The organism is Bacillus sp. CPT56D-587-MTF, assembly GCF_058792335.1.
The window spans coordinates 1-57,671 of sequence record NZ_JBYTEF010000006.1; the positions used below are offsets into that span (position 1 = coordinate 1).

Consider the following 57,671-nt stretch of genomic DNA (forward strand, 5'->3'; position numbering starts at 1 on the left):
ATCGTGAGGCCTTAAACTACAATCGTATTTTGTAAGCAGGTTGATGTTTTTTCAAACTTTGCAACAGAACCTTAAAAAAATTCCAGAAATCTCACATGTTGTAACAACAAATTCAAGTATGGAACCACTTGATATTGAAGATAAAGTAGAAATGGTGAGTATTACTGGATTAGACAGTGAGTATTTTTCAGTAAATAAAGTAAAGTTGTTAAAGGGACGTTCTTTACAAGAATCAGATGTGGATCAAGGTAATAACGTTGTCATGATTAGTAAACAAATGGAGGAAAAGGTATGTAAGGATGCCAATCCAGTCGGTAAAATTATTGAAATGAAGGGTCAACCGATGCAAATTATCGGTGTCTACAAATCAGATAACGAGTTTATGGGAATGGGACCATCAGAAGCATTAATTCCAATTTCATTATGGCCGACACTGTATGGAAAAGATGAAATTCAAAATATTTCTGTTCAAGCAAAAAATGTAGATAACTTAGAAAAAGCAGGTAAAAAAGCTGCAGATGTCTTAAACAGTCGTAAACCGAGTGAGGCAACTGGTAAATACGAAGTTATGAATTTAAAAGAACTTCAAGAAGGTATTTCAAAGATGACCGGTATTATGACAATGATTATCGGCGGTATCGCTGGTATTTCACTAGTCGTTGGTGGTATTGGTGTTATGAACATTATGCTCGTATCTGTAACAGAACGTACGCACGAAATTGGAGTACGTAAAGCACTTGGAGCGACGCGTAGTAAAATTTTATTACAGTTTTTAATTGAAGCAGTTATGTTAACGCTTCTAGGTGGTTTAGTCGGAATTGGTCTTGGGTATGGCGGGGCATATATCGTTTCCACATTTGCGAAGTGGCCACCGCTTGTTTCATGGGAAGTTGTCGTTGGCGGCGTACTATTCTCCATGACACTGGGGATTATTTTCGGATTAATTCCAGCGAATAAAGCTGCGAAATTAGATCCGATTGAAGCGTTACGTTATGAGTAATTAACTTGTATGATAGAAATGCTATTCAACCATACAGGATATAAAATATGAGGAGTGTAAAACATGGAAACAAACGTAGTAAAAGGGAAATGGAAAGAAAGACCATCATTAGGGGGCATGCTTCTTTCGCCGAGTGTGCAATTTTCAAAACTGAAGGTCACACAAAAAGTATGGGGTGCTTTCTTTTTAGTTGTTTTTTTTCAAGCAATTGTAAAAGGGATTTCTTCTTATGCCGCTCAAAATACTGCGGAAATGATAGAAATACAGAAACAACTGGGTGATGTGCAAGAATCTATGGGATTGATGATAGGTAAGGCGATGGGAACTAGTTTTTTCGGGGCGCTTATCGGAACTTTATTAGTAGCAATGATCTATAAAGTCTTTCTCATGTTTTTTTGAAATGATACGTCTTATAAGATGGTACTTGCTATTATTGATGTTAGACTAAAAAGTAGACACAGGTTACTATAATAAAAAATGAGTCAAATGGGGTGTCTACATGGGGAAAATAAAACAATATGAAGAGGAGTTTAAACGCCAAAGTGTAAAACATATTTTTACAACAGGAAAACCTGTAGCTCAAGTTGCCCGAGAATTAGGGGTTTCAGTAAATACCCTTCATGGTTGGGTAAAGAAATATAAGCAAGAGCCTAAAGTTATAAAGCAACGAACGTTCCGTTCTGAAGATCAACAAACAAAAGAGATGGAACGACGTATTCAAGATTTAGAGGAAGAAAATGCAATCTTAAAAAAGGCGATGCACTTCTTCGCGAAAGACCATCGGTAAAATTTAAATTTATCCATCGACACCGCTTCACATACCGAGTGGAGAAGATGTGCCAAGTTCTACATGTATCCCGAAGCGGATATTACAAATGGAAACATCACACCAAAAGCCCCAGGCAAATACAGAGAGAACAAATAACCAAAGAAATCCACCGCATTTTCCTAGAATCGCGTTGTTTATACGGAAGTCCGAAAGTAACGTTTGTCTTACGTCAAAAAGGAAAGCAAATCTCACAAAAAACAGTGGCCAGAATCATGAAAGAACAAGGATTACAATCAAGAACTGTAAAAAAATAGTAACTACTCAGCCACCTTTCGGTGTCTTTTTTAAATTTTACTAGTTTCATATGCCTCCCATTTGTAAATACTGAGTATATCAAACAGGGGAGGTGAATCTTATGGTCGATCGAAAAATTATTTTAGATACATATAAAAAAGGACCTGAAGCTGTTATTTCTTTATTTGAAGAAACATTTTCTAAGTTAGAAAAACGTATACAAGAACTAGAAAATGCTTCAAAAAAAACTCCAAAAATAGTCATAAGCCACCTTCTACAGATGGTTTGGGTAAGCCCGTTACAAAAAGTTTGCGCAAACCGTCTCATCGTCAAACGGGTGGCCAGTTGGGCCACAAGGGACATACTCTTGGTTTGACAGCGACTCCAGATCATACGATTACACATTCTCCTACATATTGTACTTGTTGTCATACTTCCTTGAACCACGAGCCTGTAAAAGGGTATCGCATTCGCCAAGTGTATGACTTACCACCTATTCAGATCGAAGTGACAGAACATAAAGTAGAACAGAAAGAATGCCCACATTGCCATTCTATCCAAGAAGCCCAATTTCCTTCGACAGTATCTCGTCCTGTTCAATATGGTCCAAATATAAAAAGACTGATTCCCTATTTAACGCATTATCAATGCATTTCTTTGAAGCGAACAAAAGAATTCTTTCAGGATTGTTTTGGACATTCTATAAGCGAAGGAACCCTGGTAAATCATACACAGGCTTTCGCTTCTCAATTGCAGCCATTCATAAAAGAAGTAAAGGAAAAGATTCTGCAGTCTCCTGTTGTCCATTTTGATGAAACTGGTATGCGTGTAGAAAACAAAACACAATGGTTACATACTGCCAGTACACCGGAGGTGACATTGCAACATATTCATCAAAAACGTGGAAAAGAAGCAATGGATGCTGGAGAAATCTTGCCATCTTTTTCTGGAATTGCGATGCATGATGGTTGGAAATCGTATGATGCGTATACAGATTGTCGTCACGTTTTATGTAATGCCCATCTCTTACGAGATTTACAAGGAATTATAGATAGTACTGGAGAACAATGGGCACAACAGATGCAGAAATTTCTAACGCAAGCGTTGACGATGAAAAAGCAATCCGAAGGTACCATGCCAAAAGCGACGCAAAAGAATCTGTTTATTATGTATCAATCCATATTGAAAGAACAACAGATTCTTTCCACGAAACAAAAGAAGAAAGGAAAGCAGACGCCTTCTCAAAATTTATGGAATCGCTTCGTCAAGTATTCTGACAGAATTCTAGCGTTTTTAGAACATCCAGCCATTCCATTTGATAACAATCAAGCAGAACGGGATATTCGGATGACGAAAGTAAAACAGAAAGTGTCTGGGACTTTCCGAAGTAAGAAAGGCGCAGAATCTTTTTGTCAGATACGAAGCTTTATGAGTACCATGAAAAAACAAAAACAATCGGTCTTACAAGCGATAAACCAAGTCATAGAAACTAGAACGGTTCCTTGGAATAACACGACTTCATCAGAGAATTTCTCTATTTGGCATAGATTCTTTCTCTGATTGGAGTATTTTCTTTTCATGTTTTCGAATCGGAAACATGTATTTGGCCTGTTTTTTTATTTGAAGAAGCTGAGTAGTTACAAAAAATATAAAGCTACTACAAATTCCAAACATTCTTATCCGATACAGGACAATGTGTTAAATCGTCAATTCAAGGTAAAAAAGCCAAATCAAGTTTGGGTAGCCGATATTACCTATGTATCGACGAAAGAAGGATGGTTGTATGTAGCAAGTCTGATGGACTTGTATTCTAGAAAAATTGTGGGCTGGCATGCTGATCGTACGATGACAAAAGAATTAGTATGGAAGGCTTTACAACAAGCTTATTTCCGTCAAAAACCGGAAGGTTCAGTCTTGCATCATTCTGATCGAGGAAGTCAATATGCTTCCCATGATTATCAAAAGCAATTACAAAAGTATGGAATGCAATGTAGCATGAGTAGAAAAGGGAACTGCTATGATAACGCTTGTATTGAATCATTCCATGGTGTCTTGAAAAAAGAACTTATTTACCAACACCAATACACAACACGTGCCCAAGCACAGCAAGATATTTGGGAATACATTGAAATTTTCTATAATCGTAAAAGAATTCATTCAGCGAATGGTTATTTATCTCCGACAGAAAAAGAACGTATGTACGATTTGAAGGCTGCATAATTAAATTTATCTGTGTCTATTTTATTGACTTAATATCATATAGTGTATGCAAGTATTGTACTGATTATTGGTGATCTATTCAATGCAATTTTAACACGTATGTTTGGTGGAAATATAACAGGATATACGAACTTATCCCCATTATTCCAACAAGGTACACTACTCCATGGAATGGCTAGCGCATTTGAGGTATTTTATTTATGGTATTTATGTTTAATTTGGATGGGATTACGAACAGTAGCCGGATTAAGTACAGTAAAATCTTCTATTCCAGTTGTTGTAATCTTTTTGATACAAGCGGCTTTTATTACCTTTGGCACCATGATTGTATCAAAATTCATGTAATCTAACTAACGGTTTCGTCCAAAGTATATGTTATGCTCTACTTGAATATATCCAGGTAGAGCATATATTTTTAGTGTATATCATCTAAGGGGATAGAAATCTATACGAATACATTTGAATCCTTTGGGTGGATAACGAATCGTTTATCCTAACAGGTGAAAACTGCAGCCAATGTCCCCAAAAAGCAGTGTTACTATAATTTTTAAGTGCTTAGCTATGTTGACAGAATAGAAAGGGTTGTATGTAAGATGGTATATGTAGAGCTAACCCCTTCGTTTCAGGGGAGTTTTCGTTCTGATTTATGTAAAGTATTGCGCTACTATTTAGAAGACACGAAATATGCATGTGTGACAGAAGATACATCGATTGTGACAGATTCATTTGTGGAGATATTGATGGTATATTTTCAAGGTTCCCCTGTATTTTTTAAGTGGGAGAAGATGGGTTTTGAAATGGACCGTATCTCGTGTAAGCAGGTATTGCAAAAAATTGAACATGCCATGCGCCAAAGAAGTTCTACGTTAAAACATAGAAATCATTTTTATCGTTTACTACGAGAGGTAGGCCTGCAAGAAGATATACCACAAGACTTTTTATGTATGAAGAAAAGAATATTAGAATTGGAAATGCTAAAACAACAGCGAGAGACAAAGAAAAAAGGCCGTCTTGTTTCGGGGCGACAAATCAAATTGTTACAAGTTTTGTGGAAGAAAACATTTCATCGAACTTTAGAGGTATCAAAGGACATGACACAAGGAGAAGTAGATGAGTTATTTCGTCGTATACATAAAAAACGGTGCAAGTTAGCTCGGATGTCGGAAGAAAATAATTCTGGTGACATATCAAAGATCTTTTGATATGCGAAATTGCATATTTTGTTCGTTTCTGTTGCAAAGTTTTACACTACCCTAAAAATATAGAATTAAAATACAAATAGGAAGAATAAATCGTATGAAATATACAAGATGAGGTATAGACTATTCATAATTTTTAATCGTTTTTAAACTTTGCAACAGAACCTATTTTTCTTCTTGAGGTATACAAGAGAAAAAAAGAGGGCCTTTTATAGAAAGGCCCTCTAAAAATGTATGTCTTTTATAAACAAACGAATAGCTAGGATATAGCAATCTATCCTCCTAATGTTACTTTATGATTTACAGGTTAATTTCCACGGAAGAACGTTTCCTGTCTAAGTCTGTTTCTGTAGATTGTTCAGAAAGTGTCGTGCATTCTTGAAAGGCAAATTGTTTACAGCCCTTACATTTGGATGTCTCTAATTCTTGTAGTGCAAAATGCAATGCTACTCCTGTACGTGTGAAAAAGTGTGGTTCGCCAATTCTTTCGTATAATCCTGTTTGATGGAATATTTCTTTCGGTTGATGCTGGATACCGGAAATCAAAAGGGTTCCTTGTTTTGCTAGCATCTTCTTCCGAATGTGTTCTACTGCAGATTCTGCCGAAGTATCCATAAAAGACACGTTTCCCATACGTAGGAGAAGAATGTGAGCGTTAGACTGTAGGGCAGATTCTATAGACGTTTCGAACTCCTTTATGGTACCGAAGAATAAGGGACCTTCTACGGTGAAGATACTGATTTGCGGACAATTTTTCCCATTTGCGACGATGTCTGACTTGACATAGGAATCTACTGGATCTGGCAATACTTTTCGAACACGTAAAGATTTGCTCATTTTTCCAATAAACAAAAGAAAAGCAAGGAGTAATCCCACGCTTACTCCGGTTGTAAGATCTGTGAAAACGGTTAATAGGAACGTCAAAACAAGTACTAGGGTGTCCCCCGTTCTTGTTTTCAGAACATGAATAAACTCATGCTTCTCACTCATATTCCAAGCAACGACCATTAAAATCGGTGCCATACTAGCCAGTGGAATATGAAAGGCAAGCGGAGATAGAAATAATAAAACCAGTAATACTACCATTCCGTGTATCATGCCTGATATTGGCGAAGTCGCTCCATTTTTAATATTTGTTGCAGTCCGAGCGATGGCACCCGTCGCAGGAATGCCGCCAAATAATGGTGCCACCATATTGGCAATTCCTTGTCCCACCAGTTCTTTATTACTATTATGTTTACTATTTGCCATGTTATCTGCCACCATGGCAGATAACAATGATTCAATCCCGCCTAATGCCGCAATGATACAGGCTGCTGGCAGTAACATAAGGATGTTCTCCCATGTAAAGGCAGGCATTTGGAAATCTGGTAGCTGATGTGGAATATCGCCGTATGTAGTCCCAATCGTTTCAAGTTGATTCGGAAATAGCAGGATTGCGATCAAACTTGAAATGACCAATCCTAATAAAGCGCCTGGAATTCGAGGTAACCATTTTGTAGCTGCGATCACAATTCCTAAACACAGAAAAGCGGTAAGGATACTATACCGATTCATATCTGTGATATTTGTCCCAATTTCTTTCATGTTATAAAAAAAGGTTTCTTGTTTTTCCAGGTGATGCAGCCCTAAAAAATTTGCAATCTGTCCAGAAAAAATAATGACCGCAATCCCCGTTGTAAACCCAATCATGACAGGTCGCGGAATAAATGTGATAAACCTTCCTAGTTTGCATACGCCCATTAAAATAAGTAAAATTCCTGCCATAAAACCAGCAATTAATAAGTTTTCATAGCCATATTGCATTACAATCCCAAGTAAGATCGGTACAAATGCGCCTGTTGGTCCTGCAATCTGATATTTTGATCCCCCAAATATGGATACGAGAATTCCTGCGATAATCGTCGTATAAATACCATATTCAGGTCGTACACCGCAAGCAATGGCAAATGCCATAGCAAGTGGAATCGCTACGATTCCTACCACCAATCCTGCTAACATATCTTTTTGTAAGTTCGCGAGGTTATATCCTGCATATCTGCCTGAAAATCTCATCGTTTTTCCTCCTCCTCCTCCTGCATGTATTTAAGGATTTGTTGTATGTGCGTAGGAATATCCCTCTACAACGACTTCTAAATTTCCTGTTTCGGGATGAATGACAAGTCCATGCACAGGTACAGAAGATGGTAATAAGGGGTGTTGGCCTATGATTTCTACACTATGTTGGACACTTTCTTGTACATTGCGGAAACCGGTTAACCATGTAGATAGATCGATTCCTGCATGTTGTAAGGTACGAATGCAAGTGGAATCAATGCCTTGCATTCGTACCTTGTCTAATAGGGGCTCTGCTTGCAAACCCGCCATGCCACAATCTTCATGACCAATTACACAAATTTCCTCCACTTGTAATTCATAAATGCCCAGTATGATACTCCGCATCATACTACCAAAAGGATGGGAAATCACAGCGCCTGCGTTCTTTATGACTTTGGCATCCCCATTTTGTAAGCCCAATGCTTGTGGTAATAATGTTAACAGTCTGGTATCCATGCAGGTTACAATCAATAACTTTTTATTTGGAAATTTGGTCGTAGAAAAAGGTTCGTATTCTTGTTTTTGTACAAATGTTTCATTATGCGTCAATATATTTTCTAACAATGTCACTTGGTAACGCCTCCCTTATAGGTATGATCACATGAACAGGCTGAAATAAAAAAGCTTGCCAATTTTTAAGATTGGTAAGCTTTTGATACGAATTCGGACGTGATCTTATGTTTAGTCTAGAGAGGATAAAATTTGGTGTCAATAACCTAAAACATGAGAAATATATTCTATAGATTTCTTATAAAATATGAAATTCTTTTTTCTGATTCTTACCTGTATCTCATGTTAAGAACATATATAGGAAAAATAAGTATCATAAAATCACCATACATCTGCGTTGTTTCGATTTTTCACTGTTCTACACAGGGAGACATTGTTTTCTGATTCGCAATATGCGTAGGTTGAGAAATACAGATAGTACCTTGTATGTCATATGAAATCCATTTACAATGTAACTAAAGTATCGTTAAGGATGCATTTAAGTTTCGCTAACATGAGAATTTCCTATATATAATTGATTCATGGTGAAATAGAAAAGAATGAAAGCTGAATCTATCATCATGATAGCTATTTTATGTGAAACTTGGAATTGTTACGAGGGAGACAAATTGAGAACAATGGATGTTTATTAGGAACAATCCATTTCATATATGAAGGAGGAAATAGAATGAACAAAACTGTAAAATATGCAATTCGATTTTTAGCTGTACCCTTTGTAACAGGTGCAGTTCTGTTTAGTGCAGCGGCAACGCAAAATGTACAAGCAGCTAGTGAACCATCACTACAAACACAAAAAAGTGAAGTGGGAACATTAGAAATTACATTGACAGCTATGGAATGGAAATATGATCATAGTGAGCCCGGGGGATTTAAATATTATCCTGGAAACAACTTAGCAGATGTAGAATTTACAATCTATAATAAAAAGGACAATACAGAGTATGCAAAGAAACGAACGGATAAAAATGGAAAAGTTTCGTTTCAACTCCCTTTGAATCTTTCTTTTTCCTGTAAACAAACATCCGCATATCCAGAAACAAATGGGGGAAGATATGTCCCTGAGACAAGAACGTTTTCTGGATCTTTTAAAACAAATGGAGAAATCTATCAGCATAATGTGTACAATATGTTCACATTATATTAAAAAACAAAACCCTTTGAAAAACGATTTCAGTTTTTCAAAGGGTTTTAACGTACTAGAGATTATGTAAATATTTTAGTATGAGTTCCAAATTTGCGGAACCCATTCAGGGTAATCAATAAGTGGATTTTGATTCCTTTCAAAATCTTCGCCATGCTTCACGTACATTAAAAGGAATCGAAACGATTCATGCTATATATAAGCAAAAGAGAAGTCACATTCTTGATTTCTCTCTTGCGGCGTGCAAGGAATTATAGGAGTTATTCAGGGTACTTAAAATCTAACCAGATTTTGTGAATTATCGTATACTTTTTCGAACTTTGCAACAGAACTTGTTAGCTTAATAGCGATGTGGTGGAACCAAAAATTATTAAAACATATTTCATTATTACTTCACTGCTTTGGCTACAAGTGCTGCGTATGCTTCTGCACCTACTTTGGTTAAATGCACACCGTCAGGTGCAAAGTAGTCTTGCTTTCCAGCACTTGCTACATACCAATCAACTAGAGTTACATTCGGGTATTCAGATGCCGTAACTTTCAGTCTCTCATTCACAATTGATTCCCACGGACGTGGTACTCTCGTATTAATAAATATGATTTTACGTTCGTTTCCAATTACTTTTATTAATGAGACAAGTTGCTCAGTAGTAAAGGCTCCATTTGTACCTAATCCAATAATGACATAATTTCCTAAATTACCTTCATATTTTAACTGTTCAACTACCGGAATCGCTTTTGACAGCTGGCGACCAATTTGGGCATCAATCCTAATATCAGGAAAAGCATTTTTTAAATACGGAGTAATATCAATCATAACGGAATCGCCTATCGCAGTAACTGTGAGTGAATTTTTAGGTTGCGCAGAATTTACTTCTTTTGATTCTCCTTGTTTTTGAGGCGTCTCTTGATTTGGATTTTCCCAAACTGCAACTGGATGTGGCGCCGGTTGTGTTTGTGCTGTTTCCACCTTATCTTGTTGAGAGTTCTCCCTAGCCTTACTAGCTTTTGATAACCCTACGACCGCTATCGCCGAAACGAATAATGTACAAATTAAAGCTAACTTAACACCTAAAGTGACATTTTGAATTCTTAAATTTTTAAACTGAATGTTCCGGAGCGCACCTTGTCGGATTGGTTTTTCAATAAACTTCCATGAAATTTGCGCAATCAATATAATCAAAAGAAATTGAAGGATTGCTCTTATTAATGAGAAATCCCCAGTATTTACCTTTGGAGTCGTCAATGTAAGAATTGGATAATGCCAGAGGTATATGCCATACGATCTTATCCCTATCCAACGTAAAGGCCTAAATCGTAAAAATTGAGCAATACGACTAGCTGGATGAGCTAGATTGGCCACTAACAATGCTGTTGCAATTGATAAGAGAACCATTCCTCCCTTGTATAGAAATGGATCATATTGATTGGTCTTCCAAAACATAACCAAAATAATAATAAGGGCAATGCCCCCCACTACATCAAGAATGAAACGCGCCTTTGGGATAATTTTATTTGCTAGCCTATTGCTTGGCCAAACTAAGGCAAGTACCGCCCCGATAAGTAAGGAAAAGGCCCTCGTATCTGTCCCATAATATATTCTGCTCGGATCAGCTCCAGGTTCATACAAAATTGCCATCGCTAAAGCGGAAGCAACGGCTCCCAGACAAATTAATAAAATCATACGGGATTGTTTTTTTATGTAGTAAAGCCCTAAACTAATGATAAACGGCCAAACAACATAGAATTGTTCCTCAACTGCTAACGACCAAAAATGATTCAATGGAGAAAGCTGGCTAAAATTATCAAAGTACGATAATTTATGATAAATATACCACCAGTTACTAACATAAAATAATGCCGCTAATGAATCTCCGCGCATTTTTTCAAGTAAAGAGCTATGAAAAATCGTAATCCATGCCAACGTTATAACGAGCATAACGAGCATTCCCGGAAGCAATCTCTTTGCCCTACTAAGCCAGAATTTTTTTAAATCAATTCTCTGATTTCTCTTCCACTCTATCGCTAGAATATCTGTAATTAAATAACCTGAAAGTACAAAAAATACAGTAACCCCCAAAAATCCTCCAGGCATCCAATTAAAATTAATATGATACAACATAACACCTAGTATAGCTAGGCCCCTGAGACTGTCCAACCCAACCATATAACGACTATTTTTTTTAAAAGGTTTAGCCACCCTACATTCACCTCTATTTCTTGGAAATTAGGTTAGAGGGTGTTGCAAAACTAAAATAAATATGCAATGTTATGAATCAGAAAAACTAGCTGAACATGTAGTAGATAGCGATTTTGACCATACCAACGTGGCTGTTCTAGCCCTTTATTTTTGAGTTTACTAAACTGTTGTTCAATTTTCCCACGCTCTTTCATCAACTGTTTACCAAAGATGGTTTGTACAAAATGAGACAATACACGATGATGTGTACTCTTGATTTGTTCACCATTCCGTGGATTGATTGGATTCATGGCAAAGATGTCACACGTTCTTGCAATTTCATAAATGTGCTGACTACCATACGCAGCATCTGCAACGGAAAACAAGGCATTTCGATCTTGTATATCTCGAAGCAATACAGAAGCCATTTTGCTATCATGTACGTTCGCTGTTGTAAATGTATATGACAATACAACACCTTCTGGTGTAGAACAAACATGAGCCTTATATCCTTTATACCAACCATAACGAGTCGATTTCCCCCACCTTGCTTGTGAATCATACAAACTACTTCGTAAGGCCGTGCTATCAATTAAGACGCAAGGAATTAGCCCTAAATTAAGTTCGTGAAGAACCTTTTCATGAATGACTGGAATACTTTCTTCACGAAACCAAGTGCTTACACGTGAAAAGGTGGAAATATGAGGAACAAAAGATAGCCCACAAGATGCACGAAATGAAGGAAATTGATGTAAAAAACGAGTTAATTTGCGTAAAGAATCAATTTGGAATACATTTTTCAGGAAAAAACATTTCAGTAAAGCTTTTCTGCAGATTGGTGGGCGACCTGTAACAGGCGGAACGCCTCCAATTGTTAAACTGTCTACGTACGCAAATAAAATATGTAAAATCGATTGATTTTCCTCAAAATTGGTTATCATACTAGTAAATCCGTCCTTTCTGGAGATAGTTTGGGATACTATCATTCTTCCAAGAAGACGGCTTTCTTTATGCATGCATTTTTGGATATTTATGGGTTTTGCAACACCCTCTAAATGTTTTAGTTCGCTAACCTTCTTGCGTGAAAATTATCTTTCTAATCTTAGTGTGATTACACCATCTAATTCTGAAGTACCAGGTACTGCTACCGGAGTACTACCTGAAATCCGATTTGAAGAAATAAGGTTCCCCCAGATGTCACTATACGTATTTACCACTCCAGTAGTATAGAATCTTTTAGCTTCAAAACCAATGAACCCCCTTTGTCCTGGTTTTAAATTAAAACTATACGTACTAGAGTTGGTTAAAGCCTCAGCCCAATGATATCCTCCATTTAGTTTTACAAATTTTATATCTAATCCGCCTCCAGCATCCCAGGTCTCTGTTTGTGTAATGGCATATGTCTTCGCTATAGAGCAACCATTTCCATTAGCCGGACAGTTCATTGTTGCACTCGCTCTTTGAGAGGGCATATAAAAATTATACTCTCTCTCTGGCTTATATTCTTTTCTATTCGCCATTGCTGCAATAGAGCCTGTATTGTTATTTTGTATTGCTGCTAATTTTTGTTTATTATTAGATTCCCTCTTTTCTTGTTCATATTGCATAATAGGAACCTTTTCAGCCTTACCGTTTGAAATTTTTATGACTTCAGCTATATACGTATTCGCTTCTGTTAATTCCTTTTTACTATTTTTAGGATCTACATCGGTAGAAGCATTTGCAACTCCAGGTAATACACTTCCTGCAAGACAAGATGCAATAAATAAATTACGAACTGTTTTTTTCATATTAATGATTCCCCTTAATTTTAGTGGCGCCTAAAATTAAGAATAGACTGTTTTTTTTTAAATATATAGTCTGTTCTCCCCGAAATATTTTTGTTATACTTACTTATACACATCAAAAATCATCTTAAAATAATAGAATCGTCGATATGTTAAGTCTCCCGATACTTGGATTTTTCGGAGAAATGCCATTAAATATATGCTTCTATAACCATATAAGGGGCACCATACATGCCCATCAACGTAAGGACGGAAACAAAATGAGCTTTCGTGCATATTAGCGAAAAAAACTTAAAATATTTTGTGTCCTTAAAAATGAATATAGCAAATAAACCTAGATAGGTAGCATTTTTAAAAATTATGCTACTTTCTTTTGTTTTTCAAATCCATTATATTGCATAAGCAACCCCCATAATGTCAAAGACTGTTTTTGTCTGGTATGTTCGAAATTGTAAGGCATATAAGAATGAGATACAGGAACAATCCAATGAGAAGTATGTATCTTATATAAGTTGGATCATGAAAATCACTAAAAAGAATGATACCGACAATTGTAATCAACATAATAGATAATAAAATGACTGGATGCACATAGGGTGGGTTGTTGGTTATATATATGAGGTAACAAGAAAAGGAAATAAGGAATAGTAAGAAAGCAATGAAATCGGATTTATACATAAGAGGATTCCTTTCTCAAAAAGTGTATACAAAATATTGACGAATGGTAGCGAATCTACATTGGTTTCGCATGAAGGATGCCGAATCAAACATTTGTTTAAAAATATTGATACGTATAGAATCCCACTATAATTACTATATAAACATTTCACTATCAAGGGGATCCCCTTGATAGTATCGTGGCTTCGCTACATTTTGCAACCTCATCAGCACTGATGTCAATGAGGGGTAGAAAACATAAAAATATCCTTTTATTTGTTATTGCTTTTCATTCAATTGCTCAATGAGTGGCTTTTGATATAAAAATAAACACCACAAGTAGGGGCCTGTGGTGTTTAGGAGAAAGTTATAAAAAGCTAGTATAAATGTTAGCATCTTTTATTTTACTAGAAATTATATATATTGGTATTGAGAAAGTTACTCTCTAAATTCGAGATAACAAACAATACATGCAACGATTATTCCCATGATAAGATAACCCAATAGAATATCTATGCCAAGTACAAACATGATGTTTCTTCCCATCTATTGGTTATTTTGCTAGTTGATCTTCATATTTTTGAACCAGTCGATAAAACGTAGTTTTGGGCACATTTGCGTTCTTCATTGCTTCCACTGCTGTAATGGACCCAGTTTTCCAAATATCATATGCAGTGATAAATGCAGGGGTAATTTCCGCTTTGGGTCTACCTAGGTGTTTTCCTTGTTTTTTTGCTAAATCAATCCCTTCTCTTTGACGTGTTTTGATTTTGGTACGCTCTTCTTCTGCCAACCAAGAAAGAATTTGAAGTACAAGATCAGTAATCAAATTTCCTAAATTATCTTTATATTTTGTTGTATCTAACAAAGGCATATCTGTAATGACAATGTGTGCTTTTATATTTTTTGTAATATCCTTCCATTCATTTAAAATCGCTTCTTTATTCCTGCCAAAACGATCAAGTGATTGCACATATAAAATATCTCCTTCTCGCAACATCAGTTTGACAAGTTGATAATTTTGACGATTAAAATCTTTTCCAGATTGTTTATCCATAAAAATATCTCTTTCATCAATTCCAATTTTTCGCATCGCTTCGATTTGTCTACCTTCATTTTGCTCTTTACTACTCACTCTTATATATCCGAATTTTCTGTTATTCAATATACGTGAACCCCTTCAATTTTGTTTATATGATGATAGTATAACAGAGAAATAGACCGAAAGGTGCCATTTTTATAGAAACGTTCCTAAAACACGAATTCGAGGTTTAGGAACGAAGTTTTCGTATATTTTTCACAGTTTCAAAAGGTGTACCTTTATGAACTGTTAATCTAAAATATTTATCAACTTATGAATCTAGTTTATATATTTGATTTGTTATATATTTAGTGCGTAGCTAAAGTTTTAGTTTACGGAAAGATAATATATTTGGAGAGGGGAATTGTATGAAGGATAATACGTTTAGTTTTTTTATGATGACATTAGTCGGAATTATCGGATTTTTATTTGTACCCGTTGTACATGCTGAAACAGAGAAATCATTTCAACCAAATGATTTCTCTACGTATGGATTGGGTTTAAAAGATACGAAGATAAACGAAGCTATACCCGATTATACACCATCTATTTCTTATCTCACAAAACAAGAAGCAACCAAACACAAACAACAGGGAATTCAAAATCCAAATATTCTTCCCAATCGCATCGATTTACGAGAATATTTTCCGGAAGTACGAAGTCAAGGGAAGTTTGGTACATGTGTCCCATTTGCTACAACTGCTTTAAGAGAATACTATATTGCAAAAGATGCAGGAGCACGTGGAACAAACATTACGTATTTATCGCCCTCTTATATTTATTATCCAAGTGGGCCAAAGGACGGTATGTATTTCGAGTCAGCCTTTCAAATTTTAAAACAAGAAGGAGTACCTCCAGAAACAGAACGCTTGTATGATTTAAATCCAGAAAATACAAACCAATTTAAAGAACCTCTTACAGCCTTACAGCAAAAAAATGCAGTTCCTTATAAAATTAGTTCCTATCAAGCTATACGTCAAGCAAATATGATTGCTGATATTAAGCAAGCAGTAGCCAATCAAGACCCTGTTTTAGTGGGAATACATGTATATCCCAACTTTGATGCAACTCCTACCTCTGGAATTGTACCACCTGTTACAGAAAAGAAATCGAGAGGGGGACATGCTCTTGTGATCGTGGGGTATGATGAGACAAACCAATGGTTCATTGTAAGAAATAGTTGGGGGACAAAATTTGGCGATCAAGGATATGCATATATGCATTATCAGACATTATTTGATATGTCAAATAGTGTGGCGTATGTGATTAAGCCTATACACAAGAAATATCCGCCATTTGGGGTACAAATGCAAACTACGGATATAAGTCCTTCTGAAATTAAATTCAACATTTCAGCAAAAAATGCGACTGCATACGATTTGTATAAAAACAATCAAAAAATCCAGACTTTTTCAACATCTACTATTACAGATTTAAATATCGTACCTGAGCAATCTTATATGTATCATGTGGTAGCGAAAAACGCGATGGGAGAAACTCGCAGCTATCCTTTATCTATTTCGATTCCACCTATCATATTGATTCAACAGGCTAGTTAATATCTTTAAAATAAGAAGAATCTAGTGGGAGCAACGTACTAAAAAAATGGATGTACTTGTAAAGAGAAGGAAAATATATCTATTTGAATATACACGTGGATAAAGATATGGTTAGTACAATGCACGAGTGTAATGAAATGATGACTTCTACCATGTCTATGATAAAATCTACGAAAGAGAAATGCTGTTAAGCACACGATCTTCTATATGATTTGTAGGTGTCATCTAGGAAGTTTTTTTAGAAGACGGTCCTTTTTCGACCGTCTTTTCACCATACATGACCAACAGGTGAAAGATGAGCACAACAGAAACGTTTCTGTATTCGGTAGTTTGTACATAGAGGATATGTTAATATTAATCTAATAGGTTTTAATTTTCTGAACTTTACCTATTTTGTGACCAGAGAGGTGGAAAAGATGGATAAACAAAACATTTTGTCGGAACTAAAGAAAGGTATGGAAGCGGTCATTTGTGAAATAGAATTACAGGAACAATCAATTGTGAAAACTGAGGAGATTCTACAGAGCTATCTACATGTGATGAAAGATATCCTTCGTTTACCAGATGTAACCATCGTACAAACACCCCATAGAGAGAAGGAACTCACAGAACCAGAGACGAATACCCTTCATACACATTCTCTTGCTAAAACAGAACCTTTTGAAAAGAGAGAATCGTATGTGTTTCAGCGTAAATTAAAGGGAGGCGAATTACAAGGAATAGGATGTTTTGTTCCCGAACGAATTGTCAGAGCGCTCGAATTAGAACATGGGGATTTCGTGTATGTAACAAAAAATGCATCTGTGTCGGATGGACGGTATAAGCATAGATTTGAAGTGGCCGAAAGACGACATATGCCACAAAATGAAGAACGTGGTTGTTGTTCCTATGCCATTGTAGAATATGATGAAGAACGCCAACAATTTTTTGTGGAGAAAGACATGCAACAGAATCGTATATATGTCAATGGAGCTCCTTATCGATTTTGGATTCCGCCAAAAGATGCTGCTTCTGTCATCCAGGGAGATATTATTGATCTTGCCTATTCCAAGAGTTCTCCAGACATTGTCAGGGTTGCTTGGACGTATCCGTCTAGTTTTGTAAATGATTTTAGTAAACCAGCCCGTATGAAGAGAAAGCAAGAAAAAAATCAAAAAGAGTATGTACAAACGTTGGAAGGAAAGACAATTTTGATGGTAGGATTTGAACCAGGTCGAGCAGCCATTGAAGAAGAAATTACCGTTAGAGGTGGAAATTTTCAGTGGGCGCATGGGAAAAAAGAACGAGAAGTTACATTACGCAAAATGATACGGAATGCAGATATTGTCATACTCATGTTAGAACATATGGGACATGGTGGTGCAACCTCCGGTTCTAAAGGTGTGGTACGGATAGCAAAAGAATTAGGCGTTCCCTTTGGTACGACACATACATTAGGGAGAAGTTCTTTTGTCCATAATGTTCACCGTATACTAGGCATAGATAGTGTAAACATGCAATCCGTAAGCTAGGTGAAGAATGAAGTAGGGTAAAAGAAATCAAAACAAAAAATATAAACCCTGATAAAAAAGATAAGCCCGATTGGAAATATCCAGCTAAAATGAAATAACAAATTGAATAGTGACTTCCCCTGATATATAATGAATATAGACCATTCTTTTATTCAGTTGAGGGAATAAGCGGATGATACAACAGTTATACGATTCTTATTCTCTCTTATATCTTCACACATCATATGAAAAGGATGTGCTATGTGTAAATGATTTTCTTATATCAATTTGATGTAAAAGAAAATGGCATTCAATTTGTTTTAAATAAACAAATTGCTGCTGATATGCTTCCACACCATGATATTCTATTGAGACCATTAGTGACAGTATTGGCTGAAACCTTACAATTGTATTGCTTGTTACGTAAAGAGCCGACCTTATTAACGAGTAACATGCGAGAAAATGGTGAAATAGAAGTCATGTTCAATCAAGAATTAGGACAATGTATAGATGAGTATACAAAAAATCACGTGATTTTGAAAAATGGCAAACGAATTGCGGATATTTTAATAGAAATTCGGAATGCTTATACCATATACCACTAAGCTTACAGGAATAGTAATACATATATAAATTTCAATTATAAAAACAATTAAAAAGAATGTAACAGAAGAAGTGTATCGTTTGAATTTCCAGATTTCCTTTTCTATTTTTCCATAGTAACATGAAAACTATCAGTAAGTTGGATACAAATAGATATAGAAAGACAGGAGAGGAATTATACGTGGATAAGTCATGGTCTGGTAATTCTACACAATTGTTACAAGAAATTGATTGGAAAATGAGCAGAATTGAATCGATTCTTCAGCAGGTTTCTATAGAGGGTTTGATAGAAGAATCATATGAGATTCACGAGATGCTTATAGGGGTAGAACCAGCATCTCCGAGTAAATCGGTAATTTTGTAATATTCTGAAAATATTTATATAATTAATGATGCCGGTTCTCCTTTTAAATAGCCATTCTTTTATCCATATCTAAACGAAATTCACCATACGGATTAATATGAGAGTAAATCATAGGTGTAAGTGCTCGATAATCTTCTTCGTCCAAACGATTTTTCCATTCATCTTCACTAAGTAATTGTTGGATGATTAAAGTATTAATATAAATGATGCAGTTTTGGATTAATTGCAAGCTTAACATGGCAACCTCTTGCTCTTCGAGCTCATTACGACGTATTTTCCCACCTTGGCCATAAAAAATAAAATCACTTGCTGAATGCCAATTTTCAACCGTATTCAATCCAGAATGGATTTCTTTTCTTAATTGTTCTGAAGCTAAATAATCACACAAAAACATTGTTTTAATCACTTTTCCTAACTCTTGAAATGCTAAAAATGTTGGATGAGAGCTATTCTTAGAAAATTGTTTCAAAATGGCTTCTGTATCAGCAGTATTTACTCGTAGTGCTGTCGCATACTTAACCATTTCGTTATATTGCCGCTTAATTAAGTCCCAATTAATAGCTCGTTTCGCAATGACAGGAGACAAATCATCATAACAATCTGTCGCAGATGCTTTATAGAGCTTTTGAGATTGAATATTTTTAAAGCGTGGTAACAGTTCGAAACCCAGTAAATGACAAAAGGCGAAACCCACTGTACTTTGGCCATGTGTATCTACATAATTACGATCTATCTCTTTATCTGTATCATGATTAAGTAATCCATGTAACATGGCAGCCACTTCAGAAGAATTAGGTGCGTTTACTTGAGAATAAATGCACATTGATTTTTCCTCAACGTGCCAATAAACAGAAACACCTGGTCCACGATATCTAGGAAACCATTGTGTCCTTAAATTTTGATCGTAAGCTACTACGCGTGAGGAATCGGAAGCACAAGAAGTGGTACCTTGTCCCCAAATAGCTTCAGCTCGTTCAGTTAAAATTGCATTCACTACACTTTGATTTGCAATTCTTAAATTTTCTACATGTATGTACTTTCTCTTCACATATAAAAGTGCTTTATATTGCATACTGGCATCACCAGAAGATACCCGTTTAATTCCAGTATTTGTTCCTATGCCATACAAGCATAGCAATAATCTTTTTTGGATTTCATCCCGATCTAATCGTTCGTGAGTAGCTAAGCTTTGGAAGTGATTGATAAAACCAGTCCTTAGCGCTGTCTCTTTTAAAATATCGATCAAATTTGTCATCCACCAACGGTTGGACAGTTCTTTTTTTAGACGACCTAATTGTTTTGGTTCTGGGCTTAATTCATTTGGTGCTATTGATATCCACCCATTGTGTTTACTTAAAATTTTCACTTTTTTATTCTTAGGAATATTATTGTTTAACATATCTAGTTTTGCACGTAGTTGTTTTTGTAGGTCATCTATTTTCTCTTGAGATTCTAAAGGTTGATTTAATTCTTCATAATGTTGAATACGATTTTCCTCAAAATCAGCTGGTAAATACTCTTCTGGATTCCGATAACGATGAGAAAAAGCAACCCAAATTTCTCTACATTTCAATTTATCTCTTAAGGCATGTAAAACGCAGATTTCATAGTTGATTCGATTCACACGTATATCTCCATTTTTATCTTCTGTTACAACTAAATCATACCATTTCCTTGGAATGATTTCTGTTCCAAGGGGAATAGCTTCATGCGGTGAAAATGTGATTTGTTTGGAACCATTATAACTTCGTAGAAGTTCAATCGCTTCAATAACAGGTTGATGAAGATGATTGTTAGATTTAAAATCAAGTAATTTTAATATTTCTGTTACGGCTGTCCGATAAGAACTACTGTAAGAATTACGGATTTTCCAGTGAACTTTTTGTTGATACATAGACTTTTTATACTTTAATTCTTTCACGATATCCTCAAGAATCTGTGGCTTTACGACTGGAAATAAGGTATCTTTTATAGTCCCTTCGGGATTTTGAAGTGCTGTTTCGAGTAAATCAATTAACATTTTATTTTTTCCAAACACTTTTTTTACCTCTAAAATCATTTCCATTTTTACTTTTTTCTCAGCGCGACCATCAATTTTATGAATCAAAGTAATAAGGAGCTCAATTAAGTTGTCGTTCAATTCTTTTATTTTTAACCAGAAAAAAGTGGCGAGTAATGTATACCTAATCGGATTCTTGTGACGTTGCAACTCTGTTTTATCTTCAGAAGTAGCACGTAACCTGTATTTCTGGAGTACTTTAGGTGGTATTTCAGAAAATAAATTCATAGGTAGCTCTAAAGCTAGCAAAGTTTTTAATTTATCAAGTTCATTAAATAATGTAGCTTGGCTCAAACGTCCAGGTCCCATTGTTAATTTTCGGAATGTGATTTCTGATGTTTCACCTTCATTAGAACCGCTTTCTTGACTTTCTAGATATCCCCAGTAGTCCAGTAAATCATCAATTTTTTTCAAAGTACTATCCGAAAGTTTATTATAAGTTTCTTGATAAAAATCTTGTTCTCTCTGAAAAATAAGTTGCTGAATCAGTTGATTTATTTGCCACTCGGGAGGAGCTACAATTTTCTCTGTTCGATATTTGATATATAACTGTTTTCTCAATAGATTAGCATCTAAATTATATTCGTAGATCCGATTATAGAGCCATGTTCGAATGAATTCTCGGTCTTTATCTTGTTCTTCTTTGAAACCAAAAAAATCAAGTATTTCTTGTTTATGTTTTCTAGCTGTTTTAGAATCAAGAATGTAAGTGTGATAAGAATTTAAAGAAAGATTTAATTGTTTAGAAAGAAAGTGTAGCATGTCAGATGGAATTTGACTTTTTTTCGTTGGGAATTGATGAAACAATTGAAAATACTTAAGTAAAGCTGCAAAACCGATTCTAGTTAGTTTATATCTAGCATTAACTAATTTTAGTTCTTCAGAACTCAGTATAAAAGAAGTAATTTCTCGATCTAAATTCCAATGTTGTTTCATTTCATTCATCCTAACTATTAAATATTTTTTCAACAGCTTGCTCTAAGTCACTCATTGAAGGAGCTGCATAGCGTTTGGTTGTATTCACATCATTGTGCCCCATTAAATCAGCAACTGTTGCAAGATCAATACCAGAAGCCACAAGTTCACGTCCATATGTATGTCTGAGCATGTGTGCACCAATGCCGTATTGTTCAAATATTCTTTGGGCTGATCGTTTAGATAATCGTTTTCTAAAATTAGAAAGAAACAGCGGAACTTCCAAGTCTGTTCGTTTTTGTAAATAGTTTTGTAGATGATAACGACTTTCTGCTGGTAAAGGAATTTTTCTTGAAATACCACCTTTACCATCTCTAATAATTATAAATCCAGACCGTTCTTTCATTTCAACATCATCACGGTTTAAAGCCACAAGTTCAAATACTCGAACACCTGTATAAAGCATTGTATAAACAATAGCGATATTCCTAAGGTTTTGAGACTTCTCAACTTCTCTCAATAATCGATTTCTCTGCTTTTTAGATAAGGATTTCGGAGAAATATTACGAATATGCCTAACTTCTGGTCGTTTTATATGATTTAGAAGTTCTTCTTTTCCGACAAACTTCATATAAGCTACGATAGCACTGTATTTCGGTGTAATGGTTGTTGCTTGGTTTCCTTGAATGGATAAAAAATTGATATATTGTTGAATATCATAACGCGTAATGTCGTGAATTGAGCTACCTTCAGTAACTAACCATCGATGAAAATTACAAATATGACGAGAATAATCATGTACAGTATTGGGACGTTTCCCTTGCTCAAAAAGAAATTTCTCGAACCCTCCGAGTTCTATGTCACTTTTTTTCACTCTTAATACCTCCAAATTTAATATATTTCAAAGCTATTATAACAAAAAGTGGCACAGAATGACTCTTCTGTGACGAAATCACATAATGTAAAATGTTAATTTAGAACAGAGTTCGATGTATGTTCCTGTTTTACTTTGCCTAGACTATGAAAAAAATGTACTTTTTCAAACTAAAAGTACAAACATAGTAGGAGGAAATTATATTGACACATCCTTTGAGAAAAAATGTGATAAAGTTTCAAGAGGAAGGGAAATCAGAAGAAGAAATACTAAGAACTATATATACATGGGGCACACAAGCTGATATTGCCGCAGCACTAAGTATAAGCGTAAGAAGGGTTAAATATTTATCAAAAAAGTACGAATTAAAAAAGAATGATAAGTACCGTGTGGTAAAACGGTGTATGAATTGTGGTGAACAAACACATATATCCAATTTTGACACAATTTTTGTAGATGGTATTCCAAAGACAAATCTCTTGTGTTGTTGGTCATGTAAAAGAGAATATAACAAACAAAAATACATGAACAAGGTTATAGAAGAACATTGGGAACAAGAACGAATTAAAAGAGAAATTGGAACAAAGGAAGATGAAATCGAAGGATTAAGAGCTCTGTTGAAATAAATTAGATTTTAATCAAATCCCATCCCATAAAATATTCTGAAAATTACAAAATTACCGATTTGCTCGGAGATGCTGGGTTTACCCCTCGTAGTACAATGCGGCGGGAAGAATACGCTGCTACTTCCTCTTCATGCGTAACCATAACAATCGTTGTACCTTCTACATTTAGCTTTGTGAAAATATCCATAATTTGCTCACCAGATTTCGTATCAAGCGCTCCCGTTGGTTCATCAGCCATAATAAAAGTTGGATTATTTGCAATCGCTCTAGCAATAGCTACACGCTGTTTCTGTCCACCTGATAGTTCATTTGGCAAATGATGCACACGGTCAGCTAATCCGACCTTACATAGTGCCTCTAAAGCACGTTTGCGACGCTCCGCTTTCTTCACGCCACCATATACGAGTGGAAGCTCAACATTTTCCACTGCGGAAAGACGAGGGAGTAAATTAAAATGTTGGTATACAAAGCCAATATATTCATTACGAATTAAAGCAAGCTTTGACTCGTCTGCTGTTAAAATATTTACGTTATTCAGCTTATATTCGCCTTCTGTTGGACGATCTAAACAACCGATAATATTCATAAGCGTCGACTTACCAGAACCAGACGGTCCCATAATCGAAACGAACTCACCGCTCTGAATCGTTAAACTAATACTATGCAAAATTGGCACCGCCAATTTTCCTTGATAGTACGTTTTAGCAATATGATTTAACGTAATCATTTCTCTTTCACTTCCATTCCGTCATACACATCGTCGGAAGGATTTTTAACCACCTTTTGCCCCACTGTTACGCCTTCTACAACCTCTGTCCAGTCCCCATCAGTAGAACCTTTTTTCACATTTTGTTTACGAAGCTTCCCTTTATCCTCAACATAAACAAATGCATCATCGCCTTTTTCTACAATGCTTTTACTTGGAACAGCAATCATTGTCTTATTCTCTAAGTTTACTTGCAGAGAAACGTGATAACCTGGAGATAAACCATCTTGACTATCAAGGCTAGCTTTATATGTATATTGGGACATATTTTGAGTTGCTTCACCCATGTCGCCAGCTTGCGCCATCTCTGCACTTGTTGGGAACTCACTTACCTCTGTAATCTTACCTGTCCACTTCTTCTTATTATTTACTTTTGCCGTTACAGTGAATGTTTGATTCTTTTGGATTTGTGACTTTTGAAGCTCAGTTAATGTACCTTGAACTTGGAATGGATCTTTAGAAGCTACTTGTAAAAACGCTTTTCCTTGACCACCTAACGCTTGAGATGAACTTTGTGCCGCATCTTTATCTAACTTTTGAACAACACCAGCGAAATTACTATAAATCGTAAGCTCTTTCTGCTTCTTACTTAACTCTTCTTTTTGCAACTTTCCTTTTTCTTTCTCAAGTTCAGTTGTCTTTTGAGCTATCTCTAACTCGTTTATTTGCTCGTCCATCGGATCCGTTACTTCTTTCCCAGCTCCGCTATCTTTCGCCTTCTTAATTTCTTTCTTCAACGAATCAATCTTCTTTTTACCTTGATCATAACGCATATCTGCCATCTTCTGATCAAGCTCAGCTTGCTTCATTTGAAGGTTAATCTCTTCATTGGCATAAGAGAATAACTTCGTACCTTTCTCTACCTCTTGCCCTTCTTTCACCTCAATATCTTTCACTTTTCCTTTAGCCGGATCTGCATAGAAACTTTCAATATTACCTGGCTTCACCTGACCAGAAATTAACTTCGTATTATTCAGCTTACGCTCTGTCACTTTCTCAAAACTTACAGCATCAACATTTATTGATGCACCTTTCTTCTTACCTTGCATAACAAAAATATTAATTATCGCAACAAGAATTATTAATATAATAATTCCAATAAGAATCCATTTTTTCTTTCTATTTTGTGTTACTGCTTTATTAGGTAACATTTTTACACTCCTTTTATTAAAATCATTAAAAAAATAAGAAAAAATCAATTATATAATTGATTTTTTCTTCAGGCTGTGGAGAAAGTCTTCTCCACAGCCTGTTTTTGTGTCTGAACCTCTTTTTATGTGTCAACACTGATAAAAAAGAGGAAAAGGAGAGATTTTTTATGATGGGTGCTTTAAAAAATCATCGTGATGAGCGTGTATCTGTTTCTGTAGAAGAGTTGGTTCCACAAGATCATTTCCTTCGTGCAATTGAAGCGACAATTAGTTTTGATTTTATTGAAGAGAAGTTACGCCCTTATTACTGTGAAAACAATGGACGCCCGTCCATTCATCCTATTGTTTTATTTAAGATGATGTTTATTGGATATTTTTACGGTATTCGTTCTGAGCGTCAATTGGAAAAGGAAATTAAAACGAATATTGCCTACCGTTGGTTTTTAGGGTTTTCTCTATCGGATACTATTCCGGATCACTCTACAATCAGTTGGAATCGTCGTACTCGTTTTATTCATACAAATATTTTCGAAGAAATTTTTGATGAGATTGTGAGACAAGCGACGGAGCACCGGATGGTAGGAGGACGTGCACTGATGACAGATTCTACACATATTAAGGCCAATGCCAATAAAAATAAATTTGTACATAAATATAAAAAAGAAAAAGCAAAGTTTTATATAGACGAGCTAGAAGCTGCGGTAATCGAAGATCGTGAGGTACATGGAAAAAAGAATTAAAACCTAGAAAGGAAAGTGATACCCCTACCAAAAAAACTCGTATAAGTACAACGGATCCAGATAGTGGATTTTTAATGAGAGATGGAAAACCAAATGGTTTTCATTTCTTGGATCATCGTACGACTGATGCGAAGTACAATATTATTACAGATACCTATGTAACGGCTGGAAATATGGCAGATTCCGAGCCGTATTTAGCACGCCTCCAAGCTCAGATTGATAAATTCGACTTCAAAGTAGAAGCTGTTGCCCTTGATGCTGGCTATTTTACAGGATATATCTGTAAGAAACTATCAGAACGGAATATATTTATGGTGATGGGGTATCGCCGATTTGGAAAACGGAATAAAGAAGTACCGAAAAGCCAATTTAAATATGTAGAAGAAATGAATGTTTTCGCTTGTCCGATGGGATGTATTCTAGAATATGTAACAACTGATCGTGAAGGATACCGTCAATACAAATCGAATCCAGAAGACTGCGCTGTTTGTCCGTTACGTGAGGTGTGCTTTTCAAAGAAACAAAAACAAAAAGTTATCACTCATCATGTGTGGGAGAAATATAAGGATATTGCTAGAAAAAACAAGCTAACAGCTACAGGGAAAAGGTTGTATAAAGTACGCTGTTCCACTATAGAGCGAAGCTTTGCAGACGCCAAAGAACTACATGGCTACCGCTATGCCCGGTTTCGAGGGCTGAAGTCTGTCCAAATGCAAGCTTATCTCACCGCAGCTTGTCAAAACATGAAAAAAATAGCCCTCCACCTGACCAAAAAGGGTCAGGTGGAGGGCTATTTTTTAAAATTCTATTATTTTATGTTGTTTTTATTCGCTAAAATCAAAAAAGATTCCAGAGTGTTGGGAACCCTAAAGGGTTTCCCAACACTCTGAAGAAAAAATCAATTATATAATTGATTTTTTCTTATTTTTTTTGCTTACTTTCTCTATCCTACTCTTTAAACTAGGATGGGTTTCAAACATATTATATGATTTCTCAGAAACTAAATAATTATCTTTTAGACATTTCAAAGTACTTAAAGATATTTCATTCCCTACTATATTTGTAGCATATTGATCAGCTATATATTCTCTTCTTTGAGAAAACATGAAATGAAGAATGATTAATCCAATATATATAACAAGAATAATACTTAAAGTAATCCAGAATACATTTATTTTAAATAACAGTGGAGATACAATCAAAAGTAATAGTGGTACTCCTGCTAAAACTAAAACTAAAGATAACACGTTCTTTATTAAATGATTATTTAAAACATGACAATATTCATGTGCAATAACAAATTTTAATTGTTCTTTATTTAACGTATCTATTAAAGAATGATGGATAATGATAGTGGGTTTAGATTTTATGTATAATACAACTGCGCCTTTAACCAAACTACTTTTAGTAAGAAATATGTCTATTACAGGCTCTTTATCAATTTCTAAAAGAATGTTTTTCAGGTATTCCACATCTTTTTGTGCATTCATTTTTTTAAATTTAAGCAAAGAAATAATAGGAACAATAACACTGAATGAAAATAATAGTAATGAACCATTTAGTAAATATTGTATTGTACCTAAATTTACATTATTTGATATTACATTGACCTTTAGAAGTAATGTAAAGATTAATAAACATGTGGATATAATTCTCAATGCTCTCACAATTACACCTCACTTATATAAATAATGGACTTATTAAAGTTTCTATAACCGCTGCTATAAAAATTAAAAATGCACCAAATAATAATAAACATATATTAAACTTTTTTCGCATGCAAAATTTTTCTTTTCCTAAAAATGCTATATAAGCAGCAATAAAAAATCCTAATATTTCTGGTATACCATGAATAAGCAGAGGGAATAACACGTGTTCAAAATCTTGATGTAGTCCACCTAGATAGAATCCAAATACCCCTCCATTAATAATTAAATTAATAATCGTAGGAATTTTAAGTAGAAAAATCCCTATCAACAAAAGAATATAAACCTTAAAATTATTAAAGAATATATCCCTAAATGTTTCAAAGGAAATATAATTATGATGAATTTGATTTATATCTTTTACAAATTCTATACCTGAAAAATACATTACTAAAAAACCTAAAACCAACGCAGAAAAATAAATAAGTAAAACATTTGAAACAGCTTTTAAATAGAAATGATTCAGTTTCATCACCCCAATAAAGTAACAAGTAATAAATTAATTAGATACCATGTAATAAATAAAACCCAGAATATTTTTTTGCTTTTGTTATATGTACTCACATACAAATAACAAGCCATTGTAATAGCAATAATTTTAAAAGGATTTAATTCTTGTGTTAAATAAACTAAAATTTTATTTTCAGGTTCAAAAATACCATAAGCAGTAATATACCCAAATTCAGTGAATCCAAAAGTTAAACTCAATATAAAATTAATTAAAGATCCCAACAGTATTGGTAAATATGCAATAGTAGCAATAGAAAAAATCTCTTTACGTAGATGTTCACTCATAATGACTTGCAGTTTAGCTGTAAGTACGAAAAAGATAAAGAAAACAAAAATAATTGCCAATGGAGCTGTAAATCCACTAATAAACGTTACCCCATAAAATAATTTTTGAACTTTTTCAGGATTTACACTTCCTAAATTATTCATTATATTATTATTTAATAAAGCGCTAGCTAAAGCAATTATGCCACTAAAAATACAAATCTGTAATAAAATAAAGATATTTTTCATCTTATGTTCTTTAATAGTATTTATCATATCATGAGGGATGTGAATTCCTCGGAAAATTAAAATATAGTAGTAAAAAACATTGTAATAACGTACCATAAAATCTCCTTTAACCGTATAATTTTAAAAAGAGCTTCTATAAAAAATTATAGAAGCTCCCTTCTTGTTACTCTCTCTTATAGACCAGCAGCACCAGCAGCAACAACTGCACCTGCTAACCAAGCAGGAACCGTTACACCTAAAAGTCCAATCAGATAATGCTGTGCACCATAAACAGACGTCATAGTAGCTAAAGATTCAGCTGCCCATGAAGGAATGTCGTAACCATTTTCTTGTAAGATATACATAATATCTCCAACTTCAAACATTGATCCAAGAAGAGCAACCGCCCCTAAAGAAAATGCAACTGGTAAAAACTTTTTCATAAAAATCCCCCATAAAATATATTTATAAATTTTAAAGACAAAAAATATCTTAACATACCAAAATCGGTCTGACCACCTAAATTAAACTATTTCGTATCTTTCACACATTTTTCACAAAATAAATTTCCTTCCCATTCTATTAATTTTTGAGGATTAACTAGTCCTTTAGAAGGAAAAGGCATATGTATCCAAACTTTTTCATATACTTTAATCTCTTTTTTACAACATTTACAATAGTTTTTTTTTGAAAACACTTTTACTCTCCCTTTCTCAATTTATTTTATAAATCTATATTTCTTATCCTATCATAATTAAAATTTAATCAATATATACAAAAAAGGCCCAAAACCTAGGGCCTTTTTTTTGTATGCCTTATACATCTATAGTCGACATAACATCTTATTATCGGTAGCAAATCCCATGACTTCCCCTTACTCCTGTAAGGGATTTTCTTATTTCTCGTTCTTTTTCTTTATACACGTTTTTATACATTCCTTATACCATGCGGTATTTCGCTTCCCTATGCCTCGTCAAATTCTTCTCTCTTTTGCATAAAATCATGTATACATCTATCCATTTTTTATTCTTTCATTTTTTCAAACGATTTGACATATTTCATAGCAAGGGAATGCTTGTATACTGATCTATACTGCATTCCCTTACTGTATGTATGCTATATATTTATTCTTCTTTTTCCGACATTATGCCTTCCAAAATTGCCACCACTTTTTTTGTGAAGTAACTGCCATTACCTTTTTTGTTTCCTGCATTTCTCGAACATATTGCATAAGTAATTGATCTCGGTCTTCTAATCTATGAAAAATACGTTGCTCACTACTAAGCAACTCCTTCTTAATTTCAGCTAATAACTCTTGTTTTAATTGTGCTCTTTCTACTTGCCAATCTATATCTACTGAGTAAGGGGTGCTCTGTGAAGTAAGCAAGACCTGCTCTTGCTCGCTCAGTACCTGTTTAATTGCATGTTCTAGCTTTTTCCCTTCGCTTTGTAATTCTTTTATTTTTTCTAATATGAGCACGTCCTGCTTTGTAAAAGCTCTACTTTCTTGTTCCCCTTTTGAAAATATATATCCTTGTTTTTCAAGCTCTAAACACCAACGACGTAATGTACTTTTTCCCATTTGTAAACGTTCTGCGACTTCATGATTCCAGTATGCTTTTTCCAATTGAGCACCCCCTGCTTACAATTTAATTTTTGTCTATTTTTATTCGAGCAAGAGGTGCTTAGTTCCTTTCAAAACGATTTTCCTTGTTTTTGGGTGAGAGAGCTGGCTGGGGGTTTGGGGGCTAGCCCCCAGGAATTTGACGTCACTTACAATCGTGTAAACATAAAATGATAGACGATTGTACAAGGTGGTTCGGCAGGTATACTTGTAAATCCAAGTCGTATAACCTAGTTCCTCGTTTTTGGTCTGATCGGCTTGGCGAAAGATAAATCCCTGCCGAAAAAAGTTTGGCAAGGACAATAAAATAAAATGATAAAAATATAACCATATTTTTATCATTTTATTTTATTGAAGGTGGAGATTTTCTGAAGCAAAGCGGAGGAAAATACTACCTGTTCCTTGCGGAACTTTTAACAATATATATAGAGTGAGAAGAGAGAGAGTCTTAGGAGAAATACGTGATCGTTCTTATGAAGACCAATTGCATCGAGTGAATGGTCTTCAGTTATTAATTTCTGTAATTGTTATTTGGAATACAGTGTATATTGAAAAAGCGATTGAATTATTACGATCGCAAGGAATGGAAATTCCAGAAGAATATGTGCAACACATTTCTCCATTAGGTTGGGAACATATTGCATTAACGGGCGATTATATCTGGAATGTACAGCAAAAGACATCGATTCATCATTTAAGACCTTTGCGAACAAAATATGCAAGAAATAGATACTAACACCCATTACCGATTCCCTATGTAAATACGGAATCGGTAAAAATGTGTCCAAATTGTGTCTAAACGTACAATTTTCCCGAAATGGTATCGTGAGGCCGAATAGAAAGGGAGATGGAGAGAATGAGATTCGCAGGAATGGTAGCAAATATGTTTAATGAGGAAGATCGTTACTTTAATGTAGTTAATGGCCCATTAAATGTAGGAGAGAAATATGAATTGGGAATCCTTTTGAAATACTCTGTGTTCGGAATAATTGACGGTGTATTTGTAACAGAACATGAATATTGCGGAGAGATTAAAGGATTTCATATTTTTTCTAGGTACTGTGATAAGCGAAGAATGTTTATAGTAAGTGAAATGACTACAGGTGGAATTATCGCTCATTCTCCATTAAGTGCATATGGTGCGCTACTTAAAGCGAAATACTTATTGAAGAAGAATAAAGAAAGAGCTTATAAGATCATGAAGAAACATCATGAACGATGCCATGTGAATATTTTAGTTGAAGACATTCCAGAACATGTAAGGGATAAGGTCATTGAAGTACAAAAGAATTTAATAGCTAAAAGAAATCCAATTCAAGGTTTTTTCGAGGATTATGACGGACAAACCATTTTGAGTGATGTTAGAAATTTTAAAAGTAAAAAAGAATTTGTTGAACAGGCTGAAAAGTATCTCTTGGAAAATAAATGGAACGAAAAAATTGTTGTTAAAGCGCATGTAACAGAAATAATTGTCGGAGAAGAAGAGTGGAAACCTGCTGATGACCCTGATTTCGAAGGGGAAGAGATTACAGTATATTGTGCAGAAATACATTCCGAAAACTAAACAAAATCCTTATTTTAAAGAAAGGAGAATGAGGAATGAGCGAAAAACCTGTCATCATTAACATTCCACCAGTAGAAAAGTGGACGATAAAAAATCTTAAGTCTGTTTGTAGGCACAATAAAATAAAGGGTTATACAAAAATGGAACGAGATCAGTTGGTGCAATGTGTGAAAGATATTCTACGAGGGGAAATGGGAGATGAAGATTAGTGTATCTGAATGGAAAGCGCTTCGCAAAGAAACAAAGTTGAAATTACTTCGATATGCGGTGTTAGAAAGTAAAAATAGGAGGGTTGTATGATGATAAAGTCTGTAAAACTGTCAAAGGGTGAAGAGCTTGAAATTGGAACGACTGATAAACATGGAAACTCATTGAAACAATCTGATTTTGTTGTAGTGCAAGATGATTTTGAAGGAATTGGCATTTGCCAAATTCTTTATAACGGCATTACAAAAGAATTTGTTGCCATGAGTTCCTCTGGTTGGTGGGTTCCGTATCAAGATTTATCGATTGCAACTGAAAAACTAGATCATGTGCTTGCAAAGGAATTTCTAGGTTTAGAGAAATGTGGAGCCTATTGGGGAAAAGGGAATACACCATTTATCCGGATGCCAATTGCATATTTTAATCCCGTTGAAGAGTCTACATTGATTTTAGAAACATTAGGTAGACGTTACAAAGATCTTTTTACAGTAATTGAGAATGGCTGCTGGTATTTGACGGTAAACAAACAAATATATAGTGAAGAACGTCTTGGAGTAGCTGCATGTTTAGCAGCAGTCAATAGTGTAAGAAATAAGAATTGATTAGAAATTGATCCTTATTTTAGGGAAAATGGAGAATCGAAAAACTGAATATTAAATCTATTCTACGAGGGGAAATTAAAAATGTTACATGTAGCATTACAGGAGCAAACCTATTGGAAAAAACAAAGAAAAATCCTTCGGAAAAACAGTAAAAAATTACTCATTTCATTGGAACCATATTTATATGAAAAATTAGAAGGATTAGCACTCTATAATGAGAATTTAGATCAAATTGCCTCGGAACTTGTTATGGAAGGGATAGAGTACATTTATATGGAGGACATACCAGTTCGTGAATATCATGCATTTCAACATTTTATAGAAATCGAATTATCGCAATTTCAGCACAAGTTACTGCGACAATTAGCACTCAAAAGAGGATGTTCAGCAAGAAAAATGGCGTATACAGTACTATATTTCATGTTGCAAGCACAGTAAAAGAACCCTACACTTAATGCAGGATTCCTTTACCAGGTATTCTGTTGACAAATGAGCAATCCAGGGGAATTGAGTCTAGACCACTCAATTCCCTTTTTTATGTTATAACAATCTGGAATGAGATTTCAACAACAATACGAAAAAAAGATAGGAATCATCCTATCTTTTTTTCGTACAAGGGTTTCGATGACAGAAAACTCATACAGCTCATACTTTATTTTAAATGAATAAAACAAAAAATTCCATTTGTTCATTACTTTCTCAATATGATTTTTTGTATTTTGAAATTATAATATAGTTGATTCTTTTTATTAGTATATATCTGCTATTTCCTGTTGAGAACCCTTATGAAGGGTTCTTTTTTTGTCATAACATATAATGTAATCCCGGCAATAGCTATGTATTTTTTATACAACTACGGTCGATATAGCCTGTTTATATATCAATTGTTGTTTATCATTGTTTTTAATCAAAATTGTAAACTTATCCACTGCTATGATTTGCCCTGGTACTCTAAATCCATTCAATAAAATAATTGTAACTTCTTTTTTGGATTCGATGACTTGTTGATACAGCTCCTCTTGAATATTGATCATTTAGATGGTTGCAACTCCCTTATTTTTTTAGAATTGTTCATGGCTTCTAAAAAAGCATATTCTTTTACCGTCATTTCAACGGTTGGACAATACTCGGTTTTTGATAATTTATGAAGTAAAGAAAGGTTTTTACTTAATTGTTTTACCATTTCATCTAATGTAATTTGATTCGTACCGTATCCAATCACTGGGTTCAAAAATACATCTAACCTTATGAGACTTGGTTCAATGAGAGAAACAATCTCTTGTACTTTGGGCAATATGGCCGTTTCGTAGCGTTCTTTAAAGGATTCTAAATCGTCTGGCGCTGGTTCATTAGAACAGAATTTTTTAAATGCTACCACACGAATATCATTCCGCAATTCCTCAATACGTGTTTGATAAAACCCCTGGTCAAATCCTTCTTTATCCGCAACATCAAAATGAAGTTCTGTCTGTGATCTACGCTTTTTTTTATAAAAATCCATAAGGAGTTGTTCTTTTGAATTAAACATCATAACAAAGACAGTACGTTCTAAATTCGTAACTTTATTTACAATACTGAGTGTCTCATCTAATATGTTTGCTCGCTTTTCATCATCTAATTTTTTAACAGATGAAGGAACGAGGTTTTTTATATTCTCAAATGAATCGGAGTTGATAATGTGTTGAAGAGAAACTTTAGCTATATCCGGTAAACAAGGATCTGTTGTTCTATCCAGAAGAAACATATCCTTAATTGCGCGGATTGTAATTTTGATTTCTTTTTGAGCCTGTCGAATTTTTTCAATGCTCTGATCCACATATTGTGGTTGTTTTAAGCGGTTAAAAATAAATTCACGTCTTTCTTCAAAGTGTTGCTGTAAAAGTGACATAGCTGTTTTTCCCCTCTCTAACATGTTTAAGCACCTTAGCAATATACCCTATTGCTTTACAATGAACAGTATGATTATACCATTTTGTATAGTGATAAAAATTAAAAATTCTTATATTTCCAGATTGATTAAATGAATTCTTTTTTTCTCTCGTACTTGCACAAGTGTAATATCCATTGCATATAGCTAATAGCGTAAAGCGCGCTACTAGCTAATGACTAAAAAACTGTCTGCAAAGGCAGTTTTTTTATGGTTTAAGTGATAGTGCCGTTTATATCAGTTAGGGATGAGAAACAAAAAATTATTTTGCATAAAAAGGTGAATAACGTACAAACAGCAAGGAATACGTTTTAGTAATACCGATATTATCGGTTACATCGGAGAGGGTGAAAACATTGGAGAAATCAAAGTTTAGTAAACCTGTTGCATTTAATAAAAAGAATCTGAAAGATCGTATTATGTTACAGCATGTAAAACGTCGGAATTTTTCAGGCTATGTAAAAAAGCTAATTTGGGAAGATATACCGCAGGAAAAGAAAAAATCACTTCATGAGGATAACATAGAGAAAGTAGATTCACCGACAAAACAAGAAAAACTGCCAGTAAAAAAAGAAAAAAAATTAAGTGCTGCAGAGCGAATTGAACAAATAAAACAACAAACAAAAAAGCAGCAGCTTTCACAAAGCTCACTGCCTGTTTATTTACCCAACAAAAATATTAACAAGTGATCCAATGATCGCGCCTACAACAGCAGCAATAGCAACATGCATATTGTTAGACCTCCTACTTTAAGTATTTATTTGTAGTATGTGTAGTTCATAAAAAAATATACGAGAGGTGTTACAGCATGACGAAAACACAAACAATCCCTTTTCGAGATTTTATGGATGGTTCATATAAAAACAAAAAGAAAAAATCTGATGTTGAAGTTATCGGAAAAGTAATCAGCGCAATTGCACCAGCATTAATTCTCATCTTACCAAAGAGCATTTTGGCAGCAGGATTGAATGGGTCATTCGGAAATATTCACGAAGCAGTCATGAGGGGATTTGATGCGGGTCTGGTACTCGTTATCGTATTTGCAGGCGCATCTTGGGGATTAGGGCATCGAACAAAAGCGATAGAGATATTAATAGGTGCATCGTGTGGGTATATTTTAGCGAGACATGCGATAGATATCCGTGACTTCTTAAAATCCATATAAAGAGGCGATTGAACATGTTAAAACAAATGGCCATTACATCTTTAAAAATGATTGCTGGGATTGTTTTGGTTAAATTAATTGGATTTTATATGCGAATGTATGGACCAATAGGAGGATGGTTTTAATGAAATTTGTATTAGAAGGCAGAAAAATGGTTGCGGCAAATTCGGGTTATATTGGCGAAAAACCAAAAGAAGGTTCGTTCATGGATATTATAAATGATTTTAGCGATAGTATCGTAGAAACAGAGATCGAGTTCATTCTGAAACCGATCGGCCATTTTTTCAAGGAAAGCGGTTTGTTACTTTGGGATTGGATTGTAATGAATTTGCCAGACATTATGGGTTACGGTGCACTACTCACGGCGGCTTGTATCATAATTGGTGCAATGGTTCGAAAAGGTGGCATGATGAAACCTCTTGCATATTTTGCTGGTGCACTTATTATAGCAGTTTGTATCTTGGGAGGTGTATAACATGATTCATGGTGATAACTTTGTGATTGTTGATATAGAAAACACCAATTTACCTGTTGTACAAGAGCCTATTTACTTACCTGTTCCATATGAAAAACCAAAGAAAGTGAAAAAAAACTGGTTCAAACGTACACAGACGTACAGTTTAAAAGAGTTTTTAACTGTTGAACGCAATGAAATGATTGTATACCGCATTATTCCTCATGCGGATGTATCGAACAATACAAAACGTTTATGGCGAGCAATCTATAAAATGTATGAGATGTATGAAAGTAGCGGCAGCAGACTGGTGCGTAACGGTTTGAAATTTCACTACAGGGAGAAAGATTATTTTTGGTTTGATGTCGTTTTTAAACAGAGAAAAGGCAAAAAGAAAATAGAGTTTTATGTAGGAACAAGCGAGTACCAATCGCAAAAATTAAAGCGCAAACTTGAAAATAAGATGAGTGTCACAATTAAGGAGGCTTCAATAGATGATATACAGATACCACATGAAAATACGATTGTGCAAGAAATGCGTTACTTGAAACATGATGTCTTTTCCTTAAATACAAACAGCAATGATACCAAAACTCCGATTGCTAATATTATGAGTGTGATTGATGAATTGAACAATGACGGTGATATGTGCCGATTAAGTGTATGTAATGAAGCTGAGAACCGTCAGAAGTGGATTAAAAACGCATCCTGGGCCTTTGAAAAAATAAAGAAGGGAAAACCACCACAACGAGCCAATATGAGTGGTAGACGACTGATAATAGGAGCTAAAATTGGTATTGCTGGAGTTGTGAACGAAATTAATGATTTATTGACAGATACATTCCAGGCATTTTCGAATGCATTTTTCAAATCTGATAAGAAATTCAGTAAAGAAGGAGTAATAAAAAAGGTTCATACTACGGTCGATGAAGTTGGAACAAATCGTGTGAACTATGAAAAAGGAAATCAGCCTGTTTTTAAAAGTCGTATACGTGTAACAGCTCATTCTCATGATCGATTAACCAGGGAAACGATGAGCGAAACATTAGCGCTTTCTACGGCAGATTTGACAGAAACAAATGAATTGCATGGTATGAAAATCAAAATCGGACAGCGTCGGACAGAAATATTAAATGAATTAAATACACTAAAGTTATCGAAAAAGACCAGGTTTGATCCAAATGTAAATTTAATCAGTACTGATGAAATGAGCAAATTGGCTTTGCAAATGCCAGTGAAGGAGCTGCAAAGAAAATATGCTGATGCATTGAGTGTGAAAAAGAAAGTCGAAATTGAAATCCCGGCTATTATGCGTGATGATACGGGGATATTCTTAGGGCATGCAGAGTTAAAAGATGAAAAAATACCAGTATATATGCCTGTTAGTAATCCTGATAACTTTTACAGGGGGTACGTATTTATAGGTGGGCAAGGTGCTGGGAAAGATAGTGCCATTAAAAACTTCGTTGTTGAAAGCAATTTAAAACACGGAATCGGCTTTGTTATACCAGATGCCATTGTAGAAGAAGGAGAACGCGGCATGGCCGATGGGATACGCGATGCATTGCCACCAGAACGAATCATTGATCTTGATTTAAATGATGAGGATTATATACCGCCTTTAGATTTAACAGAAGTTATTACAAAACTAGGACGCAATGGTTCTTCCAGGTTTGCTGATGAAATGATTGATTTTCTACAAATTGAGGGATTGAGTCGAAGCGAAAAGTATTTAACAGATGCGGCAAAGGCGAGCAAAGGAAGCCTGTTTAATATCAAACGTATTATAGAGGATGAGGATTTTCGAGTAAGTCGTATTCAAGAATTAGTGAATGAGGGGAACTTACGTCTTGCTAATGAACTGATTCAATGGGGAGATAATGAGCAATTAGGAAGTAAATGTGATCCGATTTTAACCAGATTGAACCGATTTTTTGGGAATGAACGACTGTATGATATCTTCGCACAAGATCCACTAAAAGACCTGGATTTCGCTAAATGGATGCAGGAAGGAAAAGTAATAATCTTACGGGTCCCAAACGCTAGAGGATTGGGAGAACATGCAGTGAAAACGTTGGTTCATTGGATTACACTTAAGACTTTCATGACAAGGCTTCTAATGAGCAAAGAAGAACAGAAAAATGGTACATTTATTGTATTTAATGAACCAGAACAGTATGAAAGTGAAGGTTTAACGAAATTAATGGGGCGCATTGGTACAGAAGGACGTAAGGAGCGCTTAGGGAGCATATATGCATTCCATCATTGGAATAAATTACAACCATCATTGCAGGAGAATTTACAAGGTGGTGGAGTTCAGCAATTCCTTTTTATGAATGATCATACCAGGACTTTTGAATTGTCTAAACATAGATTTGAAGAAACAATTTCATTAGAGCAAGCATATAAAATCCCTGCACATCATGCGATTATAAGCGTAAGAGCTGGTGGAGAAATGCAACCAGCATTTATTTGTAAAATGGCACCTCCAATAAAACAACAATATAATAATAGTTTTCTTACCAAAAGGCATTCACGTATGTATGGTCGATCCTGGACGGATTTACAAAAGCAATATGGATGATATTTTTGTAGGCAGTTTGCATAGTACGGAAACTATACAAGATTAGTAAAGCACAAGAATAGTTCTTGTGCTTTTTATATTCTCTCAAAATACTAAATATCAAAAAAATCATTGTACTTAGCTTGAGGATCAATTTTCTTAATAGCTTTTATTACAGCTCGAAGGATTGGCACAGATGGGATGTGTTTTTCATCATTGCAAAGATGATGACATGTAGTACGTCCAATTTTAGCTATTTTTTGGAATTCTTTTTGTTCAATTTTCTTATTATCTAACCATTGTCCAAATTTTGTACGCTTTTTTTGTCTGGACATATATTTTTCACCTCTTTTTATATGTAACTATCATTAGGATGGACAAAGTTATATTTTTTATACTTGCCAATTTGAAAATATATATCATATGTTCGTCAGGGCGAACATATAATAAAGTAAATTCATAGACAGCAAAAAAACTGTAAATATTTCTTGGAATATAGCATACATATACATTGCAACACTTGTTGATAAAAACATGTATAGTGACAAGTGTTGCATAGCTGCTTTCGTGAAAAGATTGTAATTTTATTAGATTGATAGTCGATTTAAGAGAGCATTGCGATAAAATCGCAATGTTTTTTAATGTTGTATATATGCTAGGATATCGATCTTATTTTATTTGCCTGTATCGTTAACTATTTTTGTTATTCAATAAGAGGTGATTAAAATAAAGTTCAAAGGCATGTCTTTTTTGATGTAGAATAATAACAGAACAGGAGGTGGACGTGTCCATGGACGATACCATGAATATGGATAATACTACACAAGAAAAAGCCTATTGGGCTGCGGAGGTTGCGGAGCGCCTTAAAACAAATACCTCTACATTGCGTAATTGGACAAATGCATTAGAAAAAGAAAGTTATCAGTTTATTAAAGATGCTAACGGACGTCGAGCATTCCTAGAAAAAGATATTGAAAATCTAAAATTACTCCAGAAATGTTTGAAAAATAATATGAGTATGAAAGACGCTGTCCATGCTGTTATATCAAGTGTTGAAGGGCAAATACGGACAGGTGTTGTCCGTGAAAAAGACCGTCCTTTAATACGTCCGTTAAGTGAGGACGCTGTAGAAAGAATTGTAAATGAGGCATTAGAAATTCAACAAAAAGAATTTGAAGAAAAAATAGAGAAACAGAATAAAGATTTCGAAAAAATGCTGAATCAAAAACTGACGGAACAGGCAGAATTCATTTTAAAAAATATAAATGAAATAACGGAAAAAAGGGATAGAACAGCCTTGGAAGTAGAAGTTGAAAAAATAGAAGAAACTAAAAAAAATGGATTTCAAAAATTATTAGGTTTTTTTAAAAGTTAAATTTAAAAAAGAGTTGCCCTTATATTAAGAGCAACTCTTTTTACACTGTACTATGCACAAGAACCATAATCTGTGTTATCTAATGAATCCTAAGTTCTATTTTGTTATTTTTTAACTTTTGCTTGTGCACTCGCCAAGATTGCTAAATAATCTTGATCGTGCGGATCAGTCTCTTCTTTTATAATTTCTGTTTGAGATATGGTGTTTTCTTCAGTCTGGACATTGGTGTGTTCTGTTGTGGAAATAGGTGTTGGTACTCCTCTAGCAAGTAACATTGCTAATTTCATGGTATCAGTTATCCCATGTAATTCCATAAGATTTGACCAGGCAGTTAATACTTCTTGTATCTTTTTATTTTCATATCCCTTTTCCCCAGAACCTTCTTTTTCCCAACGTTTTACTAGTTGGTAAGCCTCTGGGGCTTTAATTGGATTAATTGACATTTGAAGTTTCTTTGGTTCCATCATCTAAGGGTGCACCACCTTTTGAGCGATAAGCAGCACTAATCATTTTCCATAGCCCTAAAACATTTGCTTCTTGACCTTCTTCACCTAAAATAACGAAATTTTGATTTGGTTTAGAAGCTAAACGGTCTTTATGAAGCGAAGCGAGTCCACCAGTCCAGAGAACTTTCCCATACGAGGTAATATTGTATTGGTTTTCTAATAAATATTCAAAAATACTTTCTAAGTGTTGATCTAAAATCTTAACAATTACTTTATCTTCGGCTATTGGATGAAGATCTCCATCTTTTAATACGCCATGTTGAAGAATTAACGGTATATTAGATAATGTTTTAAAGTAGGGTAATTCTCCATATAACTCAATTAGACGTTTACGGATTTTAATATAGGCATTATCTACACCTTCATTGCTGTAGTTATCGTCTGTTACAAAATTATTTGTTACAACAGCAGGGTCAAATGTTCCAGCTCCACCATCACAAACAAGTACTTCTTCTTCTTTTTTTATTTTCTTCTCACTTAGCGCATACATATAAGAGCCTAGCGGCTGAGGCAATACAAGTACATCAGTAATGTTGATAGTAACATCGACACCAGATACTGTAATTACTTTCGAACCTGTGTATTTTTGCTTTAGCTTTTCTTCGCATTGTGCATAGTGTTCATTAGGAAGCATTAAACCAAGAATAGGAATCTTAATTTCTTTTGCTGTTGGGAAATCTTTTGCAATAAATGCATACAGCATTAATTCGTAACGTTCAGAGAAATAGCGATCCGCTTTATCGATTGTTTGGGCGCGTTGCGGTTTTAATTTCGTTTTAATTACATCGCGTCCTAAATAAAATAAATCCGTTTTATTTAAACTATACGTATCGAGATTAGATGAATTATATCCTGTTGGTTTTTGAGCGATGACAGAGGAGTCCACCTCTACAAGCCCCTTGTCATTGAATTTTCGTTTAGAGAAACCATTTCCTAAATCTAAAGTATACAATGATTCAATTACTTCTGTTCTTAAAACATTAACCATTATATGACCTCCAATTAATCATTTTTAATTTCGATAAATTATCGAAAAATTATCGATAATTTGTTGTTTGATTATATTATACTATCCTTATTCAAAAAGGTAAAGAACAATTATCAATAAATTATCAATAATTTTTCTTTAATTTATCGTTCATCCCAAACTTGTTTCAATGCACTTTGATATGAATAATAAGTTATTGATAACTTATTATTCAATTATCGTTACGAGAGAACGAAAGAATAATCAATTAAAAGCCCTGGTGTTTTAGATACCAGGGCTTTTATATATTCAATCTGTTATCTTTCCTTTGCAATTCATTCCAAAACTGAATGTATCTATGCAGCGCCTCAACGCTTTTTAAGCCTAAATACGCTTTAATTTCAATGGATTTCATACCGTTTTGTAAAGAATTTAAAATGAATCGATTCCGCAACATAGTAGGGGTTACACGAATTTCAGCGCGTTTCACTTCTTTTTGTAGCATTCGTTGGACAGCGATTCTAGTCAATGCAGCGGGTTGATCTTTGTCATAGTCCCAGCGGAACGTTTGCGGAGCGAAATCGAACGCAACAAAGAAAGGATCTCCCGTTTGCTGGCGTGGTCGTATGAGTCTTGGAATCTGTTTGTAATAGGAAAGGGCAAGCTTTACATCATCTTTGGATAGCGTAATAGAGCGTTTATAAGCATGTAATCCTCCTGGCGTGATGGTATTTGTTCCGAAGTGAACATCATGCATAGAGAGCGTGATAATGTCTTGTATGGATAGCCCATAATGTAACATGAAATGAATCAATAAAAGATTACGTTTCATAATGAACTTTCTTCCTGACGCCTGGTATTCCGTCAATCCGTTATAGCTGCGCATGACGCCTAATAACTTTTCTATCTCTTCATCGGATGCAAAGTGTTTAGAAGTAAGCTCAGGAGGCGCAACGTCGCTTTTTAAACGATCTGCGGCACCATGAAACTGTAAGAAATTAATTAAAATGCCTCGTACACGCTTCACATTAGAAATTGAAGCCTCACGTTCCTTTCTAAGGCATTTTAAGTAGCGCTCCAATGTATTTATATCAAAAGAGCGAAAAACATCTTCTGGGGGCAATTGAAGTCGTTTCTGAATCCATGAAACAAATAAGATCAGATCATAGCGGTATTGCTTCAAGGTGGACGGTTTACGACCACGTTTTAATAAATCAGCAAGAAAAAAATCAACAGCGGAATCCCATGTCATGGCTATATACTCCTTTGTCCTAAAAATTGTGTACCGCAATTGTATCAAGAAACCACAAAAACAAGCCATAGGGGGTTCTAGGTCCTGTTGTTTGTTACAGCAGCTGTTCCTTAATTTTGTAGCAAAGTCACGCTTACCGATTCGTTCAGGGCCACTACGAAGAAGATCGAGCCTGTCTAGAAATGACGGGAGTTCCTGTGATGATGGGTATCTTTGCCCATCCCCTCGAAAAGGGGGAATAAGAAAAATCATTGCGAAAAACCCTTATTTATAAGGATTTTTCGTTACTCATAGAATATGTGTTTCAAAACATATACAACTATGTTGACATGTTTCAAATACGATTAAGTTGTATTTTTGAAATGAAAAAAGCTATATTTTTAGCTATGTCATAAAGTGTACTTTTTGACACGGGGTATAACGTCTAAATAGCATAAGCTTATTCCCCCATTTCGGGGATTTGGGCAAAAACATCCGTGATTGTTTTGACACCAGGGGAGAGGAGATGACCGAGGGTTAAGGCTGGTTTTTTGGGGGTTAGGGAGGTGGGGGGCGGCGGAGCGGCGCGCAGCAAGCGAGAGGAGTGAGCTAAAGGCGAACGAAGGAGGAGAGAACGCCGAGTTTGTTGTGTGAAGTGAACGATGCCCGCCGCGCCGATTATGTAGTTTTTAAAACTTTTCCCTTGCCCTGCTATCTGATTCATTCGAATCGAGATACCGGAACAAGGAAAGCTTCAGGATTTCATCTGGTTTAGCGAAGACATAGGGAATCCCGAAACCTCCCTATATATCAACGATTTTTGACAATCGTAAGTGATGAACCAGACGATGAACGCAAGCATCACAGTTTCATGCCTAATTCATCAGTAATTCATAAGGTTAATTTGTGCATATAAATCTCATATTTGTTTGAATACGTTTGAAATACGGATTTTAGTATTTTTCTAGTTTAGATGAATGATTTTCACATATTGCATGAGTATTGTTCGTTTTTTGAGATATAAGATTTTTTAAGATGGTTGTAAATATTTTAAAAACTAAAAGGTAAATTAGAAATATAGGATACTCTTATTTATTAAATCTTGTTTTAAAAGAATTAAAAACATTAAATACATTAGGATTTATTTTGGAGCTTTTATTCTTACTCTCCCAAGGTCTTAGAGATTTTTTCTTATTCAATTCCTTATTTAATTGCTGATGAAAGTTAGCTGGCATTCTATGATAAATCTCACATGTTTTTTTGCTGAAAGCGGCGCTAACACTCTAAAGTTAAATAATGAGATTAATAGATTCTAAAAATAACAATCATGATTGCATGACAAAAAGCCTTGTCACTGTCATTTTTTTGAACAAGGCTACAGTATTCTTATTTTGTTGTTAGGCACAGGCTTTAAGAGTTTGGATCTAGACATTTCCGGAATACATCAAATGAAATCTTACTCTTATAAGGCTTTCCAAATGTCGTAGTAGCGAAATATTCGTTTGCTTCACGAGTACGGCGTTTTCTAAGTTCTTTTACACTATTCGTATACATTTTTATGAAATGTGCAGGGGTACTTACATCTGCTTGGTTATATTCAAACCATTGTACACAATCTTTGAAAATCTTTTTTGTATCTCGATCTATATCTGCTGGCATACGTAAAGCAATTGTATAAGCATCTTTTTCAGTTATATTTGTGTCTTGGGTTAGAATGTACACATAAAGTTTCTGTTGTGCTTCACTCATGTGGTCATTCATTTCTTCTAATCTTGCCACCAGTTTATCTCGTAAGTTAGCTTCTAATTTTTTATCTTTGTCAGAATTCGTTTTTTGTTCTTCAGCTTCTACTTCAACAGGTTCGACAGGAGTGAATAAATCGAATCCATGACATGTAGAAACGGGAGTATCCTCTTTTTTATCTGTATCCTTATGTTTTTTCTTACCAATTTTCTTGGACAGAAACTCTGTAAATGTAGAAAAAATATTGATTGTTAATGCCCATTTTTGCTTAAAATATTCAATAATTTTCAAGTAATTATTATGTAGGCTTAAAATGTAGATAGATGGCGCAATTTTATTGTGACGTCTGGTTTTAATTTGATGACATACTTCCAGATCTTCTAGCCAATTCAGAATAAAGTTGATTAGTGGTACAGAAATACCCGATTTTTGGCTAATTTTCTCTTGTCTAACTTGAGAAAATCCCTCTTGAACAAGGTAGGAAAGCACGGTTTCAAGTGCTTCATATCGGCGTGGCGTTTTCTCGAAGTATTCTTTTGTAGTTTTACCTTCACATTCGAATAGAATACTATCAATATCTTTGATTACACTTTTGACTGCTTGATTGATAGCTCCCGTCTTACATTTAGGAATACGATATAATCGAGGGGATAGTTCTCGTTTTGCTGTACTTAGTAAAAAATTAGTTAATAACACAAAAAGACCTCCTATTTTTCCCCAGTACACACTCTCAGAAAAATATTGGGAAAATAGCAGTTCTTATTCACATAATTATCGCTTTGTGTTATAATTTCTATATAAAAGCGAATATTTTATATGTAATATAAAGAACCTCTACTTTCTGGGATATTTCAATTGGCGCTAGCTTGCCGGCCTGTTACCAATTGAATATAGACTGAGTGGGGTTTTTTTATTTGTTTTTTAAGTAAAATCTATTCTTCTTCTATTTTACAAGTCACAAGCATTAATATCAACACTAAAAATGTGAACTCTGTATAATGAGTGTGAAGTAATTAGTTTTATTTTAAATAATCAGAAAATTCAGTTAAAATTATTTCATAAATTCCTGAATCTCCTTATGATAAAATTAATGAACATAGTTAAATTAAAATAGAGGATTAAAAGGGTGAATTTCTATGTTTGATATACATAAAAGAATGAACTTGTATCTAGAGTCTTCTAAGTTAGAACATAAATTGGTTGCAAAAGAATTAGGCATACCAGAAACTACATTCTCAAATTGGTATACAAAAGGGCAAAATATTTCAATATACTCACTAATGAAAATTTCAGTAAAATTGTCTCCTTTAGATCGGAATATTCAAGAAGATGATCTTATTCAACATTTAAAGAAACACAGTAGACAAAACCTAAATGTGAAAACAGCATTTCTAATTGCACATTTAAATGGTTTTGACAAATTATTAAATTACATAATTGATTTATGTGAAAAGCATTGTGAATTAGAAATGCAGAGATGTTTTAAGATTTTCCGTTTGTTTAAATATCGCTTAAATAAATCTAAGGGATTGGAAGAAATCTTTTTAGAAATTGAAAGTTCAAGACCGTTAAACAATAAAAAACATTTCCAAGTTGGTATGTTTTGTGACATATTAAGTATGTTAATTTTATGTGATTCAGGAAAAGTTGATTTAATGGAAACCTATAAGCAGAGGATAGAAAAAAATTTAAAATTATTGAAAAATAAAGAATTAAAGAAGTTATATAATTTTTGGATAGAAAGTATATGGGGTTATGGGGTATTAAGAGGTAATGATATTGTTGGTTTTCAAAAGATTTATAAAGGTTTAATGGAGTTTGATGATTTGAGTTTTTTTCCAGTAATGCAAGCTGTGATAGATAGTAGAATGGGAGAGAGTAACTTATTCTCGAATGAAAAGGATGCATTTTATTATTTAGAAAAGGCCTGTAATGTTTTATCATCTCTAGGAGAAAAACATAAATATAAAATTGCATTAAATACTTTAAATTTCTTGAGAATAATAAAGTGGAAAGACATTGATAAAATCGATATGAACACCTTAGATATAGCAGAAAAAAGCTTGTATTTCATCAAGGATAATGAGGAGGCCCAAGCTAATAAATTACTAGATTATCTTGAACAAAAAAACAAGTGTTTAAGTCCTATTCAGCGTGTCTATAGGGGGATGGCTAATAATGATTTAAATGAAATTTCAAAGGCTATTGATGCAATGAAGGCAAAAAATGACTTTTTTTATGCAGGATTTGCGCAACAAATCTTTAATGAATATAAAGAGAAAAGTATTCAAAGTATTGGAAAGGGATTTTAAAAATGAAAAAAGTTATCTTTATTCTGATAATGTCGTTTTTAGTTCTAATTAGTAGCGTAAACTTAGGATTAACAAATGAATATAATAAAATAAAAAATGTACATTTTGAGTCGCAAGGATTGCAAAAAAACAATATCCTTATGATGAGGACTGATCCCGGGGGTGGAATGTAGAGTAATAACAAAATGAAAATATGTAAAATCACAAAAGACGTCGTAAATACGATGTCTTTTGTGATTTTATAAAGGATTTTATTAGTACGTAAGCAGGAATTTATGAAATTCAAAATTATAAAAGGTGGCGCTGTTTAATGATCTTAGACAAAGAGTTACTACTAAAAATTCTTGAAAATATTGATTTAGAAACATTAGGAGACTGGATAGATTTATGTGGAGATATCTCTAAAAAATAAGTTTGTATGTCACTTTTTCAGTTGTTTTCCTTTTTCTTTTTCATCAACCTCTATTAACAGAAAATTGGCGTATCTGAGTAATTCTTTTTCTATATATGGTTTATATTCTTCTGGGACACTCATGTATTTATCATAAAGCAATTGTGATAAGCGATGGACAGGGTCTTCTTCTCCTTCTACTCTTTGAAGAAGTTCATCATCGCTTATCATATGGTTTAATAAATATGCTTCACTAACATTAAAATAATTAGCAATTTCATGGATTTTATTGATTCGTGGTATTTTTTCTCCTGTTTCCCAGCTGGAAATAGTTCTGTAAGTCGTATTGAGATCTGCCGCTAACTCATACCTATCTAAACCTCTTATGGTTCTGAGCTTTTTTATATTTTTTCCCAGTATATTTTTTTTCATATCAATAATCACTCCTATACTTATTATAATAAATGCAAAAAAACTTAATGTAGGAAGCTTTGGTGTAAAAATTACATTTTAAGTGTTGACAGGCACCTTTAAGGTGTTTATTATGTATTTAGGAGGTGAGAGAATGAATAATTGCGAACAAAAAATTTCGATTATTAAAAATATTAGAAATGAACAAGGTATGCTTCTTAAAAAAGTTGCAGCAGATTTAAATTTAAATAAAAGTGTACTACAGGCCATTGAATCTGGAAGAAAAAGTACAATTGCTGAACGTGCACATAGTATTGCCGCTTTTTATAATCGACCAGTTGAAGAATTGTTTATACCTACTTATTATCGAGCGCGAATTGTATAAATCAAAAACCATAAGAAATTGTTTAACTGTTCTTTGAAAACTTAATGACTCTAAAGGAGCTGTAAGAAATGATATTGAAACGATCGTATCAAGCACTACTACTCATCACGAGTGTACTCTTATTGGTGATGAGTTTCTTCATTCCTCTCAACAAAGCAAGTGCCGAGATAATCAATCATGAAAAGTACAACATGGATTGGTCATATTCTCCACAGTATGGGAAAGAGGTGCGGACAGAACTACTCAAGAATGCAAGTGGTCAAATAGCTTATTGCCTGGTATACGGCCTGAAATCACCTAATGGTCAAGACCTTCCTGAGAGCGGACGAACAAACGATATTGTGTACCGTGTCTTGTTAAATGGATACCCACAAAAGAGTCCAGAAGAATTAGGGGTTTCCACTTGGGAACAGGCGCATTATTCGACACAGCTGGCCTTATGGAATTCATTGGGGCAAATCAATACGGCAGAATTACAATTTAAAGATGCAGCTGTTGAAAAAGCAACGAAAGCAATCATTCATGCAGCGGATCAGAGTCAAGACACACAAGATGTATACATGAATGTAGTTCCAACAGATAAGAAAGAAGCACAGCTAAACGGCGAATATTTTGAAACTACAACATATACAGTACAAACAAACGCGAAAAAAGGTACTTTCAAGGTACAAATGAACAATGCACCACAAGGTACACGTGTTGTTACAGAACAAGGTGAAGCCAAAGAAATGTTCCTGATAGGAGAAAAATTCCGTATTCAAGTACCGAAATCCTCTAAGAGTAACGAACTATCCTTAAAAGTTGTTTCAAATCTAACGAATTACAATGCGATTGCATATAAGGGAACTGAAACCATCCAGGATGCAACGGTTTTGTTAGAACGTAGTACAGAGCAAGTAAGTACAGACTTACAAGTGTACTGGAAAGCAAATGGTTCACTCAAAGTAATGAAAGTGGATGAGAACAAAAAGCCACTTCCAGGTGCAGTATTTACAGTCTTAAATAGCGGTCAAGAAGTTATGGGAACGATTACAGCTAATGAGAACGGTGTAGCCGAACTTGGTAACTTAGAGTTAGGTACGTACACGGTTAAAGAAGTAAAAGCACCTACAGGGTTTGTTTTAGATGCAAATCCTAAAACATTTGAAGTAAAAACAGGCGAAGTTGCTGTTGTTGAAATGAAGAATGAACAAATCAAAGGAAATGTACAGCTTTTGAAAGTAGACCAAGATGGTAAGAAAAAATTGGAAGGCGCAGTATTTATCCTTGCGGATGCAAAAGGGAATGCAATACATGAGTACACAACGGATAAAGATGGCCTAATCAAAGTTGATAATTTGAAGTATGGGGAGTATCAATTTATCGAAAAATCTTCTCCAGTGGGCTACATCTTAGTTAAAGAACCAATTCCTTTCAGCATTAAGGAAAATGGAAAGAAAATCGAATTAATCGCAAAAAATACAAAAGCAAAAGGAACGATTGAAATTACAAAAGTAGATGTAGCGGATGTGCGCCCGTAGGGTCGCTTTAACAAATCATTAGGTGGCACTAATGTAGGGAAAGATCACATGTATACCCTATCATCAATCAACTAACCTGAAAGAGAAATCGGAAGGGGACAATAGCATGTTGATAAAGCTCTAAGTTGGCGAACTATCCCGTCAAGACTGAAGAGCAAGGTGAAATACTACAAACAAGGATGAAAGCTAAACTGCTTGAATGATAGCCTGAGGGAGTATAATGTCGCTAGTAGCGAAAGATAGTTAGAAACGTTACATGGTCCCGATAGAGTTGGAACCAAACTCTATGCAGGGAAAAGAATACCGTCCGCGTTCTTAATCCTAGTGATCCAGGACCACCCATCCTCCATAAGAGGAAAAAGGCGAAAGTCACACCCGATATTGTAGAAAGCCAGTTGTTAAAGTGATAAACGGGGATTACCTAAATCAAAATGCCTAATATTATTACAGGCTATTGAGAATGACTTCAAGGCACTGCCAAGAAGTGTGACTCATGAAAAATTGACAAGGTAACGGAGTTTTCGTAGTAGTCTGAGTTGGGGAAAGCCTAATACATGGCGAAGGGAAACAGCCTATTCTATCTTAAAACAAAATTGGAAAGTGTGTGAGACGCTATGAGAAATCCAAAAATAGTTTTAGATAATCTATCTTCCCATGCAACAAAAGAGCATTACGTATTTGAAAAGTTATATCGCAATCTCTATAACCCAGAATTTTATTATTTGGCCTATCAGAAGATGTATGCGAAAGAAGGGAATCTTACAGCGGGAGTAAATGACAAAACGATAGATGGAATGAATGTGGACCGAATTGCTGAGTTAATTAGCCAGCTTAAAGCACAAACGTATCAGCCTACACCGGTTAAACGAGTATATATTCCTAAAAGAAATGGAAATAAACGGCCATTGGGAATACCTTCATTTGAGGATAAGCTCATACAAGAAATAGTAAAAAACATACTTGAAGCTATTTACGAGAAGCATTTCTCTACATCTTCTCACGGATTTCGTCCAAATAAAAGCTGCCACACTGCTTTAATGCAGTGTAAAAATACCTTCAATGGAGTCAAATGGTTTATTGAAGGAGATATCAAAAGTTTTTTCGACCATATTCATCACCATATACTCATTAAACTATTGCGTAGAAATATTAAGGATGAAAAATTTATTAACCTAATCTGGAAGTTTCTGAGAGCTGGGTATATGGAAAATTGGGTATTTCACAATACATATAGTGGAACTCCGCAAGGTGGAATTATCAGCCCTATTCTTGCCAATATATATCTAAATGAATTAGATACATATATTGAAAAATATAAACTTAATTTTGATAGGGGACAGAAAAGACGACAAACAAAGCAGTATGGGACGTTGCATGCCAGAGAAATGACATTGAAAAGGAAATGTAGAGAACATTGGCATACATTAGATGAGAAAAAGAAACAAGAAATTAAGAAAAAATGTAAAGAAATATCAAGTATGAAAAGAGCTATATCTCAGGGCGAACCAATGGATGAAAACTATAAAAGGCTACAGTACGTCAGATACGCAGATGATTTTATTCTAGGAGTAATAGGGAGTAAAGAAGAGGCTATACGACTCAAAGAAGATATACATAAATTTCTTCGAAATCACCTCGGTCTTGAGCTATCCCTAGATAAAACTCTTATCACGCATAGTAGTAAAGCAGCTAAATTTCTCAGTTATGATATTAAAATAAATCGCTCCTTACAAGTAAAGAAAACGAAAAGAGGTTATCTTAGAAGAACGCAGCTAGGAGTATGTCATTTACAACTATCTAAAGACATATGGTTTGAGAAGTTACTAGCTTTAGATGTTCTTTTTATTACAAAAGAGAATACATGGAAACCTAAACATAGGGCTTACTTAATCACTAAAGACGACCTTGAAATTTTAAGTATATATAATGCTGAAATTAGAGGACTGTATAACTATTTCAAACTAGCCTGTAATGTAAGTACTCTCAATAACTTTAAATACATTATGGAATATAGCATGTATAAAACTTTCGCGGCCAAATATAAAACATCAATCGGTAAAATACGTAAAAAATATAACATTAATGGAAAATTCGCTGTTACATATAAAACTAAAAATGGAATAAAAACACGATTCTTATATCATGAGGGATTTCAGTGGGTCAAGAGTATTAAAGATAAAAATATAAATATTGATGAAATTCCCAATACATTAACATACACATGGCGAACTAGCCTAACTGAAAGACTTTTGGCTGAAAAATGTGAATGGTGTGAGTCAAAAGGAATTAAAATTCATATTCATCACATAAGAAAGTTAAAAGACTTAAAGGGGAAAAAGCTATGGGAACAACAAATGATAGCCAGACAGCGAAAAACGTTAGCTCTATGTGAAAAATGCCATCGAGACCTACACGCAGGAAGATTAGATGGATAGGTGGAAAGCCGTATACCTCGAGAGGGGTACGTACGGTTTGGGAGGGAGTATTTGGAAACCTATTGTAGAAATACAAAAAGGCGCTGGGTGCTTACCTTACGGAAATAACAAATTACCAGGCGCAGAGTTTACAATTTACAACGAAAAAGGCGAACAAGTAGTAAAGGGCAAAACAAACGAGCAAGGAATTGCGAAATTTGAGAAGCTTCCAGCAGGGGCATATACGTATAAAGAAACTCTCGCCCCAGACGGCTACCTAATTAACGAAGAGACATTCTCTTTTAATATCAAAGAAGATGGTCAAATTATCAAACATACAGTACAAGATAAGAAAAAAGAAATTCCACCAACACCAGAAAAACCACAACCAGAAAAGCCAGAATATCCTCAACCACAACCGGAGAACACACCACAGGTGATTGAAAAGCCTGTAACAACACCAGAGAAACCACACATCATTGAAAAACAACCAGAACAACTAAAACAAATCAAAGAACAACCGAAGAAAGTAGAAAGTCATTTGCCAACAACAGGCGGTAAAGCGGAAAATCCATATTGGAAATGGATCGGGGTTACACTTGTAGTTCTAGGCGGTATCGCAGCTGTTCATGCAATTAGAAAACGTAAAGAACCAAAAGCAAAAATATAAAAACACTCTCAACTGATAAGGGAGGGCGGGATATAATGTGCGTGTTTGATGTACATTATCAGATTGATGGGATCAAATACAAAAAATCGTATTTGCTAGCATTACCTGAAGATGGGTTTCAGTTGCGAAACAATATACAACATGTTCTATTTCAAGATCACCAACAAGCAGTTACAATCCTTTCTACAGATTTAGAAGATCTATTTTTAGAAGAAGAGTAAAGAGAGAAAGAATGGAAACGTAAAAAGGCATAAAAATATAGAATATTTCTATTTAACGATATAAAAAGATAAATAAATGAAAGGAGGATTTCTCATGAAACCAATTAAGCACATGCGAAGCAAACGTGGTTTTTATATCGGTAGATTGAGTCAACAAATGGCAAATCAAGCGAATCATTCAAAAAATTCATCTGAATTGGCTGGAATTACAGGAAGAGGGATGGCATTTTCAAGTTTTTTAATGACATTAGCTGGTCATCAAAAAGGGATGAAACTGATTGATCCAAAATCCAATTTCCATAAACATTTTCACAAGTGATAACAAGTTTAGTTTAGGAAGGATGTTCTTTCATAAGAGCATCCTCCATCAAAAAAAGGAGGAACAGAAACCATGTATACCAATCGGCATGAATGCTGGGAATTATTTTGGAAAGAACAACTCACGGTAGAAGATGAGTTGGATGTAGAACAAATGAAACAAGAACTCTTTGAATATAAAACATTGCTAGATCAGATGAATCAACTCCAACACGCATCCGCACAACCTCACATTTTAGTCCAATTAGCGATAGAACAACGTATACAAAAACACCAACAAAAAGTAGTAGCGCTTGCTTAGTCCATATAAGAAATGAGGTGGAAAAGTGGCACGTAGTAAGTTTGATAAAGAACTTGAAAACATGCTTGAAAAGAACTGGAAACCGCTTCTTGTTTTAGGGGGTGCGGGCTTTGTCTGGTACTCCAAAGAAAAAATATTGGCGGAAATCATGAAATATGTACCAACAGCAATTGATGTAACAGTTAGTATATGCCGCCTGATCTTGTTAGGAATCTTAATCTATACAATAATCCGCATCGTCCTACATTACTTGTATGTATATTTTGAGAAAAAGCGATATCAATACGTGATGTTTATCCCGCATATCGATGATGACGTGACAGCAGAAAAGTTGGGTCAAATGATTCGTCATGTGCATAATACAGGGCGAAAACCATTGGAACGTCTATGGAAAGGGCGAGAATGGTACCGAATGATCATGTTTCGTCCGGAAGGGACAAAAGAACGTGTGCGCTTTTATATTGGCGGTCCCAAAGATGAATTAAAGCGTGTTGTGCAAGCGATGAGAAGTGTGTATGAACATGCTGAAGTCTACGGAGTTTCTCGTAATGAAGTGCCTTTCCCATCTAAAAAAGCAGTAGGTGGACGAATGGTACTCAAACGAAAACGAGCAGCCACGTTATCACTCGCTCGTTACAAGAAAGACCTGTTACCGATGCTGGGAAACGCAATGGAAGAAAAAACATGGGTAGACATCGCCTTTTCACCAGACAATGGATATCACCTTACAAAAGGGATTCGTAAAGCGGAAAAAGCACTCAAAAAGAAAAAGAAACATGAATTAGACACATTCGAAAAAGAGGAAATCAGAGCATTGAATAAACGTTTCTCAAATAACGAAGTGGCATTTCAGGTATCTGTTTCCTTTGCAAGTGAACATTATCCTGGTGTACCAGTCATTAAAAATATTGGTCATATGGTAGCAAGTATCATGGCTGATGTAAATGAGTTACGGTACAGACGCCTCAAGCGTTGCATGCCCACCGTACCAAATCCGATATATGGAAAGATGGTATGGACCAGTTCAGAACTTTTGAACGTGTTTCACCTTCCAGATGTGACAGGAGATAAAGAAAAGAAGGCAGAACAACGCATTCTTTATTTAGATAAAGGGGAGGCAATGCTGCCAAACGATATGTTGGCGGAAGGAATCGCAATTGGTCACGTCATGCATCCCTATATTAAAGATCGATTAGTAAGAATTAAAGAGAAGTATTTAAGCAACCACGGCTATATTACAGGAAAAGTAGGGAAAGGGAAAAGTTCCTTAGTTATGGCTTTAATGCAGAGTCGTATTGATCGGTGGATTGAAAATCCAGATAAAGAAGGTGGGTTCTCATTATTTGATCCGGCACAAGATTTAGCACTTGTTACGATGAATCGTTTGTTAAAAGCAGAGCTTGACGGAAAAATAGTAGATTGGAGCAAGGTTCATTTTATACGCTTTCGGGATACCAAATATCCTCCAGCACTTAATTTACTCCATAGATTTCCAGATGAAGCAGGAGATGAGGTGCAGGCAGTCGTTGAATCTATTATGGAAATTATTAAAACTGTGATTCCAGGGCAAGCGCCGCAAACCGAAAGGTTGCTAGAAAACATAATAGGAACATTGTTATCCGATACCTCACGCATACACACGATTTTGAGTGTCCCACTGTTTATTACAGATGAAGCATTTCGCAGACATGTTTTGAATCATGTAAAAGGGCCACAGAAACAGTACTACATGAACTACTGGGAATTTGAGGTGGAGAACGCATTAGAAGACAGTAAACAGGCGATATTGAACCGTTTAGATATGTTTCGGAATACATCTTACCTCAAGAGAATGTTTGGTCAAACAGACTGTTTTTTAGATATTCGAAAATGGATGGATCAAGGTCATATCGTTATTTTTGATGTTCTAGGAATGGGCAAGAAAGATTTAGCTGTGACAGGTGCATATATTGCCAATCAATATCATCGTATTGCACAGAAACGGCCAATTGGTTCTAAACTACATCTTATGCTTATCGACGAAGCACACGATTTTAAAATACCAATTCTTAGCAAAGTTGTAGCAAAAGACCGTAAGCATGGATTAGGACTTTGGATCTTAACGCAACGAGTAGAGGGGCAATTAGACCCGGATTTAAACGAAGCATTACGAGAAGCGGGTGGTAATTTCTTTGTATGTGGTCAAGGGATGAGATCAGCAAGAATTTTGGAAGGTGTTATGCAAAATAAGTTCAGAGCGGATTATTTACAAGGTCTACCCAACTTAGTAGCGGCGATTCAAACACAAGAGAAGCTGGAAGGAGATACAGAAGAACGAAACGTTTGGTGTACCGTTCGAATCCCTCCACTAAATCGGTATTTACCTAACGGTAATGTAGCTGATTATCTGAAAAAAGAAGAAACACAAGCTGCAAATGATTGGACCAAATCAAAAATTACAGAATTGGAACAGCATAGTGGCAAATCGGCAGAGGAAATTGATAAAGAAATTGATGAGTTTTTATATACAAAAGCCAAATATCTTACGCCGAAAAATGAAACTACAAAAGCACCAGATCGGCAAGAGAAACAGGCACCTGTCAATCTAGAAAAGGAATCAAAAGTGAAACTTGTAGTAGTGGGTTCGAATGAAGAACGTCCAGCACGTAAGAAAAGAAAAAGTATGTTCGACGACTGGTAAAAGGGGTAATTGTTATGAAGGTAGTGGCTTTATTAGAAGAAGACGAACAGGTTTTAGTAAATATATATACGCACCTTTTTGTCGATGTGGAGTACGTCACGATGCGTCATTACGATGGATATAACAAACGCTCTGTATATAATCGTCTCCGTAAGTTAGAGTTGGCGAGTTACATTAAAAGTGAATACTTGCCAGTACCAACTATAAGAGGACAAAAGCGATCAAATGTTAGACCTAAGAAGGTGTATACATTAACCAAAAAAGGAGTAGATACCGTACGTGACTTGCGAGGAGATGTGAGGTGGAAAGCCAAATGGTCTGTACGTGCACCGCATTTTGTCTATCACAGTATCATGTTGGCTCATGTAGAGTGTGCGATGACCCATGCGTCTAAGAAGCAAGATTCGAGGATATTAAGAGAGTGGATTAGTGAGGTGCTTGGCACATTTAAATATACGAACAGTAGAAAAAAATCAAAAAAGGAGGGGGCGGGCATTATTCGACCTGATGGAGTAGCGATCATTGGGAATAAAAGAAACGTTTCGGCAAATGGCATTCTCTTCTTAGAAATGGAGCGCTCTTTTAGTACAAAAGAGGTGCTCATAGAAAAAATAACTCGTTATAACGAATTTATGAGACAACAAAAGATGGATGAATACGTAAAACACGCAGGGATTTCTTACCCTGTCGGGCAGTGTTCCCTTACTTTTATCGCTGGAAGTAAAAACAGAGAAAATGAGTTAATGCGCTATTTAAAAGGTGTTGAGAGTCCAGAAATTCCAGTGTTTATTACATTGTACGAAGACATACTACAAAATCCATTTGGCGAGATCTTCCGCGATATTGAAGAAATGAATGAAAAAGTGGGGTTATAAGATCGTGTTCAAATTTATTATTTCGTTTGTTGCAAGCATCATCACATTAGTCGTTTTTTCAGATTGGATATTTGAAAGAGTACCAGGATCACGTGCAGCTTGGGAAGCTATCCAAAGTAAAGTAATAGAAACTTATTATACCCAAGGATGGGAGGGTGTTTTAATCCTTGGTGTGGTAGCAGTTGGTGTATATAAAATGGTGGATCGATAGAGGTGAAAATTATGATGGATATGCATCCAATTACGCTTGTAAAGTGTTTAGGACTAGGGATATGTTTATATTCGCTTTTAGGGGTACTTATTTGTGCCAAGCGAAAACAGTGGGAAGGCTGCATGAAATTCTTAGGGTATGGCATGGTGGGTTTGGCTTTTGTCTCGAGTGAAGGAATTGTAGAGGTTGCAAAATATATTGGTGGTCCCATCGCATTTGGTGGTGGATCTTAACGAATAAAGGGGTGA

The 57,671-nt window shown here is 34.9% G+C and carries 55 protein-coding genes and 7 pseudogenes; 38 read left to right on the plus strand and 24 right to left on the minus strand.

Annotated features, from left to right (window positions below):
* Positions 1 to 70 precede the first annotated feature (70 nt).
* The 8 genes and pseudogenes from AC3WVZ_RS33040 to AC3WVZ_RS33075 all read left to right on the plus strand — a co-directional run.
* A pseudogene (locus tag AC3WVZ_RS33040) lies at positions 71 to 1,000 on the plus strand (ABC transporter permease); the annotation flags it as partial.
* Between the two features lie 63 nt (positions 1,001 to 1,063).
* Entirely contained in the window at positions 1,064 to 1,399 is a 336-nt protein-coding gene (locus AC3WVZ_RS33045) for a hypothetical protein (protein WP_233937078.1), read from the plus strand.
* A 100-nt stretch (positions 1,400 to 1,499) separates the two neighbouring features.
* Positions 1,500 to 1,787, plus strand: a complete 288-nt coding sequence (locus AC3WVZ_RS33050) for a transposase (protein ID WP_098636870.1) — start codon at positions 1,500 to 1,502, stop codon at positions 1,785 to 1,787.
* 47 nt (positions 1,788 to 1,834) lie between these two features.
* Positions 1,835 to 2,083 carry an IS3 family transposase gene (locus tag AC3WVZ_RS33055; RefSeq protein WP_425594328.1) on the plus strand — a complete coding sequence of 83 codons (249 nt, stop codon included), beginning with the start codon at positions 1,835 to 1,837 and terminating at the stop codon, positions 2,081 to 2,083.
* Between the two features lie 101 nt (positions 2,084 to 2,184).
* Positions 2,185 to 3,623 (plus strand): annotated as a pseudogene (gene tnpC, locus AC3WVZ_RS33060) (IS66 family transposase).
* 18 nt (positions 3,624 to 3,641) lie between these two features.
* Entirely contained in the window at positions 3,642 to 4,283 is a 642-nt protein-coding gene (locus AC3WVZ_RS33065; protein ID WP_282082079.1) for an IS3 family transposase, read from the plus strand.
* A gap of 42 nt (positions 4,284 to 4,325) precedes the next feature.
* Positions 4,326 to 4,628, plus strand: a complete 303-nt coding sequence (locus AC3WVZ_RS33070) for a hypothetical protein (RefSeq protein ID WP_233937082.1) — start codon at positions 4,326 to 4,328, stop codon at positions 4,626 to 4,628.
* Positions 4,629 to 4,876: 248 nt separating this feature from the next.
* Positions 4,877 to 5,485, plus strand: coding sequence for a hypothetical protein (locus tag AC3WVZ_RS33075; protein WP_233936231.1), 609 nt, complete (start codon positions 4,877 to 4,879; stop codon positions 5,483 to 5,485).
* Between the two features lie 297 nt (positions 5,486 to 5,782).
* On the opposite strand, the gene AC3WVZ_RS33080 is transcribed toward AC3WVZ_RS33075, so the two are convergent.
* Together AC3WVZ_RS33080 and AC3WVZ_RS33085 are read right to left on the minus strand one after the other, a co-directional pair.
* Positions 5,783 to 7,537 carry a SulP family inorganic anion transporter gene (locus tag AC3WVZ_RS33080; protein ID WP_078187225.1) on the minus strand — a complete coding sequence of 585 codons (1,755 nt, stop codon included), beginning with the start codon at positions 7,535 to 7,537 and terminating at the stop codon, positions 5,783 to 5,785.
* Between the two features lie 30 nt (positions 7,538 to 7,567).
* Complete coding sequence (locus AC3WVZ_RS33085) at positions 7,568 to 8,149, minus strand: beta-class carbonic anhydrase (RefSeq protein WP_233937083.1); 582 nt, start codon at positions 8,147 to 8,149, stop codon at positions 7,568 to 7,570.
* A 607-nt stretch (positions 8,150 to 8,756) separates the two neighbouring features.
* On the opposite strand from AC3WVZ_RS33085, the gene AC3WVZ_RS33090 reads away from it, so the two are divergent.
* Positions 8,757 to 9,233, plus strand: coding sequence for a SpaA isopeptide-forming pilin-related protein (locus AC3WVZ_RS33090; protein WP_078187223.1), 477 nt, complete (start codon positions 8,757 to 8,759; stop codon positions 9,231 to 9,233).
* 134 nt (positions 9,234 to 9,367) lie between these two features.
* Positions 9,368 to 9,487, plus strand: a pseudogene (locus AC3WVZ_RS33095) (IS6 family transposase); the annotation flags it as partial.
* A gap of 131 nt (positions 9,488 to 9,618) precedes the next feature.
* Here AC3WVZ_RS33095 and AC3WVZ_RS33100 read toward each other — a convergent pair.
* The 4 genes from AC3WVZ_RS33100 to AC3WVZ_RS33115 form a co-directional block, all read right to left on the minus strand.
* A complete protein-coding gene (locus tag AC3WVZ_RS33100) occupies positions 9,619 to 11,430 on the minus strand; it encodes an acyltransferase family protein (RefSeq protein ID WP_233937084.1) in 1,812 nt (603 codons plus the stop codon).
* Between the two features lie 50 nt (positions 11,431 to 11,480).
* Positions 11,481 to 12,350 (minus strand): transposase, encoded by an 870-nt coding sequence (locus AC3WVZ_RS33105; RefSeq protein ID WP_233937085.1) that lies wholly within the window; start codon positions 12,348 to 12,350, stop codon positions 11,481 to 11,483.
* A gap of 147 nt (positions 12,351 to 12,497) precedes the next feature.
* The gene (locus AC3WVZ_RS33110; RefSeq protein WP_078187220.1) at positions 12,498 to 13,199 is read right to left on the minus strand and encodes a DUF6060 domain-containing protein; all 702 of its coding nucleotides are present in this window, start codon (positions 13,197 to 13,199) and stop codon (positions 12,498 to 12,500) included.
* Between the two features lie 1,207 nt (positions 13,200 to 14,406).
* Entirely contained in the window at positions 14,407 to 15,018 is a 612-nt protein-coding gene (locus tag AC3WVZ_RS33115; RefSeq protein WP_078187219.1) for a recombinase family protein, read from the minus strand.
* 284 nt (positions 15,019 to 15,302) lie between these two features.
* Here AC3WVZ_RS33115 and AC3WVZ_RS33120 point away from each other — a divergent pair, with 284 nt between their 5' ends.
* From AC3WVZ_RS33120 to AC3WVZ_RS33135, 4 genes are all read left to right on the plus strand, one after another.
* A complete protein-coding gene (locus AC3WVZ_RS33120) occupies positions 15,303 to 16,493 on the plus strand; it encodes a C1 family peptidase (RefSeq protein ID WP_197201738.1) in 1,191 nt (396 codons plus the stop codon).
* A 416-nt stretch (positions 16,494 to 16,909) separates the two neighbouring features.
* Entirely contained in the window at positions 16,910 to 18,004 is a 1,095-nt protein-coding gene (locus tag AC3WVZ_RS33125; RefSeq protein WP_197201739.1) for a hypothetical protein, read from the plus strand.
* A 248-nt stretch (positions 18,005 to 18,252) separates the two neighbouring features.
* Positions 18,253 to 18,588 (plus strand): hypothetical protein, encoded by a 336-nt coding sequence (locus tag AC3WVZ_RS33130; protein WP_127064286.1) that lies wholly within the window; start codon positions 18,253 to 18,255, stop codon positions 18,586 to 18,588.
* A 179-nt stretch (positions 18,589 to 18,767) separates the two neighbouring features.
* On the plus strand, positions 18,768 to 18,950 hold the full coding sequence (locus tag AC3WVZ_RS33135) for a hypothetical protein (protein ID WP_233937086.1): 183 nt from the start codon (positions 18,768 to 18,770) through the stop codon (positions 18,948 to 18,950).
* A gap of 43 nt (positions 18,951 to 18,993) precedes the next feature.
* Here AC3WVZ_RS33135 and AC3WVZ_RS33140 read toward each other — a convergent pair whose 3' ends face one another.
* Together AC3WVZ_RS33140 and AC3WVZ_RS33145 are read right to left on the minus strand one after the other, a co-directional pair.
* On the minus strand, positions 18,994 to 21,945 hold the full coding sequence (locus AC3WVZ_RS33140) for a Tn3 family transposase (RefSeq protein WP_078188030.1): 2,952 nt from the start codon (positions 21,943 to 21,945) through the stop codon (positions 18,994 to 18,996).
* Between the two features lie 10 nt (positions 21,946 to 21,955).
* Positions 21,956 to 22,798: a tyrosine-type recombinase/integrase gene (locus AC3WVZ_RS33145; RefSeq protein WP_078188028.1), complete on the minus strand. Its 843-nt coding sequence runs from the start codon at positions 22,796 to 22,798 to the stop codon at positions 21,956 to 21,958.
* Between the two features lie 203 nt (positions 22,799 to 23,001).
* On the opposite strand from AC3WVZ_RS33145, the gene AC3WVZ_RS33150 reads away from it, so the two are divergent.
* Entirely contained in the window at positions 23,002 to 23,424 is a 423-nt protein-coding gene (locus tag AC3WVZ_RS33150; RefSeq protein WP_176116714.1) for a hypothetical protein, read from the plus strand.
* A 43-nt stretch (positions 23,425 to 23,467) separates the two neighbouring features.
* On the opposite strand, the gene AC3WVZ_RS33155 is transcribed toward AC3WVZ_RS33150, so the two are convergent.
* Positions 23,468 to 24,151, minus strand: coding sequence for an ABC transporter ATP-binding protein (locus AC3WVZ_RS33155; protein WP_233937087.1), 684 nt, complete (start codon positions 24,149 to 24,151; stop codon positions 23,468 to 23,470).
* Positions 24,148 to 25,341 carry an efflux RND transporter periplasmic adaptor subunit gene (locus AC3WVZ_RS33160; RefSeq protein WP_233937088.1) on the minus strand — a complete coding sequence of 398 codons (1,194 nt, stop codon included), beginning with the start codon at positions 25,339 to 25,341 and terminating at the stop codon, positions 24,148 to 24,150. Before AC3WVZ_RS33160 ends, AC3WVZ_RS33155 begins: the two co-directional genes overlap by 4 nt.
* Before the next feature lie 167 nt (positions 25,342 to 25,508).
* On the opposite strand from AC3WVZ_RS33160, the pseudogene AC3WVZ_RS33165 reads away from it, so the two are divergent.
* Positions 25,509 to 26,878, plus strand: a pseudogene (locus tag AC3WVZ_RS33165) (IS1182-like element ISBth7 family transposase); the annotation flags it as partial.
* A gap of 105 nt (positions 26,879 to 26,983) precedes the next feature.
* On the opposite strand, the gene AC3WVZ_RS33170 reads toward AC3WVZ_RS33165, so the two are convergent.
* The 6 genes from AC3WVZ_RS33170 to AC3WVZ_RS33195 form a co-directional block, all read right to left on the minus strand.
* On the minus strand, positions 26,984 to 27,748 hold the full coding sequence (locus tag AC3WVZ_RS33170; protein ID WP_233937089.1) for a M48 family metalloprotease: 765 nt from the start codon (positions 27,746 to 27,748) through the stop codon (positions 26,984 to 26,986).
* A gap of 13 nt (positions 27,749 to 27,761) precedes the next feature.
* Positions 27,762 to 28,259 (minus strand): stage II sporulation protein M, encoded by a 498-nt coding sequence (locus AC3WVZ_RS33175; protein WP_233937091.1) that lies wholly within the window; start codon positions 28,257 to 28,259, stop codon positions 27,762 to 27,764.
* On the minus strand, positions 28,259 to 28,906 hold the full coding sequence (locus AC3WVZ_RS33180; RefSeq protein WP_233937092.1) for a hypothetical protein: 648 nt from the start codon (positions 28,904 to 28,906) through the stop codon (positions 28,259 to 28,261). Before AC3WVZ_RS33180 ends, AC3WVZ_RS33175 begins: the two co-directional genes overlap by 1 nt.
* A gap of 77 nt (positions 28,907 to 28,983) precedes the next feature.
* The gene (locus AC3WVZ_RS33185) at positions 28,984 to 29,232 is read right to left on the minus strand and encodes a hypothetical protein (protein WP_233937093.1); all 249 of its coding nucleotides are present in this window, start codon (positions 29,230 to 29,232) and stop codon (positions 28,984 to 28,986) included.
* Positions 29,233 to 29,318: 86 nt separating this feature from the next.
* Positions 29,319 to 29,486, minus strand: a complete 168-nt coding sequence (locus AC3WVZ_RS33190; RefSeq protein ID WP_098806043.1) for a hypothetical protein — start codon at positions 29,484 to 29,486, stop codon at positions 29,319 to 29,321.
* 447 nt (positions 29,487 to 29,933) lie between these two features.
* On the minus strand, positions 29,934 to 30,416 hold the full coding sequence (locus AC3WVZ_RS33195) for a DUF3967 domain-containing protein (RefSeq protein WP_233937094.1): 483 nt from the start codon (positions 30,414 to 30,416) through the stop codon (positions 29,934 to 29,936).
* 445 nt (positions 30,417 to 30,861) lie between these two features.
* Between AC3WVZ_RS33195 and AC3WVZ_RS33200 the strand changes: the two are divergent.
* The 5 genes and pseudogenes from AC3WVZ_RS33200 to AC3WVZ_RS33220 all read left to right on the plus strand — a co-directional run.
* Positions 30,862 to 31,149 (plus strand): annotated as a pseudogene (locus AC3WVZ_RS33200) (Tn3 family transposase); the annotation flags it as partial.
* A gap of 120 nt (positions 31,150 to 31,269) precedes the next feature.
* Positions 31,270 to 31,977 carry a hypothetical protein gene (locus AC3WVZ_RS33205; RefSeq protein ID WP_233937095.1) on the plus strand — a complete coding sequence of 236 codons (708 nt, stop codon included), beginning with the start codon at positions 31,270 to 31,272 and terminating at the stop codon, positions 31,975 to 31,977.
* Positions 31,978 to 32,012: 35 nt separating this feature from the next.
* Positions 32,013 to 32,186 carry a hypothetical protein gene (locus tag AC3WVZ_RS33210; RefSeq protein ID WP_233937096.1) on the plus strand — a complete coding sequence of 58 codons (174 nt, stop codon included), beginning with the start codon at positions 32,013 to 32,015 and terminating at the stop codon, positions 32,184 to 32,186.
* 90 nt (positions 32,187 to 32,276) lie between these two features.
* On the plus strand, positions 32,277 to 32,783 hold the full coding sequence (locus AC3WVZ_RS33215) for a hypothetical protein (protein ID WP_425594329.1): 507 nt from the start codon (positions 32,277 to 32,279) through the stop codon (positions 32,781 to 32,783).
* An 81-nt stretch (positions 32,784 to 32,864) separates the two neighbouring features.
* The gene (locus AC3WVZ_RS33220) at positions 32,865 to 33,221 is read left to right on the plus strand and encodes a hypothetical protein (protein WP_087994875.1); all 357 of its coding nucleotides are present in this window, start codon (positions 32,865 to 32,867) and stop codon (positions 33,219 to 33,221) included.
* 407 nt (positions 33,222 to 33,628) lie between these two features.
* Here AC3WVZ_RS33220 and hfq read toward each other — a convergent pair whose 3' ends face one another.
* Entirely contained in the window at positions 33,629 to 33,817 is a 189-nt protein-coding gene (hfq, locus tag AC3WVZ_RS33225; RefSeq protein ID WP_233937097.1) for an RNA chaperone Hfq, read from the minus strand.
* Complete coding sequence (locus AC3WVZ_RS33230) at positions 33,814 to 34,671, minus strand: hypothetical protein (protein ID WP_233937112.1); 858 nt, start codon at positions 34,669 to 34,671, stop codon at positions 33,814 to 33,816. The genes hfq and AC3WVZ_RS33230 overlap by 4 nt, the downstream gene beginning before the upstream one ends.
* A gap of 386 nt (positions 34,672 to 35,057) precedes the next feature.
* On the opposite strand from AC3WVZ_RS33230, the gene AC3WVZ_RS33235 reads away from it, so the two are divergent.
* The 4 genes from AC3WVZ_RS33235 to AC3WVZ_RS33250 all read left to right on the plus strand — a co-directional run bounded on the left by AC3WVZ_RS33235 (position 35,058) and on the right by AC3WVZ_RS33250 (position 38,913).
* Positions 35,058 to 35,399 (plus strand): hypothetical protein, encoded by a 342-nt coding sequence (locus AC3WVZ_RS33235; protein WP_492310918.1) that lies wholly within the window; start codon positions 35,058 to 35,060, stop codon positions 35,397 to 35,399.
* A gap of 119 nt (positions 35,400 to 35,518) precedes the next feature.
* Positions 35,519 to 35,875 carry a glycosyltransferase gene (locus AC3WVZ_RS33240; RefSeq protein ID WP_233937098.1) on the plus strand — a complete coding sequence of 119 codons (357 nt, stop codon included), beginning with the start codon at positions 35,519 to 35,521 and terminating at the stop codon, positions 35,873 to 35,875.
* Between the two features lie 124 nt (positions 35,876 to 35,999).
* On the plus strand, positions 36,000 to 36,350 hold the full coding sequence (locus AC3WVZ_RS33245; protein ID WP_233937100.1) for a hypothetical protein: 351 nt from the start codon (positions 36,000 to 36,002) through the stop codon (positions 36,348 to 36,350).
* A 1-nt stretch (position 36,351) separates the two neighbouring features.
* Positions 36,352 to 38,913, plus strand: coding sequence for an ATP-binding protein (locus AC3WVZ_RS33250; RefSeq protein WP_233937101.1), 2,562 nt, complete (start codon positions 36,352 to 36,354; stop codon positions 38,911 to 38,913).
* A 92-nt stretch (positions 38,914 to 39,005) separates the two neighbouring features.
* Here AC3WVZ_RS33250 and AC3WVZ_RS33255 read toward each other — a convergent pair whose 3' ends face one another.
* The gene (locus tag AC3WVZ_RS33255; RefSeq protein ID WP_098126939.1) at positions 39,006 to 39,227 is read right to left on the minus strand and encodes a transcriptional regulator; all 222 of its coding nucleotides are present in this window, start codon (positions 39,225 to 39,227) and stop codon (positions 39,006 to 39,008) included.
* A 455-nt stretch (positions 39,228 to 39,682) separates the two neighbouring features.
* Between AC3WVZ_RS33255 and AC3WVZ_RS33260 the strand changes: the two genes are divergently transcribed.
* Positions 39,683 to 40,267 (plus strand): MerR family transcriptional regulator, encoded by a 585-nt coding sequence (locus AC3WVZ_RS33260; protein ID WP_233937102.1) that lies wholly within the window; start codon positions 39,683 to 39,685, stop codon positions 40,265 to 40,267.
* 104 nt (positions 40,268 to 40,371) lie between these two features.
* Here the strand turns inward: AC3WVZ_RS33260 and AC3WVZ_RS33265 are convergent, their stop codons facing one another.
* The 4 genes from AC3WVZ_RS33265 to AC3WVZ_RS33280 form a co-directional block, all read right to left on the minus strand.
* Positions 40,372 to 40,734: a hypothetical protein gene (locus tag AC3WVZ_RS33265; protein WP_233937103.1), complete on the minus strand. Its 363-nt coding sequence runs from the start codon at positions 40,732 to 40,734 to the stop codon at positions 40,372 to 40,374.
* On the minus strand, positions 40,700 to 41,761 hold the full coding sequence (locus AC3WVZ_RS33270) for a ParM/StbA family protein (RefSeq protein ID WP_098126935.1): 1,062 nt from the start codon (positions 41,759 to 41,761) through the stop codon (positions 40,700 to 40,702). The genes AC3WVZ_RS33265 and AC3WVZ_RS33270 overlap by 35 nt, the downstream gene beginning before the upstream one ends.
* Before the next feature lie 280 nt (positions 41,762 to 42,041).
* Positions 42,042 to 42,992 (minus strand): tyrosine-type recombinase/integrase, encoded by a 951-nt coding sequence (locus AC3WVZ_RS33275; protein ID WP_233937104.1) that lies wholly within the window; start codon positions 42,990 to 42,992, stop codon positions 42,042 to 42,044.
* A 1,389-nt stretch (positions 42,993 to 44,381) separates the two neighbouring features.
* A complete protein-coding gene (locus tag AC3WVZ_RS33280; RefSeq protein WP_233937105.1) occupies positions 44,382 to 45,410 on the minus strand; it encodes a Replicase RepFR55 in 1,029 nt (342 codons plus the stop codon).
* Positions 45,411 to 45,850: 440 nt separating this feature from the next.
* Between AC3WVZ_RS33280 and AC3WVZ_RS33285 the strand changes: the two genes are divergently transcribed.
* Positions 45,851 to 47,026, plus strand: a complete 1,176-nt coding sequence (locus AC3WVZ_RS33285; RefSeq protein WP_233937106.1) for an AimR family lysis-lysogeny pheromone receptor — start codon at positions 45,851 to 45,853, stop codon at positions 47,024 to 47,026.
* A gap of 421 nt (positions 47,027 to 47,447) precedes the next feature.
* On the opposite strand, the gene AC3WVZ_RS33290 is transcribed toward AC3WVZ_RS33285, so the two are convergent.
* Complete coding sequence (locus AC3WVZ_RS33290) at positions 47,448 to 47,855, minus strand: helix-turn-helix domain-containing protein (protein ID WP_179871737.1); 408 nt, start codon at positions 47,853 to 47,855, stop codon at positions 47,448 to 47,450.
* 127 nt (positions 47,856 to 47,982) lie between these two features.
* On the opposite strand from AC3WVZ_RS33290, the gene AC3WVZ_RS33295 reads away from it, so the two are divergent.
* The 11 genes and pseudogenes from AC3WVZ_RS33295 to AC3WVZ_RS33345 all read left to right on the plus strand — a co-directional run bounded on the left by AC3WVZ_RS33295 (position 47,983) and on the right by AC3WVZ_RS33345 (position 57,656).
* Entirely contained in the window at positions 47,983 to 48,213 is a 231-nt protein-coding gene (locus AC3WVZ_RS33295) for a helix-turn-helix domain-containing protein (RefSeq protein WP_196477471.1), read from the plus strand.
* Between the two features lie 68 nt (positions 48,214 to 48,281).
* A pseudogene (locus AC3WVZ_RS33300) lies at positions 48,282 to 49,721 on the plus strand (MSCRAMM family protein); the annotation flags it as partial.
* Positions 49,722 to 50,347: 626 nt separating this feature from the next.
* A complete protein-coding gene (locus tag AC3WVZ_RS33305) occupies positions 50,348 to 52,168 on the plus strand; it encodes a reverse transcriptase/maturase family protein (RefSeq protein WP_233935059.1) in 1,821 nt (606 codons plus the stop codon).
* Between the two features lie 43 nt (positions 52,169 to 52,211).
* Positions 52,212 to 52,817: pseudogene (locus AC3WVZ_RS33310) on the plus strand (prealbumin-like fold domain-containing protein); the annotation flags it as partial.
* A gap of 35 nt (positions 52,818 to 52,852) precedes the next feature.
* On the plus strand, positions 52,853 to 53,038 hold the full coding sequence (locus AC3WVZ_RS33315) for a hypothetical protein (RefSeq protein WP_078185327.1): 186 nt from the start codon (positions 52,853 to 52,855) through the stop codon (positions 53,036 to 53,038).
* 94 nt (positions 53,039 to 53,132) lie between these two features.
* Positions 53,133 to 53,357, plus strand: a complete 225-nt coding sequence (locus AC3WVZ_RS33320) for a hypothetical protein (protein WP_098771756.1) — start codon at positions 53,133 to 53,135, stop codon at positions 53,355 to 53,357.
* Between the two features lie 72 nt (positions 53,358 to 53,429).
* Positions 53,430 to 53,657, plus strand: a complete 228-nt coding sequence (locus tag AC3WVZ_RS33325; RefSeq protein ID WP_078185329.1) for a hypothetical protein — start codon at positions 53,430 to 53,432, stop codon at positions 53,655 to 53,657.
* A gap of 25 nt (positions 53,658 to 53,682) precedes the next feature.
* Positions 53,683 to 56,337, plus strand: coding sequence for a type IV secretory system conjugative DNA transfer family protein (locus tag AC3WVZ_RS33330; protein ID WP_098954906.1), 2,655 nt, complete (start codon positions 53,683 to 53,685; stop codon positions 56,335 to 56,337).
* Positions 56,338 to 56,351: 14 nt separating this feature from the next.
* Positions 56,352 to 57,212, plus strand: coding sequence for a replication-relaxation family protein (locus tag AC3WVZ_RS33335; protein ID WP_098954907.1), 861 nt, complete (start codon positions 56,352 to 56,354; stop codon positions 57,210 to 57,212).
* Between the two features lie 4 nt (positions 57,213 to 57,216).
* A complete protein-coding gene (locus tag AC3WVZ_RS33340) occupies positions 57,217 to 57,423 on the plus strand; it encodes a hypothetical protein (RefSeq protein ID WP_098954908.1) in 207 nt (68 codons plus the stop codon).
* Positions 57,424 to 57,434: 11 nt separating this feature from the next.
* A complete protein-coding gene (locus AC3WVZ_RS33345) occupies positions 57,435 to 57,656 on the plus strand; it encodes a hypothetical protein (protein ID WP_098955002.1) in 222 nt (73 codons plus the stop codon).
* Positions 57,657 to 57,671: the final 15 nt, after the last annotated feature.

Bases quoted from the DNA above. Each gene is read 5' to 3' on its own strand.
- AC3WVZ_RS33215 (WP_425594329.1), top strand. From the start codon at position 32,277: ATGATAAAGTCTGTAAAACTGTCAAAGGGTGAAGAGCTTGAAATTGGA.
- AC3WVZ_RS33210 (WP_233937096.1), top strand. From the start codon at position 32,013: ATGAGCGAAAAACCTGTCATCATTAACATTCCACCAGTAGAAAAGTGG.
- AC3WVZ_RS33275 (WP_233937104.1), bottom strand. From the start codon at position 42,992: ATGACATGGGATTCCGCTGTTGATTTTTTTCTTGCTGATTTATTAAAA.
- AC3WVZ_RS33250 (WP_233937101.1), top strand. From the start codon at position 36,352: ATGATTCATGGTGATAACTTTGTGATTGTTGATATAGAAAACACCAAT.
- AC3WVZ_RS33160 (WP_233937088.1), bottom strand. From the start codon at position 25,341: ATGTTACCTAATAAAGCAGTAACACAAAATAGAAAGAAAAAATGGATT.
- AC3WVZ_RS33205 (WP_233937095.1), top strand. From the start codon at position 31,270: ATGAGATTCGCAGGAATGGTAGCAAATATGTTTAATGAGGAAGATCGT.
- AC3WVZ_RS33175 (WP_233937091.1), bottom strand. From the start codon at position 28,259: ATGAAACTGAATCATTTCTATTTAAAAGCTGTTTCAAATGTTTTACTT.
- AC3WVZ_RS33320 (WP_098771756.1), top strand. From the start codon at position 53,133: ATGAAACCAATTAAGCACATGCGAAGCAAACGTGGTTTTTATATCGGT.
- AC3WVZ_RS33045 (WP_233937078.1), top strand. From the start codon at position 1,064: ATGGAAACAAACGTAGTAAAAGGGAAATGGAAAGAAAGACCATCATTA.
- AC3WVZ_RS33130 (WP_127064286.1), top strand. From the start codon at position 18,253: ATGATTTTCTTATATCAATTTGATGTAAAAGAAAATGGCATTCAATTT.
- AC3WVZ_RS33230 (WP_233937112.1), bottom strand. From the start codon at position 34,671: ATGTCACTTTTACAGCAACACTTTGAAGAAAGACGTGAATTTATTTTT.
- AC3WVZ_RS33245 (WP_233937100.1), top strand. From the start codon at position 36,000: ATGAAATTTGTATTAGAAGGCAGAAAAATGGTTGCGGCAAATTCGGGT.
- AC3WVZ_RS33050 (WP_098636870.1), top strand. From the start codon at position 1,500: ATGGGGAAAATAAAACAATATGAAGAGGAGTTTAAACGCCAAAGTGTA.
- AC3WVZ_RS33080 (WP_078187225.1), bottom strand. From the start codon at position 7,537: ATGAGATTTTCAGGCAGATATGCAGGATATAACCTCGCGAACTTACAA.
- AC3WVZ_RS33180 (WP_233937092.1), bottom strand. From the start codon at position 28,906: ATGGTACGTTATTACAATGTTTTTTACTACTATATTTTAATTTTCCGA.
- AC3WVZ_RS33220 (WP_087994875.1), top strand. From the start codon at position 32,865: ATGTTACATGTAGCATTACAGGAGCAAACCTATTGGAAAAAACAAAGA.
- AC3WVZ_RS33185 (WP_233937093.1), bottom strand. From the start codon at position 29,232: ATGAAAAAGTTTTTACCAGTTGCATTTTCTTTAGGGGCGGTTGCTCTT.
- AC3WVZ_RS33065 (WP_282082079.1), top strand. From the start codon at position 3,642: ATGTTTTCGAATCGGAAACATGTATTTGGCCTGTTTTTTTATTTGAAG.
- AC3WVZ_RS33315 (WP_078185327.1), top strand. From the start codon at position 52,853: ATGTGCGTGTTTGATGTACATTATCAGATTGATGGGATCAAATACAAA.
- AC3WVZ_RS33055 (WP_425594328.1), top strand. From the start codon at position 1,835: ATGTGCCAAGTTCTACATGTATCCCGAAGCGGATATTACAAATGGAAA.
- AC3WVZ_RS33090 (WP_078187223.1), top strand. From the start codon at position 8,757: ATGAACAAAACTGTAAAATATGCAATTCGATTTTTAGCTGTACCCTTT.
- AC3WVZ_RS33125 (WP_197201739.1), top strand. From the start codon at position 16,910: ATGGATAAACAAAACATTTTGTCGGAACTAAAGAAAGGTATGGAAGCG.
- AC3WVZ_RS33075 (WP_233936231.1), top strand. From the start codon at position 4,877: ATGGTATATGTAGAGCTAACCCCTTCGTTTCAGGGGAGTTTTCGTTCT.
- AC3WVZ_RS33120 (WP_197201738.1), top strand. From the start codon at position 15,303: ATGAAGGATAATACGTTTAGTTTTTTTATGATGACATTAGTCGGAATT.
- AC3WVZ_RS33345 (WP_098955002.1), top strand. From the start codon at position 57,435: ATGATGGATATGCATCCAATTACGCTTGTAAAGTGTTTAGGACTAGGG.
- hfq (WP_233937097.1), bottom strand. From the start codon at position 33,817: ATGATCAATATTCAAGAGGAGCTGTATCAACAAGTCATCGAATCCAAA.
- AC3WVZ_RS33240 (WP_233937098.1), top strand. From the start codon at position 35,519: ATGACGAAAACACAAACAATCCCTTTTCGAGATTTTATGGATGGTTCA.
- AC3WVZ_RS33305 (WP_233935059.1), top strand. From the start codon at position 50,348: ATGAGAAATCCAAAAATAGTTTTAGATAATCTATCTTCCCATGCAACA.
- AC3WVZ_RS33110 (WP_078187220.1), bottom strand. From the start codon at position 13,199: ATGAAAAAAACAGTTCGTAATTTATTTATTGCATCTTGTCTTGCAGGA.
- AC3WVZ_RS33325 (WP_078185329.1), top strand. From the start codon at position 53,430: ATGTATACCAATCGGCATGAATGCTGGGAATTATTTTGGAAAGAACAA.
- AC3WVZ_RS33155 (WP_233937087.1), bottom strand. From the start codon at position 24,151: ATGATTACGTTAAATCATATTGCTAAAACGTACTATCAAGGAAAATTG.
- AC3WVZ_RS33260 (WP_233937102.1), top strand. From the start codon at position 39,683: ATGGACGATACCATGAATATGGATAATACTACACAAGAAAAAGCCTAT.
- AC3WVZ_RS33270 (WP_098126935.1), bottom strand. From the start codon at position 41,761: ATGGTTAATGTTTTAAGAACAGAAGTAATTGAATCATTGTATACTTTA.
- AC3WVZ_RS33285 (WP_233937106.1), top strand. From the start codon at position 45,851: ATGTTTGATATACATAAAAGAATGAACTTGTATCTAGAGTCTTCTAAG.
- AC3WVZ_RS33335 (WP_098954907.1), top strand. From the start codon at position 56,352: ATGAAGGTAGTGGCTTTATTAGAAGAAGACGAACAGGTTTTAGTAAAT.
- AC3WVZ_RS33140 (WP_078188030.1), bottom strand. From the start codon at position 21,945: ATGAAACAACATTGGAATTTAGATCGAGAAATTACTTCTTTTATACTG.
- AC3WVZ_RS33255 (WP_098126939.1), bottom strand. From the start codon at position 39,227: ATGTCCAGACAAAAAAAGCGTACAAAATTTGGACAATGGTTAGATAAT.
- AC3WVZ_RS33265 (WP_233937103.1), bottom strand. From the start codon at position 40,734: ATGATGGAACCAAAGAAACTTCAAATGTCAATTAATCCAATTAAAGCC.
- AC3WVZ_RS33105 (WP_233937085.1), bottom strand. From the start codon at position 12,350: ATGATAACCAATTTTGAGGAAAATCAATCGATTTTACATATTTTATTT.
- AC3WVZ_RS33295 (WP_196477471.1), top strand. From the start codon at position 47,983: ATGAATAATTGCGAACAAAAAATTTCGATTATTAAAAATATTAGAAAT.